Origin of the sequence: Catenovulum sp. SX2 (assembly GCF_052056295.1) — a bacterium.
In the GTDB taxonomy this organism is placed as follows: domain Bacteria; phylum Pseudomonadota; class Gammaproteobacteria; order Enterobacterales; family Alteromonadaceae; genus Catenovulum.
This window is the reverse complement of record NZ_CP182493.1, coordinates 1499459-1557129: the sequence shown is the minus strand read 5'-3', so window position 1 is coordinate 1557129 and position 57671 is coordinate 1499459. Positions and strand designations below refer to the sequence as shown.

Annotated in this window: 40 protein-coding genes and 1 other RNA gene (1 of these 41 cut by a window edge); 22 read left to right on the top strand and 19 right to left on the bottom strand. The window is 39.8% G+C overall.

Annotation, left to right across the window (positions count from 1 at the left end):
- Positions 1–39 precede the first annotated feature (39 nt).
- The 3 genes from ACMZOO_RS06555 to mutS all read right to left on the bottom strand — a co-directional run bounded on the left by ACMZOO_RS06555 (position 40) and on the right by mutS (position 4061).
- Positions 40–378 carry a zinc ribbon domain-containing protein YjdM gene (locus ACMZOO_RS06555; RefSeq protein WP_440905905.1) on the bottom strand — a complete coding sequence of 113 codons (339 nt, stop codon included), beginning with the start codon at positions 376–378 and terminating at the stop codon, positions 40–42.
- Between the two features lie 149 nt (positions 379–527).
- Positions 528–1391, bottom strand: a complete 864-nt coding sequence (gene folD, locus ACMZOO_RS06550) for a bifunctional methylenetetrahydrofolate dehydrogenase/methenyltetrahydrofolate cyclohydrolase FolD (protein WP_440905904.1) — start codon at positions 1389–1391, stop codon at positions 528–530.
- A gap of 54 nt (positions 1392–1445) precedes the next feature.
- Positions 1446–4061, bottom strand: a complete 2616-nt coding sequence (mutS, locus tag ACMZOO_RS06545; RefSeq protein ID WP_440905903.1) for a DNA mismatch repair protein MutS — start codon at positions 4059–4061, stop codon at positions 1446–1448.
- Positions 4062–4095: 34 nt separating this feature from the next.
- Here mutS and ACMZOO_RS06540 point away from each other — a divergent pair, with 34 nt between their 5' ends.
- The 3 genes from ACMZOO_RS06540 (at position 4096) to recA (ending at position 6888) form a co-directional block, all read left to right on the top strand.
- The gene (locus tag ACMZOO_RS06540; protein WP_440905902.1) at positions 4096–4593 is read left to right on the top strand and encodes a CinA family protein; all 498 of its coding nucleotides are present in this window, start codon (positions 4096–4098) and stop codon (positions 4591–4593) included.
- Between the two features lie 273 nt (positions 4594–4866).
- The gene (locus tag ACMZOO_RS06535) at positions 4867–5679 is read left to right on the top strand and encodes a hypothetical protein (protein ID WP_440905901.1); all 813 of its coding nucleotides are present in this window, start codon (positions 4867–4869) and stop codon (positions 5677–5679) included.
- 159 nt (positions 5680–5838) lie between these two features.
- Positions 5839–6888, top strand: a complete 1050-nt coding sequence (gene recA / locus ACMZOO_RS06530) for a recombinase RecA (protein WP_016954307.1) — start codon at positions 5839–5841, stop codon at positions 6886–6888.
- A 209-nt stretch (positions 6889–7097) separates the two neighbouring features.
- Here recA and ACMZOO_RS06525 read toward each other — a convergent pair whose 3' ends face one another.
- Entirely contained in the window at positions 7098–8078 is a 981-nt protein-coding gene (locus ACMZOO_RS06525) for a glycoside hydrolase family 43 protein (protein WP_440905900.1), read from the bottom strand.
- A 279-nt stretch (positions 8079–8357) separates the two neighbouring features.
- Between ACMZOO_RS06525 and ACMZOO_RS06520 the strand changes: the two genes are divergently transcribed.
- The 8 genes from ACMZOO_RS06520 to ACMZOO_RS06485 all read left to right on the top strand — a co-directional run bounded on the left by ACMZOO_RS06520 (position 8358) and on the right by ACMZOO_RS06485 (position 24633).
- Complete coding sequence (locus tag ACMZOO_RS06520; RefSeq protein ID WP_440905899.1) at positions 8358–9383, top strand: arabinan endo-1,5-alpha-L-arabinosidase; 1026 nt, start codon at positions 8358–8360, stop codon at positions 9381–9383.
- 94 nt (positions 9384–9477) lie between these two features.
- On the top strand, positions 9478–11397 hold the full coding sequence (locus ACMZOO_RS06515; RefSeq protein ID WP_440905898.1) for a family 43 glycosylhydrolase: 1920 nt from the start codon (positions 9478–9480) through the stop codon (positions 11395–11397).
- Positions 11398–11562: 165 nt separating this feature from the next.
- On the top strand, positions 11563–13125 hold the full coding sequence (locus ACMZOO_RS06510) for a sodium/sugar symporter (protein ID WP_440905897.1): 1563 nt from the start codon (positions 11563–11565) through the stop codon (positions 13123–13125).
- A gap of 352 nt (positions 13126–13477) precedes the next feature.
- On the top strand, positions 13478–15139 hold the full coding sequence (locus ACMZOO_RS06505; protein WP_440905896.1) for a ribulokinase: 1662 nt from the start codon (positions 13478–13480) through the stop codon (positions 15137–15139).
- 29 nt (positions 15140–15168) lie between these two features.
- Positions 15169–15864: an L-ribulose-5-phosphate 4-epimerase gene (locus ACMZOO_RS06500; protein ID WP_016954327.1), complete on the top strand. Its 696-nt coding sequence runs from the start codon at positions 15169–15171 to the stop codon at positions 15862–15864.
- Positions 15865–16248: 384 nt separating this feature from the next.
- Positions 16249–17751 carry an L-arabinose isomerase gene (araA, locus tag ACMZOO_RS06495; RefSeq protein WP_440905895.1) on the top strand — a complete coding sequence of 501 codons (1503 nt, stop codon included), beginning with the start codon at positions 16249–16251 and terminating at the stop codon, positions 17749–17751.
- A 444-nt stretch (positions 17752–18195) separates the two neighbouring features.
- The gene (locus ACMZOO_RS06490; RefSeq protein WP_440905894.1) at positions 18196–21756 is read left to right on the top strand and encodes a LamG-like jellyroll fold domain-containing protein; all 3561 of its coding nucleotides are present in this window, start codon (positions 18196–18198) and stop codon (positions 21754–21756) included.
- 96 nt (positions 21757–21852) lie between these two features.
- Positions 21853–24633: a TonB-dependent receptor gene (locus ACMZOO_RS06485; RefSeq protein ID WP_440905893.1), complete on the top strand. Its 2781-nt coding sequence runs from the start codon at positions 21853–21855 to the stop codon at positions 24631–24633.
- A gap of 462 nt (positions 24634–25095) precedes the next feature.
- On the opposite strand, the gene ACMZOO_RS06480 is transcribed toward ACMZOO_RS06485, so the two are convergent.
- Positions 25096–27051 carry an alpha/beta fold hydrolase gene (locus ACMZOO_RS06480; RefSeq protein WP_440905892.1) on the bottom strand — a complete coding sequence of 652 codons (1956 nt, stop codon included), beginning with the start codon at positions 27049–27051 and terminating at the stop codon, positions 25096–25098.
- 294 nt (positions 27052–27345) lie between these two features.
- Between ACMZOO_RS06480 and ACMZOO_RS06475 the strand changes: the two genes are divergently transcribed.
- The gene (locus ACMZOO_RS06475; RefSeq protein WP_440905891.1) at positions 27346–27513 is read left to right on the top strand and encodes a hypothetical protein; all 168 of its coding nucleotides are present in this window, start codon (positions 27346–27348) and stop codon (positions 27511–27513) included.
- An 89-nt stretch (positions 27514–27602) separates the two neighbouring features.
- Here the strand turns inward: ACMZOO_RS06475 and ACMZOO_RS06470 are convergent, their stop codons facing one another.
- The 10 genes from ACMZOO_RS06470 to ACMZOO_RS06425 all read right to left on the bottom strand — a co-directional run bounded on the left by ACMZOO_RS06470 (position 27603) and on the right by ACMZOO_RS06425 (position 40127).
- Positions 27603–28061, bottom strand: a complete 459-nt coding sequence (locus ACMZOO_RS06470) for a hypothetical protein (protein WP_440905890.1) — start codon at positions 28059–28061, stop codon at positions 27603–27605.
- Positions 28042–29748 (bottom strand): hypothetical protein, encoded by a 1707-nt coding sequence (locus tag ACMZOO_RS06465; RefSeq protein ID WP_440905889.1) that lies wholly within the window; start codon positions 29746–29748, stop codon positions 28042–28044. Before ACMZOO_RS06465 ends, ACMZOO_RS06470 begins: the two co-directional genes overlap by 20 nt.
- 61 nt (positions 29749–29809) lie before the next feature.
- The gene (locus ACMZOO_RS06460; protein ID WP_440905888.1) at positions 29810–30016 is read right to left on the bottom strand and encodes a response regulator transcription factor; all 207 of its coding nucleotides are present in this window, start codon (positions 30014–30016) and stop codon (positions 29810–29812) included.
- A complete protein-coding gene (locus ACMZOO_RS06455; protein WP_440905887.1) occupies positions 30003–32144 on the bottom strand; it encodes a peptidase domain-containing ABC transporter in 2142 nt (713 codons plus the stop codon). The genes ACMZOO_RS06460 and ACMZOO_RS06455 overlap by 14 nt, the downstream gene beginning before the upstream one ends.
- On the bottom strand, positions 32144–33394 hold the full coding sequence (locus ACMZOO_RS06450; RefSeq protein ID WP_440905886.1) for an HlyD family secretion protein: 1251 nt from the start codon (positions 33392–33394) through the stop codon (positions 32144–32146). Before ACMZOO_RS06450 ends, ACMZOO_RS06455 begins: the two co-directional genes overlap by 1 nt.
- A 292-nt stretch (positions 33395–33686) precedes the next feature.
- Positions 33687–34751 (bottom strand): glycoside hydrolase family 43 protein, encoded by a 1065-nt coding sequence (locus ACMZOO_RS06445; protein WP_440905885.1) that lies wholly within the window; start codon positions 34749–34751, stop codon positions 33687–33689.
- A gap of 155 nt (positions 34752–34906) precedes the next feature.
- The gene (locus ACMZOO_RS06440; protein ID WP_440905884.1) at positions 34907–36214 is read right to left on the bottom strand and encodes a VCBS domain-containing protein; all 1308 of its coding nucleotides are present in this window, start codon (positions 36212–36214) and stop codon (positions 34907–34909) included.
- Positions 36215–36362: 148 nt separating this feature from the next.
- Entirely contained in the window at positions 36363–37664 is a 1302-nt protein-coding gene (locus ACMZOO_RS06435; protein ID WP_440905883.1) for a VCBS domain-containing protein, read from the bottom strand.
- A 26-nt stretch (positions 37665–37690) separates the two neighbouring features.
- Positions 37691–39031, bottom strand: a complete 1341-nt coding sequence (locus ACMZOO_RS06430) for a VCBS domain-containing protein (RefSeq protein ID WP_440905882.1) — start codon at positions 39029–39031, stop codon at positions 37691–37693.
- Between the two features lie 127 nt (positions 39032–39158).
- A complete protein-coding gene (locus ACMZOO_RS06425) occupies positions 39159–40127 on the bottom strand; it encodes a hypothetical protein (protein WP_440905881.1) in 969 nt (322 codons plus the stop codon).
- A gap of 272 nt (positions 40128–40399) precedes the next feature.
- Here ACMZOO_RS06425 and ACMZOO_RS06420 point away from each other — a divergent pair, with 272 nt between their 5' ends.
- The gene (locus ACMZOO_RS06420; RefSeq protein ID WP_440905880.1) at positions 40400–41884 is read left to right on the top strand and encodes an aldehyde dehydrogenase family protein; all 1485 of its coding nucleotides are present in this window, start codon (positions 40400–40402) and stop codon (positions 41882–41884) included.
- 151 nt (positions 41885–42035) lie between these two features.
- Here ACMZOO_RS06420 and ACMZOO_RS06415 read toward each other — a convergent pair whose 3' ends face one another.
- Complete coding sequence (locus ACMZOO_RS06415) at positions 42036–43004, bottom strand: glycoside hydrolase family 43 protein (protein WP_440905879.1); 969 nt, start codon at positions 43002–43004, stop codon at positions 42036–42038.
- 344 nt (positions 43005–43348) lie between these two features.
- On the opposite strand from ACMZOO_RS06415, the gene ACMZOO_RS06410 reads away from it, so the two are divergent.
- The 4 genes from ACMZOO_RS06410 (at position 43349) to ACMZOO_RS06395 (ending at position 49981) form a co-directional block, all read left to right on the top strand.
- Positions 43349–44695 carry an MFS transporter gene (locus ACMZOO_RS06410; protein WP_440905878.1) on the top strand — a complete coding sequence of 449 codons (1347 nt, stop codon included), beginning with the start codon at positions 43349–43351 and terminating at the stop codon, positions 44693–44695.
- 292 nt (positions 44696–44987) lie between these two features.
- Positions 44988–45947, top strand: coding sequence for a glycoside hydrolase family 43 protein (locus tag ACMZOO_RS06405; RefSeq protein ID WP_440905877.1), 960 nt, complete (start codon positions 44988–44990; stop codon positions 45945–45947).
- Between the two features lie 169 nt (positions 45948–46116).
- On the top strand, positions 46117–48507 hold the full coding sequence (locus tag ACMZOO_RS06400; protein ID WP_440905876.1) for a beta-L-arabinofuranosidase domain-containing protein: 2391 nt from the start codon (positions 46117–46119) through the stop codon (positions 48505–48507).
- A gap of 91 nt (positions 48508–48598) precedes the next feature.
- Positions 48599–49981 (top strand): MFS transporter, encoded by a 1383-nt coding sequence (locus tag ACMZOO_RS06395; protein WP_440905875.1) that lies wholly within the window; start codon positions 48599–48601, stop codon positions 49979–49981.
- Positions 49982–50023: 42 nt separating this feature from the next.
- On the opposite strand, the gene ACMZOO_RS06390 is transcribed toward ACMZOO_RS06395, so the two are convergent.
- Positions 50024–50737, bottom strand: a complete 714-nt coding sequence (locus ACMZOO_RS06390; RefSeq protein WP_440905874.1) for a FadR/GntR family transcriptional regulator — start codon at positions 50735–50737, stop codon at positions 50024–50026.
- A gap of 107 nt (positions 50738–50844) precedes the next feature.
- Positions 50845–51025, bottom strand: a non-coding RNA gene (gene ssrS, locus ACMZOO_RS06385) — 6S RNA.
- 244 nt (positions 51026–51269) lie between these two features.
- On the opposite strand from ssrS, the gene ACMZOO_RS06380 reads away from it, so the two are divergent.
- The 5 genes from ACMZOO_RS06380 (at position 51270) to ACMZOO_RS06360 (ending at position 56411) form a co-directional block, all read left to right on the top strand.
- Positions 51270–51857, top strand: coding sequence for a UPF0149 family protein (locus ACMZOO_RS06380; RefSeq protein ID WP_440905873.1), 588 nt, complete (start codon positions 51270–51272; stop codon positions 51855–51857).
- 222 nt (positions 51858–52079) lie between these two features.
- Positions 52080–53396: a Xaa-Pro aminopeptidase gene (pepP, locus tag ACMZOO_RS06375; protein ID WP_440905872.1), complete on the top strand. Its 1317-nt coding sequence runs from the start codon at positions 52080–52082 to the stop codon at positions 53394–53396.
- Positions 53397–53399: 3 nt separating this feature from the next.
- The gene (ubiH, locus tag ACMZOO_RS06370; RefSeq protein ID WP_440905871.1) at positions 53400–54608 is read left to right on the top strand and encodes a 2-octaprenyl-6-methoxyphenyl hydroxylase; all 1209 of its coding nucleotides are present in this window, start codon (positions 53400–53402) and stop codon (positions 54606–54608) included.
- Between the two features lie 10 nt (positions 54609–54618).
- The gene (locus ACMZOO_RS06365; RefSeq protein ID WP_440905870.1) at positions 54619–55833 is read left to right on the top strand and encodes a UbiH/UbiF/VisC/COQ6 family ubiquinone biosynthesis hydroxylase; all 1215 of its coding nucleotides are present in this window, start codon (positions 54619–54621) and stop codon (positions 55831–55833) included.
- Positions 55834–55907: 74 nt separating this feature from the next.
- The gene (locus tag ACMZOO_RS06360; RefSeq protein ID WP_440905869.1) at positions 55908–56411 is read left to right on the top strand and encodes a hypothetical protein; all 504 of its coding nucleotides are present in this window, start codon (positions 55908–55910) and stop codon (positions 56409–56411) included.
- Between the two features lie 611 nt (positions 56412–57022).
- Here ACMZOO_RS06360 and putA read toward each other — a convergent pair.
- On the bottom strand, positions 57023–57671 hold the end of the coding sequence (gene putA / locus ACMZOO_RS06355; protein WP_440905868.1) for a bifunctional proline dehydrogenase/L-glutamate gamma-semialdehyde dehydrogenase PutA. Its footprint extends 2519 nt past the window's final position; only the last 649 of its 3168 coding nucleotides appear in the window; the start codon falls outside the window, past its right edge; its stop codon occupies positions 57023–57025.

Sequence of the window (57671 nt, the reverse complement as noted above, 5' to 3'; positions counted from 1 at the left end):
TCAGATGCACCACTTGAAGCACTACTTTATCTAGACGTCCTAAGCTTTTTTCACAAACTCAGATTTAAGCATCATCTGACCTATGCCATCAATTTTACAATCAATGTTATGGTCGCCATCAACCAAACGATTAATTTTCACCTTAGTGCCAATTTTCGCAACAGACGACGAGCCTTTAACTTTTAAATCTTTAATTAAAGTAACTTGGTCGCCGTCTTGCAAAACATTGCCATGCACATCTTTAACCACTAAACCTTCCTCAGCAACAGGATCAGAATCCGACCATTCATTCGCGCATTCAGGGCAAATATATAAAGATTGATCTTGGTAAGTGTATTCAGAGCCGCACTTAGGGCAAGGTGGCAAAGTATCTGACATAAAAAATCCTAATAATTTAAAACTAAGTGCTCAGAATTGGCAGTTAATAATTAACCCAGAATCAGGGTAAATAAAAATGGCGTTGTGATTTTTAATCAACAACGCCATAAAACTAAAAAATTTACCCAGTTTAGGGCAAATTATTAAACTTATTCAGTAGCGGCTTCGCGTGCTTCACAGGCTTCTAACGTATTAGAAATAAGCGTAGCAACTGTCATAGGGCCAACACCACCTGGTACAGGGGTAATATAACTTGCTTTATCTGCAGCAACTGCATATTCAACGTCACCGACTAATTTACCTGTGCTTAAACGGTTAATACCTACATCTATCACCAAGGCGCCTGGCTTAATCCAATCACCTGGGATAAATTCAGGTTTTCCAACAGCAACAACTAATAAATCAGCGCGGCGTACATGGCTTTCTAAATCTTTAGTGAATCTGTGGGTGATTGTAGTTGTACAACCAGCCAGCAGTAATTCTAATGCCATAGGGCGACCAACAATATTAGATGCACCAACAATTACAGCTTCCATACCAGTTACATCTTGGCCTGTGCTTTCAATTAATTTGGTGATACCAAATGGTGTGCAAGGGCGTAAAACAGGGATGCGTTGGGCTAAACGGCCGATGTTGTATGGGTGGAAACCATCAACGTCTTTTTCAGGTGCAATGCGCTCAATAACTTGAGTGGCATCTAAACCTGCTGGTAGAGGGAGTTGCACCAAAATGCCGTCAATTTCATCATCTTGATTTAATTGATCAACCTTAGCTAATAATTCTTCTTGAGTGGTGGTTGCTGGTAAGTCGTATGATTTACTAACAAAACCAACATGTTCACAAGCGTTGCGTTTGTTTGCTACGTATACTTGTGAAGCCGGATCAGCACCCACTAAAATAACTGCCAAACCCGGTGCTCTTTTACCGGCGGCAATACGAGCGTCCACTGCTTCTTTTACTTCTGCTCGTATGTTTAAAGCGATACTTTTACCGTCAATTATTTGCGCTGTCATTGATTGCCTATCTCTGTCTATTTATCTGCGCGTATTGTCGCATGAAATTTAAGATTAATCAGCTTGTTGTTTTAACAAATATAAAAAGTCTAAAGCTTGCCTTGGTGTCATACTATCTGGGTCGCAGTCAGCCATCATTTCTGCCAATGGATGTTTGGCGGTTAACCAATCCACTTGGTTGCTAGTTGATGACGCTGTATTGGTATCTGCACCTTGTGTTCCAGCTTGTAAAGCAGGTTTGTTTTCAAGTTCATGCAGCTTAGTTTTTGCTTGCTGAATCACATTTTTTGGAACACCTGCAAGTGATGCAACCTGTAATCCAAATGAGCGATTAGCCGCGCCTTCTTGCACTGCATGCATAAAGGTAATGCTATCACCATGTTCAATCGCATCTAAATGCACATTAGCAACTGTCGGTAATTGCTCGGTTAATTGAGTCATTTCAAAATAATGGGTGGCGAATAAAGTAAAAGCTTTTAGTTTACGCGCTAAGTTATCGGCACATGCCCAAGCAAGGGATAAACCATCGTATGTGCTGGTACCACGGCCTATTTCATCCATTAATACCAAGCTGTATTCAGTGGCATTGTTGAGGATATTGGCGGTTTCTGTCATTTCCACCATAAAAGTAGAGCGGCCACTGGCAAGATCGTCAGAAGCACCAATACGAGTAAATATTCTATCAATTGGTCCAACAACTACTTGATCAGCAGGGACAAAACTACCTATATAGGCCATCAAAGCAATTAATGCCGTTTGGCGCATATAAGTAGATTTACCCCCCATGTTTGGCCCAGTAATGACTAACATTCGGCGTTGTTCGTTTAACTCAACAGGGTTAGCGATAAAAGGCTCTGACGATAAAACTTCAACAACTGGATGGCGGCCACCACTGATATGGATACCCGCTTTGTCACTGAATTGTGGTCGACAATAATTAAGTGTTTCTGCGCGCTCAGCTAAGTTATTTAATACATCTAACCGAGCGATTAAATCAGAGGTATTTTGCAGTGCACTGACTTGCGGCGCAAAAATATCAAACAACTGTTCGTACAATTGTTTTTCAAGCGCAAGTGCTTTGCTTTGTGCGGTTAATACCTTGTCTTCTAACTCTTTTAGCTCTGGGGTAATAAAACGTTCAGCGTTTTTAAGTGTTTGTCTACGGGTATATTCAACCGGTGCTTGTGCTGCTTGTGCTCGGCTAATCTCAATAAAAAAGCCGTGAACCTTGTTATAACCAACTTTTAGCGTATTTAAACCGGTGCGCTCACGCTCACGAATTTCAATTTGCTCTAAAATGCTTTGTGCACCAGCACTTAATCTACGTAACTCATCTAATTCAGCGTTATAACCTTCGGCTAACACGCCACCGTCACGCACAACTACAGGTGGGTTTTCAACAATTGCGCGGTTTAATAATTCAGATAAATCATCAAATGCCTGTATTTGTTTGCCGTATTCTTGCAATCGGTTTTCGCCAGAATCGGCTAATAAAAATTGAATATCAGGCACTATTGTTAGTGCATTACGTAAACGTGAAAAATCGCGAGGACGTGCTGAGCGCAGAGCAATGCGCGAGATAATGCGCTCTATATCACCCACTTGTTTGAGTTGATGTCTAAGCTCAGTATAAATCCCCGAATTTAAAATGCTTTCAATCACATCTTGGCGTTGATTTAAGCGAGTTAAATCGCGAATTGGGTGAACTATCCAGCGTTGTAATAAACGGCTGGCCATAGGTGTGGCCGTTTGGTCGAGTACCGACAATAAACTTTGCCCACGCGCGCCAGATAAGCTTTGGCTTAACTCTAAATTACGAATTGAAATTGCATCTAAAAATAAGTTATCGGTCAGGCGAATAACCTTTAAGCCACGTAAATGTGGTACTGCCGCTTTTTGCGTGTCTTTGACATATTGCAAAATTGCGCCAGCCGCACCTATAGCTGCGTGTTTATCGCTAATGCCAAAACCGGATAAATCTTTGGTATTGAATTGTTTAGTTAGCTGACGAAAAGCTGTGTCTGCTTCAAAGTCCCATTCTGGGCGGCGTTTACTCGCGGTCACTTCGTCTAACAAAGTTAAGTTGGCAAAGTTATCTGGGTACAATAATTCTGCTGGGCGAGTTTGCTGTAAAAAAGCTTGTAACGCTTCTGATGAATCTAGTTCAGCTACTTCAAAACGACCTGAAGTAATGTCTAAAGTGGCTACACCAAACATCAATTGTTTTTGCCAAGGTGATTGCACTTCACACAAGGCCATTAAAATATTATCGCGACGCTCATCTAATAAGGATTCTTCGGTAATAGTTGCAGGTGTTAATACCCGCACAACTTGGCGTTCAACAGGCCCTTTGCTGGTGGCTGGATCGCCAATTTGTTCACATATAGCTACTGATTCACCCAAAGCAACTAATTTAGCTAAATAGGTATCAACCGCATGATAAGGCACACCCGACATTGGAATGGGTTTACCTGCGGTTTTGCCTCTGTGGGTGAGTGAGATATCTATTAATTCTGATGCTTTTTTTGCATCATCAAAGAAGAGTTCGTAAAAGTCACCCATACGGTAAAACACTAAGATGTCTTTATACTCTGCTTTTATTTTCAGGTATTGTTGCATCATAGGTGTGTGTTGACTCAAACTTTGTTCTGAATAAATATCTGTACTCATTTGTAATTTTTACCTGATTTGAGATTTGCCGAGCATGTATTGGACTGAAATTCTTCAAGCCGCTGAAAACTGTGGCGCTATTTTAACGCGGAAAGGGCTAACCATTGCAACCGCTGAATCATGTACTGGCGGTGGGATTGCTTATGCTTTAACCGAAATCGCCGGAAGTTCTGCCTATTTTACCCAAAGTTGGGTGACTTACAGTAATTTAGCCAAAGAAAATTGTCTAGGCGTGGCCGCTGATACTTTAGAAAAGTATGGTGCTGTGAGTGAGCAAGTGGTTGCGGAAATGGCTGCCGGTGTGTTGCAAAACTCTGGGGCTGATATTGCGGTAACCACTAGTGGTATTGCTGGGCCGGGTGGGGCAACCGATACTAAACCTGTAGGTTTAGTGCATTTTGCTTGGCAAATTAAAGGGCAAGGTGCGTTGTGTGAACATAAAGTATTTGATGGTGATAGAGCGGCAGTTCGGCAGCAGGCTATTTTATATGCATTGGAAAAAATTGAAGTTTTGTTGGATAAAACCGAGTGATAACAAGTCGCTGAGTGGTTATGTGCAATATGCTCAAAAGCACGACAGCATAACTTTCGCAAAACCGCTGTGAATACAATCCCTGTACGCTTCGCTTTTTCATCCATGAAAAAGAAATTTTGCTCTAAGTTATTGCTGACGAACTTTTTACCAATGTTATCGCTGAGTAATTGGTTTTTGGAGCTCAAAACTTTTAAAGTTAATTGCCAAACTATGCTGGGTGGGAATACTCGGTAGCGTCTTAATATCATTAATGTTTAAGAGGGAATATCAATGACAGTGTTTAAACCACTATTGTGTGTGGTTCTAGTTTGTATCATTGGTTTATTGGTCGCCCTCTATCCTAATGCTGAACCAATAAACAAACCTCTGATTCACGATTTTAGTGTCAATAATACTGAAACAACCCTTGCTAACTCGCCAGTAAAAGAGAAATCGAAACATCCGACAGACGCTTCTACTGAGCACAAAGCTAACCATAACCAGCATTTGAATAAGCAGCATGAGCCAGCGACGGAAGAAAAAGCATTCGTTGACGATGATGCCATGAGTATTGAAGCCTTTTTACAGCAAGAGCGCCATAAAGCAATGGTGACAAAAGAGCTTGTTGACGTCCCGCTAGAACAAGCTCTTGCCCGGCTTAAAGACGTCCCTGAATTTATGCTACGAGAAGTACCTGGTTTAAAAGACCGCCCCCCTACAAACAAAGATTATTCTGCAACTAATTTTCCTATCAGCCCTGTATATTTGAAATTTCCAACTGTGCCAAGAGCTTGGTACGACAGTTTGTTTTTTCAGGGTAACTTTGAAGATCACCGAGCAATGCAATTAACAAAACACTTATCAAAGTGGGTTGCGAGTACATGTCCTCATTTAGATATTCTGTATGTGAAATGTAGTATGACTGCCTGTGAAATAGATTTATCCCCAATCAAAGGGTTAGACCTGAGCGGTAAAGGGTGGTGGTCACATTGTTATATTCCAAACTACTTAAGGTCTATAGGTTACAAAACTCGGCTTAGGCATGCGATACAACCCAGACATTATCGGCAAGAAATTTATAGTTTTCACGCTGAATATTATTAGTGCCTAGTTGCAAATGTCGACAAAGCGATTGTTTCCATCTGACCATTGCACCCATCAACAAACACCCCGCAAAAAATTTCCAACAAAAAACTTGATACTGTATGAGTAACCAGTATACTTAAACCCAACTTAACGAATACCTAGTCGGAGATTTCTTAAATGAGCGACAGCAAACAAAAAGCCCTTAGTGCAGCATTAGGACAAATCGAGCGCCAATTTGGTAAAGGTTCGATCATGAAGTTGGGTGACAACTCAGCATTGGACATTGAAAGTATTTCAACTGGTTCACTAAGCTTAGATATTGCGCTAGGTATAGGTGGTTTGCCATGTGGTCGTGTTGTTGAAATCTTCGGTCCTGAATCATCTGGTAAAACAACACTAACGTTACAAACAATCGCAGAAGCGCAGAAAAAAGGTAAAACTTGTGCCTTTATCGATGCTGAGCATGCACTTGACCCAGTATACGCAGAAAAACTTGGCGTAAATATCGACGAATTATTAGTTTCTCAACCTGATACTGGTGAGCAAGCATTAGAAATTGCTGACATGTTAGTGCGCTCAAGTGCAGTAGATGTAATCATAGTTGACTCGGTAGCTGCATTAACACCAAAAGCTGAAATTGAAGGCGAAATGGGTGATGCACACGTTGGTTTGCAAGCGCGTTTAATGTCGCAAGCTTTGCGTAAATTAACAGCGAACATTAAGAAATCAAATACCCTTTGTATCTTCATTAACCAAATTCGTATGAAGATAGGTGTTATGTTCGGTAACCCTGAAACCACAACTGGTGGTAATGCACTTAAATTCTATGCTTCTGTGCGTTTAGATATTCGTCGTACTGGTGCCGTGAAAGAAGGTGATGAAGTAACGGGTAGTGAAACGCGTGTTAAAGTGGTTAAAAACAAAGTTGCTCCACCATTTAGACAAGCTGATTTCCAAATTATGTACGGCCAAGGTATTTCTAAAGAAGGTGAGTTATTAGACCTAGGTGTTAAAGAAGGTTTAATCGACAAATCAGGTGCTTGGTACAGCTACAATGGCAATCGTATTGGTCAAGGTAAAGCTAACTGTATTAAATTCTTACAAGAGAATTTAGACATGGCACAAGAAGTTGAAGGTATTTTACGTCAACGCTTATTATTACCTTCGAAAAAAGATGCAGCTAACGCAGTTGAAGATAAAGCTGCTGCAGAAGCTACGGACGAATAAAGATACCCAAGCTGCTTGATACTTGAAGATGCGAGATTGTAGTCTTGCCCTTCAGGTGCTTTAAGTGGATTTGATATGGCACTGACAGCAGAATAAAAAACGCCGCACTCTTTATTAGAGTGCGGCGTTTTTGTTTTATGCAGTTTGTATTATGGCAAAAATTTAAATGCCGCCAGAGCGGCACTTAAAACTAATAAACTGCTAGGCTATTAGTCAGCTAATTCTTGACCGAATACCGGGAAGCCATTTTCGTCCCAAGTAATTACGCGAGCGCGTGCGTCACGGTTAGGATCTGTTAATGGGTTACCGATTAATTCTTTATAAGTACGAGCGTGGTAAATTAACACGTCGGTTTTGCCATCTTCTGCAACTGTAAAGCTGTTGTGACCTGGGCCATAACGTTTAACGGCTTCGTTAGTTGAAAATACTGGCTCTTGTGATTTGTTCCAAGAACTTTTATCCATTAAATCAGCATCTGCGTCAGCCCATAATAAACCCATAGTGTAGTTATGGTCAGTTGCGCTGGCTGAATATGTAACAAATACTTTACCGTTGCGAATTAATACCGCAGCACCTTCATTTACTTTGTAAGTAACAGTTTCCCAGGGCAATTCTGGTTTAGTTAATTGGATAACATTGTCTGTATCAATCGAAGTAGGTCCTGTCATTTCAGCCATCCATAGCGCACTGTTGTAAGTACGTTCTTTATCCGCTTGAGCCCAAATTAAATAACGTTTGCCTTTGTGTTCAAAGCTAGTTGCATCAAGTGCAAAGTTTTCCCAACCACTTTCAACTTGACCCGCTTCACGCCAGCTACCTTCCATTGGATTTGCACTATCGTTAACTAACGCATACATGCTGATGTGCCAAATATCTTCAGCGCGAGAAGCAGCAAAATGGATGTACCATTTGCCATCAACTTTATGTAGCTCAGGTGCCCAAATATGTTTACTCATAGGGCCTGATGCGTGTTTACGCCACAACACTTTTTCGGTTGCGTCTTTTAACCCATTAATGGTTTTTGCCGAGCGTAAAACAATTTGATTGTACTCAGGGTGGCTACCAATAAAGTAGTAAGTACCGTCTGTGTCTTTGTAAATCCAAGGATCGGCTCTTTGTTCTACAATTGGATTGTTGTAAACAATTTTACCATCTGCATTTGTTGTGGTTTCTGCTGCGTTTAAACTCATATTGCATCCTATTAACAGTCCTGCTACACCAAACAGTGCAAACTGTGCTGATTGAAGCATTTGTTTACCATAGCTTTTAGCCATTTTCATATCTACCTCATTTCACCTTTGTTAAGAAAATTTTAAATAGCATATCGTAATACTATAGCATTTGTGAAAAAGTATGCTATTATTTTTCGAAACTGATTTGTACCCAAGTTAGTTGGAATTTAAGTTTGAATTAACACTGAATTGGTCTTTACTTTAGTGTTATTGATTTCATATTTTAGAAGGTGGTTTATGAAAACGCGAATCTGGCTATATTGTTTTTCGGTGCTCTTGTCTAGCCTAGTCTTGGGTAAAAACTTAAATGCTCAAGAAGTGATCGCGCATGATCCAGTTATGATCCAAGTGAAAGACAAATTTTATCTATTCACTACGGGGTTAGGCGTTAGTTTTTATGAATCTACAGATTTAAAAAATTGGAAATCACACGGCTCAGTGTTTAAAGAATCTCCAGCTTGGACTAAAGATGTAAACCCTACCTTTGACGGCCATATGTGGGCACCAGACATCTATTTTGCCAATGATACTTTCTATTTGTACTACTCAGTTTCTGCATTCGGCAAAAATACTTCAGCTATTGGTGTGGTGACCACTAAAAGTTTAGACCCAGCATCACCGCATTATAAATGGACAGATCACGGCATTGTAGTGCGCTCGTACCCGCATCGTGATTTATGGAATGCGATAGACCCAGCGATTATTAAAGATGAACAAGGCGATACTTGGATGTCTTTTGGCTCATTCTGGTCTGGTATTAAAATGTTCAAGTTAACTGAAGATTTATTAAAACCAGCAGAGCCGCAAATTTGGCATAGCACTGCCAAACGCGAACGCTCAATTTTTGTAGAAGATCACCTAGCTTATCCAGGTGCGATTGAAGCGCCATTTATTTTCAAACACGGTGAATACTACTATCAATTTGTTTCTTGGGATTTTTGTTGCCGCGCTGAAGAAAGTACCTACAAAGTGGTTGTTGGTCGTTCTAAATCTGTAACAGGTCCTTATTTAGATAAAGAAGGCAAAGCCATGCATTTAGGTGGCGGCACAATCGTTATTCAAGGTGATAAAAACTGGTATGGCTTAGGCCACAACAGTATTTATCACGTAGGTGATGAAACTAAAATTGTATTTCACGCTTATGACGCGAATGAAAAAGGCTGGCCTAAACTTAAAATTGTTGATGTGCAGTGGTCACAAGATGGTTGGCCAACTGTTAAGCCAAACGATATCGTTAAATACAAAAGTAACTTAATTAAGTAGTTTTACCCTAAGTCGTTTTATCTAAACCGTATTTAAACTTTTTAATTACTCATATGATAAGGGTAATTAAAAACCTGAAGTAAAAGGGGAGAGTATGAAAATTCGTTCGACACTAAAACAAGGTGCCAAATGGTTTGGTGCATCGGCACTTGCAGGCATGTTACTAGCAGGCTGTGGCATGACGCAAAAAGCAAGCATTCCAACGGATGCTGAGTTACAAATAGCTGGAGATACTTTTGCAAATCCAATTAAGCGCAATGGTGCTGATCCTTGGATGCACTATTTCAACGGCAACTATTATTTAACTACGACTACATGGACTTCTCAGCTGGTGATGCGCAAATCACCAACTATCGCTGGTTTAGCCGATGCGCCAGCTCATTACATTTGGTCTGGTGACGATCCTTCTCGTGCATTTAACTTTTGGGCATTTGAATTCCACCCAATTGAACGACCAGAAGGTTTGCGTTGGTATGTTATTTTAACCTCAGGTGTTAAAGAACACTTCGGCGGTCAACGCAACCACATTATGGAAAGTGAAGGATCAGATCCTATGGGTCCGTACCAATACAAAGGTACACCAATGCCAGATCACTGGAACATTGATGGTAGCTACTTCGACCACAATGGCAAATTGTACTTCACTTGGTCTGAGTGGCACGGTGACGAGCAAGTTAACTTAGTTTCTGAAATGTCTAACCCATGGACTTTAGTTGGTGAGCGCAATGTTGTAACTCGCCCTGAATACAAATGGGAACAATCTGGCTTAAAAGTTAACGAAGGCCCAGAAATTTTAAAACACAATGGTCGTGTATTCTTAACTCACTCATCTAGCTTCTGTAACACTGAAGATTACAAAATTGCAGTAGTTGAATTAGTTGGTGATGATCCAGTTAAAACAGAATCTTGGAAGAAATTTGACGAGCCGTTCTTTGTAAAAGGTAACGGTGTATATGGCCCAGGTCACCACGGTTTCTTCATCTCTCCAGACGGCACTGAAGAATGGTTGATTTACCACGGTAACTCTTCACCAACTGATGGTTGTAGTGGTACACGTTCATCACGTGCACAAAAATTTGTTTGGAATGAAGAGGGTTTACCTGAGTTTGGCGAGCCATTAATGGACAAACAACAAACGCCTGTACCAAGTGGTGAACAAGGTCCAATTACTACTCGTGTTGAAGGTGTACGCTATAAATTAGTTAACCGTTTAACTAACCTTTGTTTAAGCGCGAATGCAAATGGTCAAACTAAAGTAGACCAATGTAGTGGCGAAAATACTGATTGGATTGTTGACCCAGCGAATGACGGTTTTTACCGTATCAATAACGCTGACTTAGGTACATTTGTTGGTCATCAAAACTGTGCTGACCCAAGCAGCGTTGCGGTTGCAAGCAAACCTTGGATGAGTTCAAACTGTCAACGTTGGTCGGTTGATCCTTCACGTGACGGTTGGGTACGTTTTGCAAATGCACAATCAATTTCACATTTACAAGCTGCTGGCTGTGAAGCGGCTGCTGGTACAACTGCAAGTGTTGGTGGCGACAGATTCAGCCAATGTACTGACTGGCGTTTAGAGCCTGTTGACAGTTTTGCAATTATCAATGTGAACAGCGGTAAAGTTGTGTCTGTAGATGACAGTGCAAAAGTTGCTGATACAAATATTAGCCAATATGAATACAAAGACTTAGCGAGCCAAAAATGGCAAGCAAAACACGTTGATAACGGTTTCTACAACTTTGAGTCAACCAATGCAGCTAACATGTGTTTAGCAGTGAATGGCGTAACTGACGGCAAAGTAGAAATTGCGGATAACGTGGTTCAGTCTGCTTGTAGTGAAAAAGACAGCTTATGGCGTTTCGAGTTTTTACCAAACGGTGCATTAAGAATGGTTTCTCACTATGGCCTAGCATTAATGGTTGAAGGTTGTTCAGTTAAAAACGACGACAACATGATGCAATTAGTTTGGAAAGATTTAGATTGCCAACATTTCTATTTCAGAGTTGCTGAATAAAGTTTCATCTTTGTTTTGCCCATGTGTTTGCCCGCGTATGCGGGCTTTTTTTTCGGTTTGCTTTTAAAGTATTACTATATTAACATAGCGGTAAAATTAACCAGTTTATTGTAAATTTTAGTTAACAGTATTGTTACAGTGACAGTCTGTTAGTGGAGTGATTGAATGAAGTTACAAACCCTAGACTACGGCGTATTTATCGCTTATGCCGTAGGTTTATTAATTCTGGCATTGTGGATCTCGCGCAATGATAAAAAAGAAGGTGCCAACACCGAAGATTACTTCTTAGCAAGTAAAGCTTTGCCTTGGTGGGCAATTGGTGCCTCGTTAATTGCATCTAATATTTCTGCCGAGCAGATTATCGGTATGTCTGGCTCAGGTTTTGCCCTAGGTATGGGTATTGCGTCATACGAATTTATGGCGGCAATTACGCTTATTTTAGTGGGTAAGTATTTATTACCTATCTTCCTTAAAAATAACATTTACACAATGCCACAATACCTAGAGCAAAGGTTTGACTCACGCGTTAAAACCGTTATGGCGATTTTCTGGTTGTTGGTATATGTATTTGTAAACTTAACTTCTGTTTTATGGTTAGGCGGTCTTGCGTTTGAGAGTGTAGCGGGGGTTGACGCTATGTTCGGTATGATCTTCTTAGCTGTATTCTCAATTGCTTACTCTTTATATGGCGGTTTAAAAGCGGTTGCTTACACAGATATAGTTCAGGTTGTTTTATTAGTATTTGGTGGTTTGTTATTAAGTTACTTAGCGCTAGACGCAGTTGCTGATGGCCAAGGTTTCTTAGCTGGTTTTGGTATCTTAACTGAAGAATTACCAGGTCACTTTGACATGATCTTATCGCCTGAAAATCCTCAGTACATCAACTTACCTGGTATTTCCGTACTAGTAGGTGGTTTATGGGTAACTAACATTGCATATTGGGGTTTCAATCAATACATAATTCAACGTGCATTGGCAGCAAGTAGTGTTGAAGAAGCGCAAAAAGGTATCGCGTTTGCAGCTTACTTAAAATTATTAATGCCAGTTATCGTTGTATTGCCTGGTATTGCTGCGGTTATCTTATACCCAGAAATTCCGAAAAACGATTTAGCTTATCCTGCGTTAATGGACTTAATGCCTGTTGGTATTAAAGGTTTGATTTTTGCGGCATTGGTGGCAGCTATCGTTTCTTCACTAGCTTCAATGACTAACAGTATCTCAACCATATTTACTATGGATTTATATAGCAAAATGGTTAAAGGTAAATCGCAACGTCATTATGTACATATTGGTCGAATTACATCTTTAGTTTCTTTATGTATCGGTTTAATTATGGCTGAGCCGTTGTTAGGTAAATTCGACCAAGCGTTCCAGTATATTCAAGAATTTACTGGCTTATTCACGCCGGGTATCGTTGTTATCTTTGTAACTGGTATGTTCTGGAAACGCACTACTGCGACTGCAGCGTTAGCTGCGGCAGTAGGTTCAGCAGCCTTCTCATTAGCGATTAAAGTACTATTCCCTGAGTTCCCGTTTATGGATCGTATGGGTGTTGTATTGTTGTTATGTTTTGCGTTAGCAATTGGCTTATCTTTAATGAGCAAAGAAGAGCAGCATTCAACTTGTGCAGATATCAGCACTATTAGTTTTGAAACCAGTAAAGGCTTTAACATTGCTGGTATTGGTTGTGTAATTATCTTGACCTTCATCTATACTGTTTGGTGGTAGGTTTTTACTAACATTATGTTGGTAGAAGGGAATAATGCCTAGGTGTTATTCCCTTTTTGCTTTTGGGTTAATTGATTGGTGTAAAAGCCGACATGTTAAGTGCGGGTATGCACATCAAAGCTTACTCGAAGTTGAACTGTTTAAAGACGCGGTAAACCCATCCTTGGGCGCTCCGCCCTGTCATCCCTGACAGGGAGGCTTTAAGCAGTTAACTTTCGAATAAGCTTTAGTACGGATATTTTTACTATGGAAACAATAAAAATATTTTGTTTCCTTATTGTAAAATTTAAATAGTAATACTATATTAACGTATAGTTTTGATACACCCTATTTTGTTATTAATGGTGAGTTTATGACACGCTACACGCTTGGTTTAGATTACGGTTCAGATTCTGTTCGTGCATTATTGGTTGATACGAGCAATGGTAAAGAAATTGCAACAAACGTAGTTTATTACCCAAGATGGAAACAAGGTTTATTTTGTGAACCAGCAAAAGACCAATTCCGTCAACATCCGTTAGATTATGTAGAAAGCTTAGAGCAAGTTGTTCAAGGTTTATGGGCACAAGCACCCGCAGGTGCGGCAGAGCAAGTTGTGGGTATTAGTTTTGATACCACAGGTTCAACGCCTGTTGCAGTTGATGAAAATGGTGTGGCGCTTGCGCTTAAACCTGAGTTTGCTGAAAACCCAAATGCAATGTTTGTTTTGTGGAAAGACCATACTGCAATTTTAGAAGCGCAACAAATTACCCAAGCGTCAGCTAAGTCAGACGAAAACTACATTAAATACGAAGGTGGTATCTATTCTTCTGAGTGGTTCTGGGCAAAAGCTTTACACGTGTTACGTGAAGATGAATCAGTTCGCAATGCTGCACACAGCTGGGTAGAGCACTGTGATTGGATGTCAGCATTAATTACTGGCACAACTCACCCAAGTGCATTCCGAGCGAGTCGTTGTGCTGCAGGCCATAAACAAATGTGGCATGAAAGCTGGGGCGGTTATCCACCAAATGAATTCTTTACTTCTATCGACCCATTGTTAGACGGTTTACGTGATCGTTTACCAGCTCAAACTTTCACAGCAGAAGAAAAATGCGGTGAGTTAACGCAAGAATGGGCTGATAAATTAGGTTTACCAGTTGGTACTGTTGTAACTTTCAGTGCGTTCGACTGCCATATGGGCGCTGTAGGCGCAAACGTTAAACCTGGCGTATTGACTAAAGTTATGGGTACCTCGACTTGTGATATCGCGATAGCTTCATACGAAGATATGGGCGATAAATGCATTAAAGGTATTTGTGGTCAAGTAGATGGCTCAGTTGTTCCTGGTATGGTTGGTTTAGAAGCCGGTCAATCTGCTTTTGGTGATTTATACGCATGGTTCCGCAACTTAATTAACTGGCCACTAAAAAATATTGAAGCGTCAGATGTATTAGATGCAGAAACTAAAGCTAAATTAGCCCAAGAAATTGAAGATAAAACTTTATTCAAACTAGGTGAAGAAGCCGCTAAGTTACCAATTGGTAGCACAGGTGTAACTGCACTGGATTGGGTGAATGGTCGTCGTACCCCAGATGCAGACCAAACCGTTGCTATGGCAATCACAGGTTTAAAAATGGGTAGCCATGCACCACAAATTTATCGTTCATTAGTAGAAGCAACTGCATTTGGTGCACGTGCAATTATCGAGCGTTTTAAATCTGAAGGTGTTGCAATTGATTCTGTTGTAACTATAGGTGGTATCTCGAAAAAATCTGACTTTGTGATGCAAACCTGTGCGGATGTTTGGAACTGCCCAATTGATGTTTTAGAAAGTGAACAAAGCTGTGCATTAGGCGCTGCTATTTTTGCATCTGTTGCAGCTGGCGTTTACCCAAGTGTTGCTGCTGCTCAAGAAGTGATGGCATCCCCTGTGTGTAAAACCTACCAACCGAATGCAGAAAATGCCGCGAAATTTGACGAGCTATATAAAAACTACCAGGCACTGGGTGCTTACGTAGAAAGCTCGAAGTAAGCAAAAAGATTAGTCAGGAAACCCAAAAAATGAGCAAGTTTTTAGAATTAAAACGCGAAGTATTTGAAGCCAACATGGAGTTGGATACGCGTAAATTAGTCACCTACACTTTTGGTAATGTGTCACAAATAGACCGTGCAGCAGGTGTGGTTGCAATTAAACCAAGCGGTGTACCGTACGAAGCATTAAAAGTTGAAGATATTGTGGTTGTTGATTTAGAAAACAACATAGTTGAAGGCAAGTTAAACCCTTCATCAGATACTAAAACCCACACCTATTTATATCGCACTTGGGACAATATTGGTGGTGTAACTCATACACATTCAACTTACGCAACTGCATGGGCACAAGCACAAATTGATATTCCGTGTTTGGGTACCACTCAAGCGGATTACGTATATGGCGCAATTCCATGTGCACCTGTTATGAGTAACGAACGTATTCAAGGTGATTACGAAGAAGAAACCGGCGCACAAATTGTTGAGCTGTTTCAAGACCGTGACCCGAATGAATCACCTATGGTAATAGTTGCAGGCCATGCCCCTTTTACTTGGGGTAAAGATGCAGCTAAGTCGGTTTACCACGCAGTATTGTTAGAAGAAATCGCCAAAATGGCTTATTTAACCAAAACCTTGTCACCTCAAATTGGGGACTTAAAACAAGAGTTGGTAGATAAGCATTATTTACGTAAGAACGGTAAAAACGCTTATTACGGGCAGAAGTAATTAACACTAAAGTTTGGTGCCAGCAATGCCGCATAGGCTTGCCATCACCAAACGCTGCAATAAAGGTAAAACCTATGCAGCATTGTGAGTTGAATTTGAGTTGTTTGCGTGTAGTAGGCAACTCTGAAGTCTAAGAGAAGGGGATGGAATAAAGAAATCCGAACTTCATAAAACAGGGATTGTTTTATGTGAGCGACAAGGGATTGTGAAAAGCGTTTGGGATTTAATTATTGCATTCACTTCGAATGCTGGTGAAAGCAATGCCGCATAGGTTTGCCATCACCAAACGCTGCAATAAAGGTAAAACCTATGCAGCATTGTGAATTACATTAGAGTCGGTTGCAGTCAGCATTCGACTCAACAGTTTTTATAAGGTAGAAAATTATGAGCGTATTTGGTCAAAAAGAAGTTTGGTTTGTAACTGGCTCACAACACTTATACGGGCCAAAAGTATTAGAGCAAGTTGCAAAAGACAGTGCTTTAATCGTAGAAGGTTTCAACACATCAGAAAGCATTGGCATGAACATAGTGTGCAAGCCAACGGTAAAATCACCAGCAGAAATTCATGCAGTTTGCCAAGCAGCAAATGCAGACAAAAACTGTGTTGGTTTAATCATGTGGATGCACACCTTCTCTCCATCAAAAATGTGGATTGCAGGTTTAGCAGAATTACGTAAACCATTTATGCACCTTCACACCCAATTTAATGCAGCATTACCTTGGGGTGAAATTGACATGAACTACATGAATACGCACCAAAGTGCACACGGTTGTCGTGAATTTGGTTTCATCGGCACACGTATGCGTAAAGAGCGTAAAGTGGTTGTTGGTCACTGGCAAAATGCTTTAGTTCAAGAACAAATCGATGACTGGTGCCGTGCAGCTGTGGGTTGGAACGAAAGCCAAAACTTAAAAATTGCGCGTTTCGGTGACAACATGCGTCAAGTTGCTGTTACAGAAGGCGACAAAGTTGCAGCACAAATCCAATTTGGTTACGAAGTACACGCATACGGTTTAGGCGACTTATCTGCAGTTGTAAATGAGATTTCAGATGCAGACGTAGCAGCACAATTAGACTTATACACCCAAGACTACCAAGTAGCAGATGCCATCTTCAAAGATGAATACCAATTAAAAATGTTGCAAAACGAAGCGCGTTTAGAATTAGGCATGGCTAAATTCTTAAAAGACGGCGGTTTTGGTGGTTTCACCAACTGTTTTGAAAACTTAACAGGTTTAACAGGTTTACCAGGCTTAGCGACGCAACGCTTAATGGCGCAAGGTTTTGGTTACGGCGGTGAAGGCGACTGGAAAACTTCAGCTATGGTTCGCATTATGAAAGCCATGTCTGTTGGCCGCTCTGGTGGTACATCATTTATGGAAGACTATACCTACAACTTCGGCGCACGCGACCAAGTATTAGGTGCCCATATGTTAGAAGTCTGTCCATCAATCGCAGCTGCTAAACCACGTTTAGAAGTACACCGCCATACCATTGGTATGAAGTGTGACGTTGCGCGTTTATTATTCAGCGGTAAAGCTGGTCCTGCTATCAACGTATCACCAATTGATATGGGCAACCGTTTCCGCATTATCGTAAACGAAGTAGATGCAGTAACAGCACCTGAAAATACGCCAGAGTTACCAGTAGCATCTGCGCTTTGGGAACCAAAACCAAACTTATCAGTTGCAGCAGCAGCATGGATTTATGCAGGTGGCGCGCACCACACGGCATACAGCCAAGCAGTTACAACAGATATGATTAACGATTACGCTGAAATGGCAGGTGTTGAGCTAGTGGTTATCGACGGCTCTACTAACATCCGTCAATTCAAAAACGAATTACGCCAAAATGCAGCTTATTTCGGCTTAGCAAATGGCTTATAAGTTTTAACATTTCTTTGTTAAAAATCCCATGTGTATTAGGGCAACTCTAGTAGTTGCCCTTTTTTTATCTAAAATGTAAATGAGTTGTGTTGATTTTTGGTGTGTTTTTCTTTGTTTTTTAACGTAAAAAATCAAATAATCTTATCATATATGTAAATTAATCTTGCCAAAACTATCTTATCTTCAAGTTGAAATATCACTTTTTTGACTAACAAAACCAGCGTAAAGCCCCATTTTTACTATACTTGGAAACGATTGTTAAAAACTGAGTATATAAAAATGGTTCAAAAACTAGGCATATTTAAATAAGTGTTAAAATTGTAATTTTCTTTGACATTTATTAAATAGTAATACTAAAATACCATATGCGTTGAAGAGACGTTGATATGCAGGATTTATACTCGGCACTAAACTTATTTAAATGTATTAAATGCGAGGACACACATGAATAAGACCAAAGTCGCCCTCATTGTTAGCAGCGTAATTGCATTAGCAAGCTGTGGTTCAGATGAAGGCAAAAGCGGTTACCCAGAGAACCAAGTTCCAGAATTTCCGGTTTATGAAGCTAAACCTAGCTTATCCAGTTCAGTAACACTTGTTGAAGGAAAAGTTGATTTCGAAGACATAGGTGTACACGACCCTTCAGTTATTAAAGCGGTTGTTGACGGTGTTGAAACCTATTACATATATGGTTCGCATTTAGCAGCAGCTAAATCTACTGATTTAATTAATTGGGATTATATTTCTGCTCCAGGAAACGCGACTGTAACTCATAATATTGATGGTGAGAATAAAACCCGTGATGAACTAGTTGTCGACGACTCTCCGTTATTTAATACATACACCTCAGAAATATCTGAAGGTATAGCTTGGACCGATGGTTGGGAAGGTAACTGGGCTGCCAACGTTATCCAAGCTCCAAACGGTAAATATTGGTTCTACTACAATCACTGTGCGCAAGATGAAGCGAAAGATGAGAAAGGTATTGGCGGTGGTTGTTGGCATCGTTCATATCTAGGTTTGGCTGAAGCCGATTCACCAGAAGGCCCATTTGTTGACAAAGGTGTGTTTTTACGTACTGGATATCGTAGTCAAGTAGTTGATGATCTTGACGCGGATGGCAATCAGCAATTCCAAAAAGACGCAGACGGTAACAATGTATTGGATGCTGACGGCAATCCAATTGTGTTAACCAAAACTATTTTCCCTGAAATGGATACATATCCATTAGATAACGGCCAAGATACGTATAACCCAGCGATTGATCCAAATGCCATTGACCCAACAGCTTTCTTTGATAAAGAAGGCAAGTTATGGATGGTATATGGTTCATATTCTGGCGGTATCTATATTCTTGAATTAGACACAACAACAGGTATGCCAGTTGCTGGTCAAGGTTATGGTAAACACCTTGTTGGCGGTGACTATCGCTCAATTGAAGGCTCATACGTAATGTATAGCCCAGAGACTGATTATTACTACTTAATGTGGTCAATCGCTGGTTTTAATCGAGATGGTGGTTATAACGTGCGTATTGCACGTTCTAAAACACCTGATGGCCCTTATTTAGACCCTCAAGGAAACGATATTTCTACCATTAAAGGCACTAATGAGATTGGTGGTAAATTAATCGGTGGTTTTGAGATAACACAAGAAGTTGGTGATGAAGCACCTGCATGGGGTTATGCTGCTCCTGGTCACCACTCAACCATTTATGATGAAGCCACTGGTCGTCATTTAATGGTTATGCATACACGTTTCCCTGCAGGTGCGACCTCTTATCCTGGCAATTCAGAAGCTCATGCAGTGCGCACACACGAAATGTTTGTTACTGCTGATGATTGGTTAGTTGTATCACCACAACGTTATGTACCTATTGACGGTGATAATGCGTTAGATGTTAACTCTATGGCTGGTTACTACAAGTTTGTCGATCACGGTTTTGCAACCAATACAGTTCCAGCCGTTTCAGGTGCAATTTGGTTAAATGAAAACCGTACAGTATCTGGTAGTGCAACTGGTAATTGGTACATGCTAGATAAAAATACCATTCGCCTTGATTTAAGCTCAGGTTCTTACACTGGTGTTGCTAAGTGGCAATGGGATAATGGACGTGGTGAATTAGTACCTACTTTCAGCGCTATGTCTAGTGCAGGTGCAACAGTTTGGGGTAGTAAAATTGATGAGACTAACGTAACTGCTGCAACTTTAACTGCGGTTCGTGAATCTTTAGAAATTCAAACTGAAGTGACTATTTTCGACGAATTTACCTTACCTACTATAGGTAAAAATGGTGCGGCAATCAGTTGGGAAAGTAGTAATACTTACTATATTGAAAATGATGGTAGTGTATTTATTCCAACACCAGATCGTGGTGATCAAGTTATCACTATGACTGCAACTATCTCGTTAAATGGTCAAACAGCAGAGACTAAATCTTTTGATGTTACTTTGAAAGCAAGAGATGGTTTTAGAAATGCGGTAGCTCATTATTCATTCGAGAATGATTTGACGGACTCTCTGCAAACCAAAGCTGACGCAACGGTAACAGGTAACTTCCTGAACAACACTGGCGGCACTTTAGTTTACACTGATGACACATACGGTGCTTCAGTTGATTTTGATGCGACTTATGGTTTGTTATTCCCACAAGATTTAATTCAATCTTATGAATATACAGTTTCATTCTGGATTAAACCTCATGCATTTACAAACTTCACTAGTTCGTTCTATGGTGGCGCAACTGCTGATCCAGGTGGACAACGTATGAATGTGATGCCTATGGGGTGGGTTGGTGACAACTTTATGATCTGGTCTGCAAGCGGCGCTGATGGTGTATTTGTTGATTCTTGGCAAGGTATTCCATTAGAAGATTGGTCGCACATTACGGTTACCGTAAACGAAGGAGATCAACGTCTTTATATCAATGGCACACTTGCTGCAAGCGCTACGGGTATGTTCGATTTATTTAGTGCTGATGGTGGTGTGTTTGGTTTGGGTGTCAACTATTGGGATACACCATTAAACGCACAAATTGATGAGCTTATCATTTATGATTATGCACTCCAGCCACTAGATGTTAACGCGGTTGCGCTTAACAATTTAACTGATGAGTCTACGTTCCCTGCATATGTTAAAGCGGGCTTAGAGTTGGGAGATTTGTCTGCCGTACGTGAAAGTTTCGAATTGTCACGCGTAGGCCCATTTGTTTCTGGTATTAGCTGGGAATCTAGTGATACCTCAGTATTGAACCCTGTTAATGGTGTCGCGGTTGTTACTCAACCCGGTCCTAAAGAAGGTGATGCTGTAGTAACTCTAACAGCTACAATCAACTATGCTGGGTTTACTGATACTAAAGAGTTTCAAGTAACAGTTAAATCTAAGGCTCCTGCTGAATATAGCTTTGAAGGTGATCTAACTTCTGCTGGTAATTCTTATGCCGCAGCAACTGTAACAGGCAACCGAATTGACAACACTGGTGGCACAATTAGCTATGTTGATGGTGTAGTTGGTTCAGCTGTATATCTAGACGGTGCAAGTGGTGTTCGTTTTGCAGATAACCTAATCACAACATTTGATTACTCTGTTTCGTTCTGGATTAAACCAGAAACCTTTACAGGCTTTACTACATCATTCTTTGGTGCTTCAAATACTGCAAGTTGGGTGAGCTTTGTTCCATCTTGGGGTGATGATCAAGTGACACGCTTATGGTCTGGAAGTGCGGCATGGTATGACGCGGATCCAGGCGGTCGTATTGCTCAAGACGAGTGGACTCACGTGGCATTTACTGTAAGCAATGGTGATGTGACATTGTACCTTAATGGTGAAGTTCGTTTCGAAGGCACTGGTTATCCAAATGTGTTTAGTCTAGGGCAAACAACTTACTTTGGCTTAGGTGTTAACCATTGGGATATCCCATTTAATGGCGCGATTGATGAGTTCAAAATCTTTAGTGAAGCTATCGATGCAACTAAAGTACAAGAGCTATTCAACGTAGGCGAATAATGGGTGGCGTGTGGCTAAGGCCACACGCATCAATACGAAACAGATTAATCGGTAGTAAGCTTTTAGCTTATACCTAAAGAATGTGAGACAAGTATTATGTTTAAACCTTCATTAGTACATACTGCAATAGCAACAGCTATCGCATTATCAAGCCAAAACTTGATTGCGGCTGAAGTAGAAACAGAAGAAAACGCAGAAGAAGATGTAGAAGTAATTCAGGTTAGCGGTATTCGTGCCTCTAACTCAATGGCGTTAGCCTTAAAAAGAGACAATGTACAAATTACTGATACTATTATCTCGGAAGATATTGGTAAATTCCCAGATAATAACGTAGTTGAATCACTACAACGTGTTACGGGTGTTCAGGTAACTGGTCGTGGGGGCGGTGAAACCTCAAATATTACCATTCGTGGTTTAGGTGATATCGCAACTACAGTAAATGGTCGCCAAGTATTCACTGGTAATGGCCGTAGTGTTGCATTACAAGATATTCCTGCAAGTTTATTAAATAGTGTATCTGTATATAAAACCCGTTCAGCTAAAGAGCTTGAAGGTGGTTTGGCCGGTTTGATTGACGTAAAAACACATCGTCCATTCAACTTTGAAGGTAACAAATTAGTAGTTGCCGCTAAAGGTACTTATCAAGATACATCGGGTGAAATTGATCCAAATGTAAGTTTGTTAGCCAGTACACGTTGGGAATCAGACTTAGGTGAGTTTGGTGCACTTGTCAACTTATCTATGGTTAAAACTAGATGGCGTGACGAAACTATTTGGGTTGGTTCATTAGATCCGTATGATATCAATACTCATGATGCGTTTAATCAATCATTTAAAAGCCAAGAGTTATCTAGTGCCCCTGGTTCTACACTTGAATACAATGGGCAAACCCATGAGTATGTATTGTTAAGAGACGCTATGGGCTGGAATGATATTCGCGGTGAGCGTGAGCGCCCTGCAGCGAATATTTCACTTCAATGGCGTCCAAATGACGACTCAGAGTATATTTTTGAAGCTTTCTACAATGGCTACAGAAATGAAGGATATAACGCTTTCTTCTTCGCTAACTCTAACAGTGGCAACAACTTTAGAGACTACGAACTGTATGACAACAGTAACGTAGTGAAGCGTATGTATATCAATAACCCTGCGTTTTTTAGTAGTGGTGATGGTAGCACAGGTAAAACCGATAGCTATTTATACGCATTAGGCGGTAAATGGCATGTGGGTAATGACTTAACTATTGAGTCAGAGTTAATTTACCAAGACAGTACTTTTACCCACGAATTTAACTACCAACAAGCTAATGGTAACTTTTATCAAGCAATCATAGATTTTAACTATGAATTATCGAGCATGCCTTATGTGCAGTATTTAGATAATCCAGATACAGCGGACGTAGATGAGTCGGATTTGACTAATCCGAGTTTCTATAGCTTATCTAACTATGGTGATAATGGTGGTCATGACCAAGGTGATGCGTTAACTTGGACCTTAGATGCTGAATATATATTAGATGCCGGTATTTTTGAAACCGTATCATTTGGTGCGCGTATTGATAAACGCACAGCTGTTAACGAAGACGGTGATTATGGCGGTGGTTGTGCTATCGATTGTAACAATATAGAAGGTTTGTTACCTGGTGTATTGTCAGCTAATGATGGTGACTTCTTTGACGGTGTTGCTTATATTCCACGCCAATACCTAGTTGTTGATGGTCGTTATCTGTTAGACAACCAAGATAAGATGAATGAGCTTTATGGCATTGATAATCTTGGTGCGGATCCAGCAAGAAGTTTTAATGTTGAAGAGTTGTCCACAACCTTCTATGCACAAACTAAATATGCGATTGACTTAGGTGGCAATTTGCTTGATGGTGAAATTGGTTTCCGTTATATCAAAGCGACCAATGATTTAGAGTTTTTTGGTAATGACCCTGTAACTGGTGAGGTTGGCATTGTCGACCAATCAACCAGCTCTAGTGTGTTATTGCCAAACTTAATGATGCGTTATGAACTTGCCGAAGATGTAATCGCTCGTTTTTCATATGGTGAAAGTATTAATCGACCTGGATTTGATTTATTGAATCCGTCGTTAGTGATTAATCCTCCTGTTGCTTGGACGGAATCAGATTGGGGTACAGCTAGCAGTGGTAATAAAGACTTAAAACCTGAAAGCTCTAAAAACTACGACTTTTCATTAGAGTGGTATTTCGCTGAGTCTAGCAGTTTGTATGGTGTTGTATTTAAGCGTGATATCGAAGGTCGTATCTTAAATCAAGGTACTAATGTTGTATTAACAGATAGACCAGATGAAGATGAGAATGGTCGTTATATCTTAAACTCTCCACAAAACTCAGGTAAAGGTAAATTAGATGGTATTGAAGTTGGTTTTCAATATTTTCCTGATGGTTTGCCAGAGTTGTTGGATGGTATCGGTATAATGGCGAGTTATACTCTTATTGATTCAGAACTTGAGAATCCAGTGTTTGCAGAGGCGGATGATGGTGGTGCACCAGTGTTGACTGGCTACGAAAACGTACCTGTTTTTGGTGTATCTGATTCTTCATACAGTGCAATATTAGCGTATGAAAAAGAAGATTTTTCATTACGTCTTTCATATGTATATCGAAGTGATTACACTGCGAGCCAAAACAACTGTTGTTCAATGCCGAGCTTAGTAGTTGCAGAACCTGAGCAAACTATGGATTTCCAGTTTAGTTATGATGTAAATGAAAATCTTGTATTAACTTTTGATGCAGTAAATATCATGCAAGAGATTTATCACAGTTCTTATTCGGACCAGATTTTGTTTAACAATGGTTCTGGTAAGTATGCAAGAACCTTCTCTATAGGTATGCGTTATTCAATGGAATAAGCTTTAGCTAACTTCCAAATCTAATAAAATGCCGCTTATTCTTGGATAAGCGGCATTTTTGTTTGTAAATCGCTAATGTTTATAACCGAAACCTATTCGCGAACTAGACACTTGTTTGCCCCCTCATAAGTTTGTTCAATCTAATCAAAACACCAGTTATCGCTACAAGCCGGTTTGAGTTTATTTTAGTCTATTGCAACAGTCGCCTAATCCAGCCTAACCGAAGAGTGTAGATACGATGCTGAGGTTTATCTAAATGGCCTGCTGACTTCAATGACTAAATTAAATGTTTGTGTTGTTTAGAGACGATAGTCGTGCGCTAGTACACCAAACTGATGGTGAAATTGAGTTTGGTAGACTAATGCAGGTAGTGAATGAAAAAGCAGGGGGGACGGTAGTAGCGGAGAAACTTAAAGGCCGCTCCGATTAAATGAGCGACCCGTACTAAACTTTGAAGGAAAGTTAGATTTTAGTTGGAACGTGTTGCTTAATAAAGCTTAAAACATTGTCTAATGCTTCTATTCTGCTTTCGTAGCGTGACAAATAATGGTCTTCACGTAGAAGCTCGGTATATTTGACGTTTTTGTCTTCTTTATTCAACGCATCTCTTAATCTTCGAGAATGTTCTACTTCAACTACGTCATCGTTACGGCCATGTAGTAGCAATATTGGCATTGTGTATTCTTTGGCTAGTCCCGTAGGCGAAATAGAATCGAGGTAATTGGTGTCTTTACGACTTTTACCAACTAAACGTTCTAAATAGTCTAAACTTGCTGTGTACTTTCCATAATGCTTAACTTCGATATAAAACAAATAATTTAAGTCAGTTACGCCATTTATTGAAACAACACATTTAAATTGTGAGCTTGATTTAGCCGCAGCCGCGAGTGCGGCATAACCGCCATAACTTGCACCTACGATACAAATTTTGTCTGGATCAATTATTTGCTGTTTAACTAAAGGTGCGATGCTGTCGGTGATATCCGTTACCATTTTTTGTCCCCACTGACCAAAACCAGCTTCAACAAAGTCATAACCAAAGCCGTCACTGCCTCGGTATTGAGGTTGGATAACCGCATATCCTTGACTAGCAAGTGCTTGTGCAAGCCAATCGAACCCTTTTTTATCGTGTGACTGCGGGCCACCATGCGGGAGGACAATAGCCGGCATATTTTTCATGGTTTGTGCATGTTTAACAGGTGTTGTTAATAATGCAGGAATGTTTAAACCATCTTGCGCTTTGTAACTATATTCAATTACTGGGTTTATTTCTTCTGGTTTTATATTTGGGCGCTGGCTAGCAATAAAGCTGAGCTGACCTGTTTGACCTAACAGATAATAGTCGCCTGGTGAGTTATTACCCTCGGCTAAAATTACAATCTTACTCCAGTCATCTGTCCAACTTTCGATACCAACAGAATAACCTTGTAATTGTTTTAAAGCTGTGTTGACACGTTTATTTAGTTCGCCGTCAATAAACTGGTAACTAGGTTCAAAACCTGCATAGCGAACACCGTATATTACACGGTTGATGTCCATTAATGCGTATTCTACATCTTTATCTTTTTTCGCCAGTAATTCACCAGCGAATGAACCATCTTTTAAAGACAGTTTGAACATACTTTCACGGTTAGTTTGGCTGTTAATACCTGCGACAACAACATATTGAGCATCAGGGGTTGTGCCTACTACACTTAATCTTTCAAGTGGTTTAATTTCAGAATAGATTTCAACTTCTTTGTCACCATCTATCGAAATAATAGTGTGTTGATTGGTTATTTGATTATATTTTTCTTTAACTATCACTTCACCCTTTAGGTTGAGTAAATAGTCTATAGTGTGCTCATCACCTCTTTCAACTGTTCGAGGAGATCTTCTTGAGTTGAGTGGAACTTTCATCAGATGTTTTTTGTATAGTTCACCCATTACTGACTCTTTGGTATCTACTGGCATAAACGCATGTTCACGTTCTGTATCAATGCCAACTACTGCAGATTCTGTATGATAAAATGAATCATCACTGGCATAGTTGTTGGGATTAGGTTTCAGGAGTTGCCTGACTTTGCCTTTGCCAACGTCCATAACAAACGCAGTTGACCAGTTGGTTTCGACGTCACGGGCTTTGATTATTAGATTACCTTCGCTGATAAAGTAAATAAATCGTGGATTCACATCCGCGACGTTAATTGCTGAAATAGTTTTGTTTGTTTCTAATGAATAAACAACTACTATATCTTGGCTGTCTGAAGTTTTTCTGTAGGCAAGCTTTTTACCTTCAGGAGATATCGCCATTAAGTTAGTTTCTGGTAAAGCTGCAAATTTTTCAGCCGTGACCTGTGCTGATGCTATTTGGCTACTAAGTAACCCTATAATCAATACAGACAAGCCAACAACATATTTGATCGATGATTTAATCATTATAGTTCAGTCCTTTAAGTTATATCGTATTATTTAACATCGCTCATTTTACTATACTTTTATGCTTAATTTGGACAGTTTTGCTTATTTATTTACATTTTTTTGATGTTTTGTTTATTTAATTTGCATACAAGATGTCGGCTAAGTATTTCCCAATTTATTTTTCATATTCGGGTTAAAACTGAGCCAAGGTACAGTTTTTTCTAGTTGGAAAATGCAGTAATTTTTATAGTGCATTCAACAATGCAAAATACTAATTCAACACTCACAAGTGTATAAAAATAAGGAAAGATTATGAAAAATGAAATTAGAGAATTATCTGTAGAAGAAGTGGCTGAAGTATCTGGTGGTGACCCTAGACCATACATCAATGCGCTAATTGCTGAAGGTGAAGCTTCTTCAGAGATCTCTTTCTTGATGCAGATGTATCCGCAATATTTTGGCAATGGTTACTATGCTTAATATTATTGGTGTCAACTCAACGGCTGTTGAGTGCCGATAACTGAGAAGCCAAGGTTATTGCCTTGGCTTCTTTTGTTGTATTTTTATCGCTAATGCCTATTGTCTTTAAATTCAACTCTATTGATTAATGTGAGTTTACCTTTCTTGCGTACGTAACATTTCACTACATTGTCTTTTTTGAATGCGACTAAACGCTTACCTTTGACTACAGCTCTTATCGCACGTTTCATATTGCCAATATGTTTTGAAAATGAATAAACTTGACCAATAAACAGAATTCGGCCTTCATGGTACTCATAAGGGCTTTGTGGTGGTAAACCAAACTCTACAAGCCGTGTATACGATTCTTTAGAAATATTCGCCCAACAAATATAACCATCTTCTCTCAGTAAATTATTTTCAAAGTAATAAATAGTGTTGTTGCCGACACTATGTTTAATTTGGTGGTAATCATCAAGGTGCAGTAATTTGGAATCTCTTACTGTTGTTTCTATGGTTTTTAACATTAGGTTTAACCTATCTTCTGGGCTAAGCGCTGGCATTTTCATAACTAACCTCCTTAAACATAAATGCGGCGTTAAATACATTGGTTAAATACCAACTAAAATCAAAATTGCATTGTTGTAGTTTGTGTTTATTCATCTCCAGCCATTTGTGACATTCTCCCATGTTGTTAAGTTGGGTAGTTGATTCTGCAGTCGTAACAGTTACGCAATGTTGTTCTTCTGAGAGTTGTATTTGCAGGTTATTCGATTGGTAAAGTGTGTAGTTATCATATTTAACTGGATTAAAAGACCAGTTTTTTATCTCGACTGCGTTACTAACAAAACTAGCTATACGGTTGGTATCTTCAGTACACAAAATCGATTTAATCTCTTTCTCCAGTCGGCCTTTATAGTAAAACGACGGCATGATTAATCGTTTGAGTGCTTGCATCATATGAATTTGGCAAAAATTGCTAAAGCTTATATCTGTTTGAATTCCTGCATAAATAAGCTTGGTTACTTTGCTGAAGTTCTGCAGAAAACCTAAGTGTTCTTTTTGCTGGTAGCTTTTGTAGGTAAATGGAGCTTGGTTTTTTGATTTATCTTGCAGGTAATTATATGCACTGCGTATAAGCAATAGTGTTTTATCTTGTTTATTGAAGCTTTCTGGCCATTGATCTCGTATAGTTAAAAAATCTTTTTTCAATTCTAGGCATGGTTTAAATAAGGCTTCCACTGACACTTTATCTGAATATTTTGTAAAAGCGCCTGACTCAAAACCAAATATGTAGGAAAAGTGGTGATATTTGTAGGCTTCATACTGATCGTTAAAATATTCTAGTAGTGGCGCTGCACTGAGGTTGGTTTTATTGTATTTCATAACAGTGTAAATAAAATCAGTCACCACACCTTCAACCGCATTTGGCTCTTCATAAAATGAATTTAGTCCAACAAGAAATCCTGCACTGTTCTCATTCGTTTTTATAAAGTTAGAATTGGTTAAATCTAACCATCTACCATCTAACGCCAAGTTTGAGGGGGTAATTGAACCATGCATAACTCTGCAGGTTTGAGCGAAGGCAAATTGATTGGCACAATTTGACAAAAAACGACCAAAAGATCTTATAAAGTCATTTTTTGAATTAAATTGTTGATAGAGTTTACGGTTTACTTTGCGTAATCGGTGTATGTTGCCTATTACTTGTTTTTTATATTCTTCTCTTGGCGTGAAACGAGGTGAGCCTAGAAAATGCGCGGGTCGTTCGCATAATTCTCGTACCATCAGTGCGCCCCAACCTTTTTTTGTTTCTACCGCACTGAGTTCATATGCGCCTTGTGGTTCGGTTAATAACACTGCGTGTACACCAACAGTGCCGATAGGGAGTACATCGTTTAATACCTGAGAATATATGGCTTCGTAAATAGCGTCTATCGCACTTAATCCGCCGTACGAATGCCAAAGATCTTCTTCTGCGCCTACTAGGATATTTTGGCCCGTGCCTTTTACTTGGTAGCCATGAATGTTGCCACAACGGACTCCGCCGCCGTTACTTCCTGTGCCGTTGCCGCCATAAAATTCTGCTGCCATTTTACCTTTACTAAAATCGAGCGGGTTGTCAGCTACTCTCCATGAAAACATTTCAGTTAGTTGTTTTGCTGAATATTTTGAGTTGAGTGTTTGATCACTCCAAATTAGTGTTGTACCAGTATACGGTTGTGCACCAAAATCTACAGTCTCGATATTACTCATATTAAAACCTTAGTTTGTGTGTGAAATAGAAATGTGTTGTTGATAATTACTTAAAATAAAGTCAGTTAAATTGGCTTAAGGCTCTACTCATAAACACCAGCTCCATCTTGTTTTTTATCTGTAATTTTTTATATATGTTTGCACAATGAAATTTGACCGTTCGTTCGCTAATAAATAACTCATCAGCTACTTCTTTGTTTGGTTTACCTTGTGCAATTAAATTAAATACTGCGAGTTCTCGTTTTGATAACGAATCAACGTCCATCATTTTCTCCCCATAGATCCAGCAAATTAATCACCCGATCTGCCATATTTATGGTTGCGTCTCTATGCGCAATTATGACTCGGGTTATCCCCAATTCTTTTATGTGTTGATTTAGTTGTTGTTCGGTAAATGGGTCTAAGTGGCTAGTAGCTTCATCCATAAAAAGGATTTTCGGCTCGCGATATAAAGCTCTTGCCATTACTACTCGCTGCAGTTGCCCGCCACTTAAACTTGAGCCCATTTCACCAACCAGTGTGTTGTATTGCATGGGTAGAGATTGAATAAAATCGTCTATACATGCTAGTTGAGCACAGCGTTTTACTTTTTCCGGATCTGGGTTGCTTGAAAAGCAACTGATGTTGTCGAGCAATGAGCCACTCAACAATTTGTCATCTTGCATGACGCCTGAAATATTTTGCCGATAGTCGCGGTTGTTCGCTATATCTACACCATCCACCAACACTTGCCCATGTTGCGGTGACAACAGGCCCATTAAGCATTTTACTAAGGTGGATTTACCGCAACCACTTGGTCCAACAATGGCAACACATTCACCCGCAGCAATTTTAAAGCTGATGTGGTTAAGTACTGGAAAGGCATTTTTGTTGTATGAATAGGTCAGATTTTTAAGTTCTATTTCGCCTTGTACTTTGCCATTAGATTTGTTGGATGTTGCTGAGTTAATTGTTGTCACATCTTGATGAAACTGCTCTTTTTGCTCAAATACAATATCGGATAGCCGCGAGAAATGAACTTCGAGCATTCTAAAATCAATGCCTTTTTCAATAAGGCTTTGAGCTGATGATGTGAATCTATTTTTATAACTAAGAAATGCGTACAGCATGCCAACGGTAAAAGCATTTTCCATAACAAGGTCTGCGGCAAAGTAAATAATCGTGATATTTTCAAGACCGAATAACAATTGGTTGATGGTTTGAAATTTGACATTCCATACGTTAATCGCGATTCGGCGGTTAATTGCGTCAGCTAATTTGTTTAACCATTGGCTTTGACGATCATTTTCTTTTTGGAATAATTTAATGGTTTGAATGGCTCGTATACTCTCCATAAAATGCGAATTTTCTTGTGCATCTGTCGCTAAGCTCTCTTCAGTTAATCTGCGCAAGGGCTGGTAAAAGAACATACGAATTAAAAAATAGATAAAGGCCACTGCCAGCACTAACAGGGATAATTGTGCACTGTAGAAAAACATCATAGTTAAGGTAATAATTGCCATTACCCCGTCGAGGAAGGCTGTTACCACCCCATTTGTAATGAGTTCCCTGATGTCATGCAGTGAGCCAAATCTAGATACTATGTCACCCATATGGCGTTTACTAAAATAGTCCATTGGCAAACGAATTAGATGGCTAAATACATTGTTGGCCATTTGAATGTTTAATTTGTTCGATAAGCCAATAATCACGTATTCTCGGAAAAATGAAATTGCAGTTTCTATTAGCAACAAGAGAACAAAACCAATGGCTAAAACAGTCAGCAAGTTTTCATCGCTGCGCAATAGCACGTCATCTACCACGGTTTGTAAATAATAGGGCGAAGCCAAAGCCAGTGTTTGTAAGATGAGTGACAGGGTAATAATCGACAACAAGCTGCTTTTTAAGCCAATTAGACGGCTCCAAAAGTGGGAAAATTTTAGCTTGTGGGTATCTTTTTTTGGTTGAAAATCTGGTGAAGGTATTACTTCTAAAGCGACCCCAGTAAAGTATTTACCCAATTCTTCCATTGAGAGAATGCGTTCACCTTGCCCAGGATCGTGAATAATGCATTTGCCTTTTTTGATGCTACTTAGTACAACAAAGTGCTTCATTTCCCAATGTAATATACAAGGCAACTCTAATTCTGGCAGCGACTCTGGCTCTAATTTGACTGCTCGACAAGACAATTTGAGATCGCTGGATATTTGAATAATATCTTTTAAGGTGCAGCCATGATTAGAAATAGAATATTTTAGCCTTAGTTCTGTCAACGACGTTTCGTATTTGTGGTAAGTCGCTATCATTGCTAAACAAGCTAAGCCGCATTCAGCCGCTTCAGACTGATGTATTACCGGAAGTTTATTTTTTCCGGAAAATCTGATTAGTTCAGCTGGATTTAACGCAAGATTTAGCATTACAACTTACCCTTTACTGTGAATATTGGTTCCATAAGCCATTCAATTATGTTCCGCTCATCAAGTTGAATATCGGCGGATAGTGTCATGCCAGCTTTTAAATCGAATTTTTTGTTGTAAGCAATTATTTCGCTCGAATCTAACTCTGCATCTACTATGTAAACTGGCTCACGCACATTGATTGGTTGATCTTTTATCTCATTCGGCAATAACACGGATTGAGAGACACTTTTTACCCGACCTTGGTACACACCGAATTTTTGATACGGGAAGGCGTCATAACGAATTTTGATTTGTTGTTCTTTGTCGACAAAACCAACAGTTCTGACTGGCATAACTAATTTAACACGTAAAGATTCGCCTTCTGGCACTAACGATAATAATGAGGTGCTTGGCTGGGTTATATCACCTATATGTGCTTGTATATTGGTTGCTATCCCTGAAATTGGAGCAAAGAGCATTTGTTCGTTACTACCGTTAACTTGTGCCATTTGTAGCTCAATATCGGCTAAGCTTGAATTGAGCATTTGAATATCATTTTTATGCTGTTGTGGAAGCACCTCGATGCGTTTTTTGAGTTCAGAGATTGTGCTTTGCTGATTGAGCTTGGATGAGACTAAACCTTGAATTTCAGACTGTGCCAGTAGCCTTTGTTCATTTAAATTTTCTAGCTGCTCGACACTCACATAATTTGCTTCGAGCATTTCTTGATATTTTTTCTCTCGACGTTCGATTAAAGCAAATTTCTCTTGTGCAATTGCCATCTGTTTGTCAATTTGCTCAATAGTTGCAATTGCCAGTTTTAATTGTTGTTCTGCGCCACGTAGTTCACTTTCGAAAATATTCTGGATTTGTGTTCTTCTAATTTCGACATAACCCTTTTGTCTTTGATAGCTGGTGACCAATTCTCGCTCTAGTGTTGAGCCTGAGCTCAAACCTGTATCTGTTCTGAGTAAAATGAGTGGATCGCCTTTTTCGACTTTTTGCCCTTCACTAACAAAAATATTGGATATTTTTCCCGAAGCTCGCTCTGGGTAAATTCTTATCACACCATTGGAAGGTTCTAACCAGCCCGTTACTGTTTCTTTACGGGCATAACTAGCGGTAAACAACCAAGCAACCACTATTACAAACCATATAAGTATGCATGTTATGGTTAAACTAGTTTTTATTGATGGAGTAACAATGACGTTACCGTGAAGTCGGTCAAGTTGATGCTCGACAGCCTCACTTCTAAAGAGGGTACTCATCCTTATTCTGCTTATTTTTCCTTTCAATTAAATAATACTATACTATCTAATTATTTAATTAATCAAGGGGGAATTTTTACATTTAATGTTATTTTTTGACATTTGTGCTGAATTTATAAACAAAAGTGGAGCTAAAGCTAGTTGAACGAGAGTTGTTTTTCGACTGGTAGAAATACTATTTTTATGAGGGGACCGTGCTAAGTTGCGGTTAGGTAAGACTTGAATATTCTATGTTGGAGCAGCTAACACCTTTATTCGTTAGCCGCCACTAATCACCACTTAAACCTTGTTACTAAAATTTAATATCGAACTTCCATTGCTCAGCTAATCTTTTCGCTTCTGCTGCCGTTAGATGAATAACAGCTCCATGTTTAGGTGAGCTGAAGTTAGTTGCTTTCATTACCCCTTCATTAAAACGGCCTAAATCTTTAAAAGTTACAAAGTCAGTGGTTTCTCTAAATGCAAAGTTATGCGGTTGAATGCCATAAACGTCGTACATCAATACCCATTTATTTTCGCCAATGCGTTGCCAAACATTTGGGGCTTCACTGGTCGTTGCTTCGCTGTCGTACCAAGCAGGATCATAGTTATAGTCTGAGTTGATTTTGGTTGAGCTGGCGAGTTTTATCCCAGGTGTGCCGTCATGTGGTGTATAAAACATATGATAGCTATCACCGACTTTGCTGATGTCCGCGTCGATATAAGAGACTTCTTTCTGGTATTGAAATATTAATTTAGGCTCGGTTGTTAAACGATTAAATTCATCGTTTACGTATGAGTAGTACATTTTGTTAAGGCCATTGCCAAAACGCATAGTGTAATACAACATCATTTTGCCAGTAGCTTGATCGTAAATTGTTTGTGGTGCCCAAGCTGCGCCAACTTCATTATAGCCATCGAAGGTTAGATCAATGCGCACTTTGGCGGTGGACCAATTGATTAAATCGTCTGATTTCATCAAAACAAAACCACGATTGTTGCCCCAGCCATAATCATCTATTGGTCTTTGCCATTGGCTGTCGCGCAAACCATCGCGTTGAGCAAAAATGTGTAAATCGGTCATAGCTAGATAAAATTGCCCATTTGGCCCACGATAAATATGTGGATCGCGTATGCCGCGCTGTTCGGCTATGTCACCACCATTTATCACAGCTTTACCTTGGTTTATGTCAGTAAATGAATACCCATCCGTGCTTAATGCCATGTGTAAACTATGGTCATCATCTTTAAAATAAACCAGCAAATAAGCCTGCATATCAGCTTCTGTGGTGGTTTGGTTAGTCAACGTTGAACATCCAGTTAGCGCTAAGCTAAATAGCGTGGCTAACCCTGTGCATATTAATAAGTGTTTTTTCATAATAAATTTTCTTGTTAGAGTTTATCCAATCTGCCTTCGGGCTAGAACTCTTGCCTATTAATATAAGACGGTGCACAGGCCAAAACCCATAACTCATAACTATGTTGGTTGGTTTATCTCTATCATTTGAGGTGCTTTGTTGTTTCACGCTTATATTAATAACCCAGATCCGCCGGTGAGGGTAAGGCAGTTGTACTGGGTAGGTTAGTCGTTAGCATTCGACAAGTTGTTGCTGGATTGAATGCAGTTGAACTGGTCGCTCGGTCGATATCACCACAAATAGAGTTTTGGTCGAACTTGTACTGCAGCACGTGAGCATTGACGCTAGAGGTGATTTTCTGACTAATAAACTCATTTTCAGAAATCGAAAATGTAACTAAGGTGTCAGAATTTAAATAAATAAACAGAGTTACTCTATTGAGTTCTGGCTGGCCAAGGTTTTTAAATATGCTAGCTATTGTTCTACCGTGTTCATCGAAAACTAGGTTTGTTGTCCGAACATGTGAATCCTCACCGTTAAAACCAAGTACTTGCCATGGTATCGCATTATCTTTGTAGGTGTAGTGAGCAATTAAGTATTCGGGGTTGTTAGCGTTGCTTTCATACACTTCAGATAATTGACCTGCGTTGTTATAGACGGGTCTTCTATGGTGAAGAATTTGGGTACTAATAGTTTCTCCCATACTGTTGAACGTCTTGGCACTATAACTTGAACCTCTTTCTCTGTTATTTTCGTGATCCCAATCAAATGAATATTCGTGTAGATTACGCAAATAATAGTCATTAGTGCTGAGCGAATAAGTTTTCGAGGTTCGATCAAAACCTATTACTTTTTCTTCGGAGTTCTTGTGATACAAGTTTTCGAATTCACTCGCTATTTGGTAGTCAGATGTATAGTTGGTCACGCTAGTTAAATTGTTGGAGTCTTTATATTCGTATGTGTAATAGTCATCGCTATTTGTTGCTTGAACAAGGACCCAGGTATAATCAAGCATCGCAGAAATATCTACGGGGCCCGTTTCTCCATCATATTCGAGTCTAATGCGGCTGTTACTGATTAGACGTTGGTAATAAATATCAGAGGTAAGTTTTATCTCCTGCTGTAGCCCTTGTGTTGTTGAAACTACAAATACATCTTCAATTTTATCTGCGTTAAGTTTTTTGAAAGATTGGTAGTTATACTTGTTCGGTAGGTACGACCAAACCCCGTTTGCCTGAATGGAGAAAGTGCCAAACTGTCCTTCAACATTTGACTGAACTGTAAAGTTAGCGTCAATATTGCTCTTTAGTTGTGCTTCTACCACATCTGGCACTTCAAGTATGACTGCAACATGAGAAACACCTGTAATCTTTGGTAAATCGGTTGGTTGTTTTTCTGTAGGATCTTTACTACTTTCCGTAGAAGATCCTCCGCAACTTACTACGGAAATTGCCAAGAAAAATATGCAGAATATTTTTAACATGTTAACGTTCCCTGTTTTTATTGATTATTGGTGATTTTATTTGATTGATTGTGGCATTTTGTTTCAGGTGATTTTAATTGTCAAATTTCTTGTTAATTTTTTGTTGTTAAAGCAGGGGTAAAGGGGATCCTATGCTCCCCTTTAAAAATTAGAGTCCGAGCTCCGAGGTTGTTGGTAGGTCGCTAGTAGATGGTAATTCAGTTTTTATTCGGCAATTGGTTATTGGCGCAGTTGCCAGTTTGGCACGAGCTTTATCAATGTCACCACAAGTTGCAGCATCATCATAAAAATAAACTGTTGCTACGACATTTGAGACAATCTGCCCTTGGATAAATTGATCTATTAATACGCTAAATGAGACAACCGCTTGAAGCTCGTCGTGGTAAATATAGAAGTAGATACTGTCTCTATGTGGTCTGCTGATGTCGTGCCTCAAATATGCTTGTGCCCGATTGAACTCGTCATAAAACAACGAATATTCAAAATCAATACTACCGTTGTTTAAATATCGGTAACGTTTGTATAGTAAGCCATTCGAATAGTTATATTCAGTATCTAAGTACTCTGACTCACCTTGGTAGGTGGTTAGTTCTTTGCTGGGTTTTCCAGCGTTGTTATATTCAAATCGCTCAGAGCTACTTGTTTGACTTACTAAGTCGCCAAATTGATCTTTACGGGTAAAGTCTATCGTTGAACTAGCGTATCTAGCATTTTGGTTATCCCAAACATATAGGTATTTAATTTCATCGCGTAAGTATAGGAAATCCGAGTCAAACGTAGAGTAATTTTTAACATGTCTTTCAACAGTGTTCACTTCGCCACCGTCTTTAACATAGCTGTATGCAATTTGTTGCATTATTTCGTTGTTGCTGTTGTAGCGTGTTGATTTAGTAAGATTGTTATCACTTTCGTACTCGTAGTCTCTATACACTTGGCTATTTGTAGTTGCTTGAAACACTATATCGGCGTTCAGGAATGCTGAAATGTCTCTTACCTGATACTCGCTATCTGTCTCAGGGTCATAAATCGTTGTACTAATTGGCGCTTGCATTGTTTTTGCATAAGCCAACCTTTGATATTTAATTGGGGCTGATACTGTTACTTGTTGTTGATCCCCTGTGCTGGTGGTAACGGTAAATTTATCCTCTATTGAATCTGAGTTAAGCTGTTTTACCTGCTCGAAGTCGAAGTTATTTGGTTTGTAAGCCCATTGACCATTTGCTTCAATCGAAAAACTACCAAATTCACCGGCTAGATTGTTTTGTGGGGCAAAAGTTGCAGTTGAATTTGATGTTAACTTGCCTTGAATAGTATCGTCATCGTAAGCATCAAAGGTGACTGATAAATCACCGGTTACTTTATTAGCCGTGTTTTTGCCATCACCATCTGATGAGCCACCACAAGCGACTAGGCTAGTTATGAGTGCAAGCGTGCTAAGTTTTTTTATCATATGGGGTTCCTTGTTGTTTTTTTATATCAATTTAATGCTGTTAGACCAAGTTCTTCAGCGGTAGGCAGCGCTACTGTTGGCGGTAAGCCATTTTTAATTCTACATTGGCTTGTCGCCAGTACATTAACGGCGCTTTGGACTCTATCTACATTGCCACATTCAGCTGTATCATCATATTGATAAACATGGGCTGCTAATGTAGTTGCTGTGGCTGTATTTGTTTCGTATGAATCTTTTTCTATTACAAATGCAACAATTGCATTTATCTGTGGGTGGTAGGCGTAGAACTGAACTGTAGTCTTATTAGTTAAATAGTTCTCTAACACGTAGGCACTTTGACGGTTATATGCATCATGGTGGTAGCTATATTCGCGATACACACTACCGTCTTCCCGATACCTGTATTGTTTGGTTAACTCCAATTCATTATTTATGTATTGGTATTCTCTACTTTGATATTCATTTCCGCCGTCGAAGCTTGTGTATACAGCCGTTTTTTTGCCATAAAAGTTGGCGTATTTATATCTCGTTTCAACTTTAATTTCGCTATGTATCTCGCCCAAGGAGTTAAAGTATTTAGTTTGTCTACTATAGTTGGATATTCTGTAACTAAGGTCATCAAAAAACTTGTATTGATATGTTGAATTAAGCCTTTGGTAAAAAATGTTGCCTACGCCATTTATAAATGATTTAACACTTCTGTCGAAACCCGTTATTTTGCCGTTTTCTTTTTTGTAAATGTACTCTGATTGATAGCTAATATCACCTTCGAAGTTATAATCAGTACGAAGTGTTAAATTGTTGTCGGTTTTGTATTCTAAATCCGTGTACTCATAACTTTCTGCGACCATTTGCTCAACAGACTGTGTGTCTAAAAGCACATAAAGGTCTACCGAGTTACCCTCGTATGGCACTCTTATTTTGGTTATTCGCGCTAGCCTTTGGTATTTGACTTCCACTGTAATTGTGACAGTTTGGGTTTGTCCATAACTGGTCGTTACAGTAAATACATCATTGAAGCTATCAAAGTTGTATGTTTTTAATAGATTGTAATTCGCAGGATGCGCTGTGTATGTCCATCTACCGTTCGCATCTATGGAAAATTTACCAAAACGCCCAGAGTCGTTTGTTAATACATTAAAAGTTGCGTTACTACCGCTAGATAATTTTCCGCTAATTGTATTATTTTTACTTAAGGCAACAATAGTCGCGTGTGTATCACCTGTTATATTTAATTCATTGTTATTGGATGGAGCTTCAGCTTGATTATTGTCTTTTGCTTCAGTTTGGTTGTCGGTGCTACTAGAAGAACCGCCACAAGCAGTTAACGTGGTAAATAGGCCGAGTGTAATAAGCTGTTTTAACATTGAAATATCCCTGTTGTTATTTTTATTTGCTACCGGTGGCATTTTGTTGCGAATTTGTTTGATTGTCAAATAGGTTGTTACATTTTGGGTTTTAAGAATGGAAAGGGGGAGAGTCCCCCTTAATAAATTAGAGCCCTAGCTCGGCAGCTGTTGGTAGGCTAGCGGTGGATGGTGATTCAGGTTTTATACGGCAGTCGCTGTATATACCTTGAAACGATTGCATTTTTTCTAGCTCGTATTCACTACATTTATCGACGTCAGTAAATTGTGTTAAGTGCACTGTTATTGGAAAGGTCGTTTGGCTTAGTTTGTAATCTTCCGCTGGAATAGAAAAGTGAATTACCGAATCGATATCATTATTGTAGATGAAAAAGTGTAAGTCGACTGTAGGCCCTTGCTGTAATCTATTTGCGATTTCTGTTTGAACACGTCCATAACTGTCCCAGTTTCTTTGTATACGGTAAAGCTGTTCACCATCGGGTGTGTATATATTTAGTGATGAAAAGCCTTTTTGATTGGCATAAATATATTCTGATTCTTTGTAACCCTGTGGGTTTTGTTCATCCGTTCGATATATAGAACTAAGTTGATTGTTACCGTTGTAGTTATAATTTCGAACAGAGATAAAGTTGAAGGTTTCGTCGCCGTTGTGATCGTAGTATATAGCATTTGAAGTAGATACTTCATTACGCTTTTTGGCATTATTCCAAAGGGTTTCTTCAGTCGTTTCAATTACCGAGAAATAATTACCGTTGAAAAAGTGCATGTTATGACTAGATATAGCCGTAGTATTTTTGTCTCGTACAATTGTTATTTCTGTGTGTTGACTAATCTGATTATCGCTATCCCACTCAATTTTATCAGTCAAGTTTAGGTTGCTGTCATAAATATAGTCTGTGTAGGTTTGCCTATTTGAGGCAAATAGTTGCACTTCCCCTGTGTCTAATAATTTAGCGATTTCGGCAAAGTTGTTTAACGTGAAAGTACTAGACGAGGATATAACTTGGTATTGAGCGTTATCATTAGAGTTGCTATTTGATTCCCCGCAAGCCGATAAGGCAGCGCATACTGCTACTAGGCAGAATTTTTTTAACATTACTTGTTCCTTATTATAAATTTTTATTTCTAGTGCTTTGGTGTTTAGCAATGAGGGCAAATATAACTGAGTTAATTTATAAAATCCTCATAAACATAAGCTTTTTAACCTTTTAATAATATGATAGCTTTTGAACCTTGGTTATTTTACTAAATTTGCAGAAATATTTTAAAAAACTGTTAAAATTACTAATCTTATTAATACTTATAAAACTATAATAAATAACGGACTTAAACTTTTATACGGACAGCCAGCATTAATATGGGTAAGTTATGCATCAAATAGACTGGCGTCAGCTCGCAGCTGACTTTAATCCTGACACACACTCAATTATTAACGGACAAGCTTATACTCCAAAGTCGGACAACTTATTAACTAAGTTTTCGCCTGTGGATAATCGCAGTTTACAATCTGTATTGTTATGCAGCCAATTGGATGTCGACATTGCAGTAAGTAACGCGCGCCAAGCTTTTAACGACAAACGTTGGCGCGGCAAAAGCATCAACGAGCGCAAAAGCATTTTGTTTAAATTTGCTGATTTAATTGACCAGCATACACAAGAGCTGGCGTTAATGGATGCTCTTGAAATGGGCAAATCAGTCGAAAACTTGGTTTTTGACGACATTCCTGTTGGTGCGGCGAGTATTCGTTGGTTTGCCGAAGCATTAGACAAAGCTTACGACAATTGCGCGCCACCGCGCGATGGTGCTTTAGGTACTATTACTCACGAGCCTTTAGGTGTGGTTTCGGCAATAGTGCCGTGGAATTACCCTATGATTATGGCCGCGTGGAAGATAGGCCCTGCATTAGCCGTTGGTAACTCTGTTATTTTAAAACCTGCTGAGCAGTCTTGTTATTCGGCAATTTTGTTGGGCAAGTTAGCTTTAGAAGCGGGCATACCTGAAGGTGTGTTGAACGTCTTACCGGGTGATGAAGTTGCAGGTTCGGCTTTAGCATTGCATATGGATGTTGACGGGGTATTTTTTACTGGTTCAACTCGAGTGGGTAAACTCATTATGCAATATGCTGCGCAATCGAACTTAAAAAAGGTTGCGTTAGAGTGCAGCGGTAAAAGCCCGTTTATTTTATTAGATAGCTCTAAACAACTTGAGTTTGCCGCGCAAACTTTAGCTCGCCACATCTTTTTTAATCAAGGGCAAATTTGTTCAGCAGCGTCGCGGTTAATTATTGATAAGTCGATGTTGAATGACTTTTTACCTTTGGTGATTGAACAAACTAAAGTTTATCAACCTAAAGATCCACTTAATATCGAAAGCCGAGTTGGTGCTTCATTCTGTCATTCTCATTTAGCTAATGTGCAAAAACAGGTTGATCAAGCGGTCGCCAATGGTGCTGAATTAATAGCCGGTGGTAAAGCCATTGAGCCCATTGCAGGTGGTGCTTATTACGCGCCGACTATTTTAACTAACGTGACCAATGATATGTCGGTTGCGCGTGAAGAAATATTTGGCCCAGTATTGTCGGTTATTACTGTTGATTCTGAAGCGCAGGCGATTCAAGTAGCTAACGATACACCTTTTGGTTTGGCTGCTGGGGTGTGGACTGATGATTTTTCCACTGCGCATAGAGTAGCTCGTGAACTTAAAGCGGGTAGTGTACATGTAAACTCTTGGGGTGAAGATGATGCTACCGCACCTTTTGGCGGGGTGAAGCAGTCTGGTATGGGTAAAGATAAATCTATTTGGGCTTTGCGCCAATATGCGGATGTGAAGTCTACTTGGTTTAAATTTGCTTAGTTTGGGTGGAAAAAGCCAGTATTAAGCATGATTTTCTAAAATCGCCGTGAATATATCCCTATAGGCTCTGCTTTATCATCCCTGATAAAGAAGTTTTAGAAAATCAGCGTTAAGACTGGCTTCTATTCAACTAAAGTGTAATAAGTCGCTGTTATTTAGCTGGCTCAGTCACACCTTCAGTTGTCATATGAATACGCTGAATTGTGCCGTCAGCATTGTAGTGCATTTCTTCAACCGCTACTGAGCGACGGAAACGGCCACCACTTTCTTGACCTGGTTTAGGCGGTAAACTACCTGTGTGATAGAAGAAGTAATCTTTACCTTTGAAAGTAATAACAGATTGGTGATTTGTTTCACTGTTACCAGCTAACTCATTTAACACACCTTTAAATTCCCAAGGACCATGAATGCTCTTACTCATTGAGTAACAAATTTTCTCAGGGAATTCACACGCATAAGTTACATAATAATATTCATTTTTCTTATGTACCCAAAGTGCTTCAGTGAAGGTAGGTAGGTCTAGTGTTTTAATTTCGCCGTCTAGCTCAATTAAATTGTCTTTTAACTTAACGTATTTTGGCATTAAGTTACCAAAAAACATGTAAGTGTCGCCGTTTTCTTCTACCCAAATTGCAGGGTCGATATCGTCCCAATCATTTGGAGTGTGTTTGGTCATGTCATCAGTAATTAACGCACTGCCACGGGCATCAACAAATGGACCAAATGGACTTTTTGAAGTTGCAACACCAACTGCAAAACCTGGTTTGTCATCTTTATGGCGAACTGTTGTGTAGAAGTAGAATGTGCCATCACGCTCAATCATGTGTGCAGCCCAAGCATCACCTTTTGCCCATTTAAAGTCAGTCGCTTTCATAATTGGGCCGTGTTGTGTCCAGTTAACCATGTCTTCTGAAGTGAACACTAACCAGTCATGCATTTGGAAAAATACATTGTTGCTAGGTGACTCGTCGTGACCTGTATACAAATACACTTTGCCATCGTGAACCATAGCAGCAGGGTCTGCAGTAAATACGTTGTCGAATAAAGGGTTTTTCGCAACTGCTTGACTACATAATAGTGCAGTTGCCGCAGCAGCTAATGTGCGTTTAACAAATTTCATGTTGGCACCTTACTAAGTTGTTTGAATATTGTTAAATAGTAATACTATATATTTATTTTAATTTGTAAATATTATTTTGCTTTTTATTTACTGCAGTAGCCCACTTATTTATTACCTAGCCAATAGTTCGAAATTCGACCCATAGGCCATATCCATTGGTTTACAGTAGTATTTATCTAAAATATTTTTTAAATAGTATTACTATATGTTTATATTTTGCAATTGTTGTGTTATCTTTGCTTATTACTAGGATGTTAAAACTAGTTTAACTAACTTTTAATTGGGGTTATGGTTAGTTAAAGGCTAAATTGGTCAATCACTTGCAGTATTTTTAGGTACGGTTTATGAGTTCACATCAACTTTCAAAATTAGAAAAAATAGGTTTTGGTGCGGGAGACATGTCGGTCAACGTCGTAATTTCTTCGATGTTCTTGATCATGACTTTCTTCTATACAGATATTTTTGGGCTCAAACCCGAAGACTTAGCAACTATGTTTTTAGTTGTACGTTTGTTAGACGGTATTACCGACCCATTAATGGGTATTATTACCGATAACTGCAAAACCCGTTGGGGCCGTTATCGTCCGTTTTTACTCTTCTTATCTATACCTTTTGGTATTTCAGTATTTTTAACCTTTAGCACACCAGATTTTGACTACAACTCAAAACTTGTGTGGGCGTATTCAACTTATATATTTGTCACCCTGATGTTTACTGGCGTTACCATTCCGTATATCTCATTAATTGGTGTGATTACAGACAATCCGAAAGAGCGTTTATCTGCTAATGGTTACCGCTTGTTCTGTGCAAAAGTGGCAGCGTTTTTAGTCACCATTATTGTACCTTTATTAGCTAACCACGAAATGTGGGATGGTAACACGGCAGCTGGTTATCAAGCTGCTATGGGCTTAATGGCTATTATTGGTACTTTGTTGTTGTTGTTCTGTTTCGCGACAACTAAAGAGCGCATTGAGCATAAAGTAGACTCACGCAGTTTATTTGAACAGCTAGGTGTATTATTCCGCAACGACCAATGGGTAATTTTAGCTTCAGTTTGTTTATTAGGCACTATTGGTTATGCCGTGCGTTCAGCTGTTGCCTTATATTACGCCAAGTATTACTTAGGCGGCGACGCTGGTTTCCAATCACTGTTTTTATCTGTATCTGTTGGTGCGGCTATTTTAGCTATGGTTGCTTCTACCTGGATCACCAAAAAATACTGCAAAGTTCAATTATTCCGCATTAGCCAAATCGCCGTTGGTGTGATCAGTGTTGCTATGTTTGTTTTGGTACAACCGGGCGACATGATGTTGGCATTGGTTTTATATTTCTTGTTGTCGTTTGTTGTTGATTTACACGCACCTGTATTCTGGTCAGCTATCGCAGAAGCAGTTGACTATGGTGAAGCGAAAAACAAAAGCCGAGTTTCAGGTATTGCTTATGGCGGTATCACCTTCTTCCAAAAAGCGGGCATGGGTATCGCTGGTTGGATGGTAGGTATTTTGTTGGCGCATTATGGTTATGTCGCCGACCAAGAACAATCAAGCGAAGCTTTATTTGGTATCGCTATGATGTTGTGCATTATCCCGGGTTTCTTCCATAGTTTGGTCGGCGCGATTATGTACAAATATGTTATTACTGACGAATACTACAATGATATGAAAGGGTCATTACAAGTAGAAGTTAGATAATCGATTGAATTTAGTTTATCTCGACATCGGAGGCGCAATAGCCCGGTAATTTTCGCAAAAACGCTAGAGTGGGTAAATAAGTGTGGTGCGGAGTCGACAATTCCTCCCTGAAGGAGAGGCCCTGTCGCCATCCATGACTCCACCTCATCAGACTGCGAAGCTATGCTTCGGTTCTGATTCGCCCATGAAAAAGAGATTTTGCTCTAAATTATCCGGCCTATTTGCTTCAATTATCTGATGGCGGGGTGTGTAAGAATTAACAAAATCCAAGTTGTAATTTATTGGAGTTTTTATGAGTTTGATTAAACCATTGATCGAGCAACGTGCTGATCCTTTTATCTTTAAACACACAGACGGTTATTATTATTTCACCGCGTCTGTACCAGCATACGATTGCATTGAATTGCGCAGAGCAAAAAGCATTGCTGAGTTAAAAAATGCTGAAGGAGTTGCTGTTTGGCACAAGCCAGATACAGGCCCATATTCAGAGCTTATTTGGGCGCCTGAAGTTCATTTTGTTGATGGCAGCTGGTATGTGTATTTTGCTGCAGCACCAAGTCGCGAAATTGTTGATGGTTTATTCCAACACAGAATGTACGTAATTCAGTGTGACGATGCTAACCCATTAACAGGCGAGTGGAAGTTTATTGGCCAAGTTGATACAGGTATAGATACCTTCTGCTTAGACGCAACTGTTTTTACCCACAAAGGTATACTATATTACTTATGGGCGCAGAAAGAGAATCATATTCAAGGTAACTCAAACCTATATATAGCGCCGATGGAAAACCCAACCAAAATCAGTGGCAAACCTGTGATGATCAGTAAACCTGAATTCGACTGGGAAATCCGTGGTTTTTGGGTAAACGAAGGGCCAGCTGTGTTAAAAAGTGATGAGAAAATTTTCGTTACTTATTCAGCAAGTGCAACTGATGAAAACTACTGCATGGGTTTATTAAGCATAGATCAAGAAGCTGATTTATTAGAACCAGCCAATTGGACTAAAGCACAGCAACCTATCTTCAGAACTGTGCACGAAGCAAAAATGTTTGGCCCAGGTCACAACAGTTTCACTAAGTCTGAGTGTGGTAGCAAAGATATGTTGGTATTCCACGCGCGTAATTACACAGAAATTGAAGGTGATCCGTTGTGGAACCCTGACCGTCATACTTTTGTTAAATCAATTGAATGGCAAGACGGTGTGCCTGTATTTGGTACAGCAGCAGATGCTGAGGATATGATCCAAGGTTAATTATTTTGCCTTAGACGACAAATATAGGCCGGTGGCTGGGAGCAATAAACAAACCTTCTAAGCCATGGATGGCTCGGCAGAGCCCCAAGGAAGGGTTTATGCGTGTTTGTGTTTGATTCCAGCCACTGGCCGAGAAATATACAATATTAAGTATAAATTGGATTTGAACATGGTACGCAAGCAGCTAAATAAATGGTTTAAACAAACAGTCGTAATGGGTGCATTAGCACTGGCCAGCACACACGCAAGCGCAGCTAAATTGCAGCTCTACTCATTAGATCAAGTTGAATTAAAAGACAGTGCATTTTTACATGCACAACAAACCAATATTGACTATTTATTGCAACTGGACGCAGATAAACTGCTTGCTCCATATCGCCGCGAAGCTGGCCTTGAGCCAAGAAAAGAAAGTTACGGCAACTGGGAAAACACAGGCTTAGACGGACATATAGGCGGCCACTACCTAACCGCATTAAGCTTAAGTTATGCATCCAGCAAAGACCCTCGTTTATTAGAGCGCCTGCAGTACGCAATTGACGAATTAGTCATCATTCAAAAAGCCGGTGAAACTGGTTATTTAGGCGGTATACCAAAAGGCCCTGCAATGTGGCAAGAGGTTGCTGGTGGCAAAATAGAAGCAGATTTATTCTCTATGAATAAACGCTGGGTGCCTTGGTACAACATCCACAAAATGTATGCTGGTTTGCGTGATGCTTACCTAATTGGTGGCCAAGCAAAAGCCAAAGACATGTTATTAAAATACGGCGAGTGGACTAAGTGGTTAGTTAAAAACTTATCTCACGAGCAAATTCAAACCATGTTGATTACTGAACATGGTGGCATGAATGAAGTATTTGCCGACATGTATGCCATGAGCGGCGATGAAAGTTACTTAAAACTCGCGCGTGACTTCTCACAATTAAGCATTTTAAACCCACTGCTGCAAAATCAAGACAGACTAAACGGTTTACATGCCAATACCCAAATTCCAAAAGTGGTTGGTTTTGCCCGAGTAGCTGAAGTGGCTGGCGATAAAAAATGGCAAGCCGCGGCTGAGTATTTTTGGGATCGCGTGGTTAACCATAGATCAACCGCTATTGGTGGCAATAGCGTCAAAGAACATTTCCATTCGTTAGATAATTTTGAAGCCATGATCACGGATATTGAAGGGCCAGAAACCTGCAATACCTATAACATGCTTAAATTGTCGAAAATGTTGTACCTAACAACCAAAGACAGTAAATATTTAGATTTTTACGAACGTGGCATGTACAACCATATTTTATCGTCACAACATCCAGAGCATGGTGGGTTAGTTTATTTTACCTCTATGCGTCCTGGACATTACCGCATGTATTCAGATGTTGATCACGCCATGTGGTGTTGTGTTGGCTCGGGTATTGAAAATCACGGTAAATATGGCGAGCTGGTATACGCACATGACGAAAACAACAATATTTATGTAAACCTATTTGTTAACTCCAAACTGTATTTACCAAAGCGCGGTGTGACTCTTGAGCAGCAAACAAGTTTCCCAGAGCAAGCTAGTTCAAAAATTATTGTCCAAGGTAGCGGCGAATTTAAGTTGATGTTGCGTCAGCCTTCATGGTTAAAAGGCGACAAAATGGATGTTTGGGTGAATGGCTCCAAACAAAAACATGCCAAAATTGAAAATGGCTATGTGGTGTTAAACAACTCATGGCAATCGGGCGATTTAGTTGAATTTGAACTGCCGATGCAAACTAAAGCCGAAGCATTGCCGGGTGATACTAACCATTATGCGGTTGTTCATGGGCCATTAGTTATGGCTTCAAAAGTAAATCCTTTCCCGAATGAGCAGCTTAACTTTGTCTCGGATGATAGCCGCATGGGTCATATTGCCCGTGGTGAAATGTGTCCACCAGAAGCCTTGCCTGTTATTTTGGACGATCCAGAAAAGTTTGTTAAAGGATTAAAACCAGTTGCTGGCCAACCACTGGCATTTACTGCAAGCAAGAATATTGATAACCCATTAGCTGAGCCTGTTGTATTGGTACCTTTTTACAAGTTGCACGATACACGCTATCAAGTTTATTGGCCTAACACCTCTAAAGCTGAATTGGCTGATTTTAGAAATAAAGCGGCAATTGAAGCTGCGAAATTAGCTGAACTAGAAGCGAAAACCGTTGATAAAGTGGCACCAGGTGAGCAGCAGCCAGAGTCAGATCACTTTTACCAAGGTGAAGGCAGTGAAGCTGGTGTGCATATGGGTAAACACTGGCGTCACGCCCATGCTTGGTTTAGCTATCAGTTAAACAATACTGGTCATGCCGGTAAATTCATTCGCATCACTTATTTTGGTTTAGATAATGGCCGTAACTTTGAAATTCACCTAGCTGGGCAAAAAATTGCTGATGTAGCGCTTAAAGGTGACAAAGGTGCAGACTTCTTCACTGTTGATTACCCAATTCCAGCAGAGCTATTAAAGGCGAAAAAAGACAAGCTAGAGATCAAGTTTGTTGCTAAAGCTGGTTCAATTGCGGGTGGTATTTACGGTGTCAGATTGATGTCTAGCAAATAAAACAATAGTAAAATAGTATTACTATTGTAAAAATTAGGTTATCATATAAGAGATTAATTTAACTTATAGGCGTATTTGTGGGGATAATTGTTTGAATCCAATAAATATTACGCCGCAAGCTGGTTTAACACGGACCGAAAAGGTAGCTTACGGCGCAGGTGACTTTGCAATTAATGTTGCTTATGCGTCTATGATGTTATTAATTACCTACTTTTATACCGATATTTTTGGTTTAAACCCAACTGATCTCGGTATCATGTTTGTGGTCGTGCGCACACTTGATGCATTGCTTACGCCTATTATGGGTTATTTAACTGATTCTTATATCAGTCGTTATGGCCGTTATCGTCAATATCTACTCTATCTAGCTATACCTTTTGGTTTATCAATCATCTTAACTTTCTCAACACCTGAATGGGCTTATTCTGGTAAGTTGATTTGGGCGTATTTGAGTTATGGTTTATTTAGCTTGATGTTTACCGCTGTGACTATTCCATACATTTCTATATTGTCGGTTATGACAGATTGCCGCAAAGAGCGCCTTTCAGCCAGTGGATACAGATTACTTATGGCTAAATTAGCCGCTTTTGCCGTAGTATTTTTAGTGCCTATAGTTACAGGTGCGGAATTTTGGCATGGCGATATTCAAAGTGGTTATCAAACCACTATGTTGGTAATGGCGCTACTAGCCAGTGCATTTTTGTTGGTGTGTTTTGCTGGGGTGAAAGAGCGTATTCACCATGAACATCAGCCTATACCTATGCTGGAGCAAGTTAAACTCATATTTAAAAACCAACTACTTGTATTGTTATGCTCTTCTTGTGTGGTCAGTACTATGGGTTTTATGGTACGTGGCGCGCTCGCGATTTATTACGCAAAATACTACCTAGAGTTACCAGCACAAGGACAATCGTTATTTTTAGCAACCAATGTAACTGCTTCCATTTTGGCAATGTTAGCATCAACTTGGATCACTAAACGTTATTCAAAAATTCGCCTCTTTTATAAAAGCCAGTGGTTAGCCGGTGCGATAAGCTTGGCGTTATTTTTAATAGTAGACCCAAGCCAAGTTGGTTTAGCTTTTGCGTTATTCTTTTTATTAAGTTTTGTGGTTGATCTACACGCCCCAGTTTTTTGGGCGTCTATCTCGGATGCAGTGGATTATGGCAATCGCAAATTTGGCAAACGTGTTGCCGGTTTATCTTATTGTGCCGTATCTATGAGTCAAAAAATGGCCATTGGTATATCCGGTGCATTTATTGGTGTGTCGTTATCTTATTTAGATTACAACCCAAGCCATCATCAAGCGTCGCAACATACAATTGAGGGTATTGTGGTGCTCTTTACAGTATTGCCTGCCATATTTCATATCGCAGTTGGTTTTATAATGAAGCAGTATAGATTGGTGCAGTTAGCCAATATTCGCCATGCTGCAAAAAAAGAAGCAATTAACGCCAAGTTATCAGTGCGCTAGGGTTGGCACCCCAGCGACTCTTTGTTCGATATCAGCAGCTATTTAAACCGCTTGTTTTGCACCTTCGTCGGTAACATTTAATAGCGTTAACATTTCAAAATGTGCGCGCTCAGCATTACGCGCTTGAATACCGACCAATACAGCTTTGTGCATAGGTAATGACGCTTGCCAATATTCTTCACCCCTGTGGGTCGTGATATCAAATGAACGATATAAAGCTTCGGCTAACATAGTGCCAAACGCATCCATTAAACCATTGCCAGATGCGGCTAAAATAGATTGGTGGAATTCAACGTCTGAAATGAGCGTTTGCTCTGTACCATACTCAGCTGCTTCCATTTTATTGTAAGCAGTTTCAATTGCTGCAATTTGCTCATCAGTACCATTTTTAGCTGCTAATAAAGCCGCTCTTGGTTCAATTGCTTGGCGTAATTGAAATAAGTCAGCCAATACTTTTTTGCTTTGGGCGCTGGCAAAACACCAGTTTAAAACGTCAGGGTCGAGCATGTTCCAATATTTTTTTAATGAAACTTTAGTACCCGTTTTAGGTTTGGATTCTATTAAACCTTTTGCCGACAAAAGTTTAAAAGCTTCACGTAGGGCTGTACGCGAAATTTCAAACTCTTCCATTATCTTAGCTTCTTGAGGTAAATTAGCACCTTGTGTGTAATACCCATCAACAATACGCTCACCTAAAGTGTTCGCAACCTGCCCATATAAACTACGTTTGTTAACCGTGCGCTTGTTTTCCAACATAAGTTTGAATCCAAATTATTATTCTGACCGCTATAAATTATCGGTATGATAATATTTTATGCAGGTTTGCAAAAGGGTTTGTTGCAATTGAGTGAAAATTAGGCGGGGCGTCCCCCAAAAAGTCGCCTCGGGTACAACCCTTGAACTGTGAAGCTCAAGGCGGGTAACAACACTCTACCGTAGGCTTCTCGGTGCATGCCGAGCCTGCTCAATAGTACAGATGGTGCCACCCTTAATAAAAGTTATCAGCTCTGGGATATAACCCAAAAACGAACATCTCAGGGGAACAAAACTGTTTAGCAAATTATGCTTTATTTGCTTAGGGCGCGCACTTTAACAGACCTATTCGCTATTGCAAGCACTCAACCACCAATGTATCTATTTTAGGTTTTGACTGACGCTTTTTCCAGCTAAGCTTTGATAATTATTAATCACATCCAAATAATCATTGGTTATTTGACTATCTGGTTTGTTGCTATCGTTGGGCGGTGATAACATAGCGTCAGTTTAGTTTGACACAAAGAGTATCCTAATGGCTGAGCCAATTTTACCTGATTACGATTCTTTTGACTTTTTCCTGCATCAAAACGAGTTGCCGTGTACCGCAGCGGAAATTCACGGCATTATTTGCGGCTGTTTAGCAGGTGGCATGCCTTTTCAAAGTGGTCAATGGCGTAAATTTGTTAGTGAGTTTGCTTTGCAAGAAGCTGAGTTGACCGATGAAGTCGCGAGCAAAATGCAAGAAATCTACAAAGCGACTTATGAACAACTATTAGATCCTGATTTTGTTTTTGATGTATATATTCCTCGCACTGAAGATATTCCATTAGCAGAACAGGCGCAGATGTTAATAGAGTGGTTAGCTGCGTTTATTTCATCTTTTGGCGCAACTGTCGGTGAGCGTTTTGCCAATGTGGACAAAGAAGTGCGCGAAGCGTATCAAGATTTAATTGCGATTAGTCAGATGGATACTGAGATGGAAGAATCTGAAGAAAACTTAATTGCTTTTGAAGAAGTGGCTGAATATATCCGCATGACCACTATTATGTGTTTTAGTGAGTTAGGGGATAAAAGTGGTGCACAAGCCGCTGAGCCTGGGGCAAAGCCAACCTTGCATTAGCCGAACAGCCGAGTAGAGCTTGAGCAACGCCGGAGCATGAAAACTTTAGAGCATAATTATCGCAAAAACGCTGTAAATACGTCCTTGTACGCTTCGCTTTTTCATCCCTGAAAAAGAGATTTTGCTCTAAATTATTGCTCTAAAATTTTCTTGAGCATTTGTGCTTTGCTCTGGTTAGGTTAAAAACGGTTAGCAACAAAAATCACACAACAGGATTAAAAGATGATTGAGCAAGTAGAATTTTACAATCGCCGCCAAGCGGTATTGGCACAAATGGTTGATAACAGTGTCGCAATTATTGAAGCTGGGCAGGAACAAACGCGCAGTAACGATACTGAATATCCATTTAGGCAAAACAGTGATTTTTGGTATTTAACTGGTTTTAACGAACCGGATGCTTATTTGGTTTTGGTTAAAAAAGCAGATATGGAAGAATCTTGGGTGTTTTGTCGCGCGAAAGATAAATTAGCTGAAATCTGGAATGGTCGCCGCATGGGGCCAGAACTTGCGCAAGCAGAACTTGCTGTCGATAAAACCTTTGCTGTAGCTGAGTTTAATCAACATATTTTGCCTGTATTAGATGGTTGCCAGGCTGTGTATTGGCCGCACGGACAAAACAAACTCGAGAAAACTGTGTTGGCTTTAGTACAAGATATTCGCCGCAAAGGCAAATTAGGTTGTCCACCTTATCAATTTAACGACTTATCGCGCATTGTGCATGAAATGCGTTTATTTAAAAGCGCGACTGAAATTGAAATTATGCAACAAGCGGCAGACATTAGTGCCAATGCACATAAACGCGCAATGTCTTTTAGCAAAGCTGGTAAGTTTGAATATCAGTTAGAGGCGGAAATTCAGCATGAATTTGCTATGAATGGTGCACGTTTTGTTGCTTACAACAGCATTGTTGCTGGTGGTGATAACGCTAACATTTTGCACTACACAGAAAATAGCGAAGAGCTGCAAGACGGCGATTTAGTTTTGATTGACGCAGGTTGTGAACTGCAAGGTTATGCTGCTGATATCACCCGTACTTTTCCTGTTAATGGTAAATTCTCACCCGCACAAAAAGCGGTTTATCAAATTGTGTTAGATGCACAGCTAGAATCGATGAAATTATTAGTGCCGGGCAATACTTTGAAGCAAGCAACCGACAGAGCGGTTGAAGTGATCACCCAAGGGTTAATTGATTTAGGTATTTTGCACGGTTCCCTTGAGGATAATATTCAAGCGCAAGAGGGCCAAGCCCCCGCTTACCGGCAATTTTTTATGCATGGATTAGGACATTGGTTAGGTTTAGATGTGCATGATGTAGGTCAATACAAAGTAGACCAACAAGATAGACAATTACAAAAAGGCATGGCGCTAACAGTCGAACCTGGCATTTATATTAGTAAAGAGGCTGACGTGCCAGATGAATACAAAGGCATTGGCATTCGTATAGAAGACAATATAGTGATCACAGAATCTGGTCACAAAGTATTAACCACATTAGCGCCAAAAAGTATTGAAGACATTGAAGCTTGGATGCAAGGTTAATCTATGCAAACAGAGTTAAATTTTGATTTAGTTATAAACGGTGGTGGTCTTGCGGGTTTAACCCTAGCTGCTGCTTTGGTTGCGCTTGCAAAACAGCACAAACAAAACTTAATCAAAATTGCTATTATTGAACCCCAGCCGATTGATTTAGCTGCCGACTACCACCCGAGCTTTGATAACCGTGCGATTGCTCTAGCCTATCATTCAGTACAATGTTTTAAACAATGGCAAATTTGGCCGTTAATTGAGTCATATGCGCACCCTATCAAACAGATAGAAGTATCAGAGCAATCGAGTGCGGGTTTTAGTTATATTCATCCAGATAACCAGCATCAATTTTTAGGTTATGTCGCAGAAGCACAAGCTTTGGGTGTTGGTTTAAAAAAGTATTTAAAAGATGCAGACATCAGTTGGTTTTGCCCGAATAAAATAGCTGAAATGCATCAGCACACAGCGCATGTAGAGTTAACTTTAGATGACGGACAAAAGCTCAACACTAAATTGATAACCAGCTGCGATGGTGCCAATAGTCCACTTAGACAAAAACTCAATTTGCCAGTTGAACAATTTGATTACCAGCAAGTGGCTGTCACCACCAATGTGCAGTTATCTCGCCCGAGTGAATCTATCGCTTATGAAAGATTCACAGAAACAGGCCCACTGGCTATGTTGCCAATGTCGGCTGATAAATATGGTTTGGTCTGGTGTTTAACAGCTGAAAAAGCGCAGCAAATGTTAGCTGCAAGCGATGCTGAGTTTATCAGTGCGCTGCAACAAAAATTTGGTTATAGAGCCGGCAAAATTGAACAAATTGGTAAGCGAGCCAGTTATCCTCTTATTAGTTTAGTGATGCCGCAGTTGCATCATCATAGAGTGATCTTTTTAGCCAATGCATCCCATACTTTGCACCCAGTGGCTGGGCAAGGGTTTAACTTGGGGGTGCGTGATATTGTTGCTGCAGCTAAAGTGATCCAACAAGCTTCACTAGCACAGTTAGATATTGGTGAGTATCAACATTGGTCTGGGTATTTAGCGCAACGTCAGCAAGATATTCAACAAATGACAGCAGCAACCGACTTTTTAGTGAGAAGCTTTTCTAACACATATCAGCCGTTGCAGTTAATGCGTAATATTGGTTTAGTTGCCTTAGAAAATTTGCCTGTAGCCAAACGTTATTTTGCAAATTTTGCTATGGGTTTTCGCAATTCTTGAGAGTTAATTTATGCTGAATAAGCACGATGTAGTGATAGTGGGTAGTGGTATGGTTGGCGCAAGTTGTGCGCTCGACTTAGCCCTTGCCGGATTAAGTGTTGCTATTGTCTCGCCAGATTTACCAACACAACCCACCGACATTTCACTAGATGATGAAAAGATAAATAATTCATTACGTTATAGCGCACTTAATCAAGCATCTATTAATGCATTTAGTCGCTTGGGTGTATGGCCTTTTGCCGCTGCTGCTTATCAAGATATGTTGGTGTGGGATAAAAACAGTGTTGGCAAAATTCACTTTAGTGCCAGTGATGTTGGCACTGAGCAGCTAGGGTATATTTGTAATAATTTATTAGTGCAGCAGGCTTTGTTAAAACAACTAGCTGAACTGAAAAACTGCCAGTTTTATTCAGCGAAAGTCAGCCAAATTGATAACTCGCAAGATAATCCGCTGTTGCAGTTAGACGATAATAAATTATTACAAACTCGCTTTTTAATTGCCGCCGATGGCGCAAATTCTAAAATTCGCCAATGGTTAGATTTACCTATTAGTTTTTCTGATTATGGCCAAGATGCGATTGTTGCCAACGTACGTGTTGAGCAGCCACACAACAACACAGCGCGGCAGATATTCACCCCTACAGGCCCATTAGCTTTATTACCTTTGCAAGACTCGAATCTATGTTCAATTGTTTGGTCGCAAAACCGTGAAACTGCGCAAAATTTAATGGCACTTGATGATGCAGAGTTTAACCATAAACTAACCGCTGCGTTTGATGCGCATTTAGGTTTAATTGAGCTAGCCTCAGAGCAGGTTAGTTATCCGTTAATGGCGCGTTATGCACAAAACTTTATCCAAGGGCAAAGTATCGTAATTGGTGATGCGGCGCATACTATTCATCCATTAGCTGGGCAGGGCGCTAACTTAGGTTTATTAGATGCTTTTGCTTTTGCGCAAACGCTTAAAACTCATTGGCAGGATGATGATGCTAAGTTAGCTGTGGAACTAAGAAAAACCATGCGTTGGCGTCAGGCCGATGCGCTTGAAAGGTTGGCTGCCATGGAGGTGTTTAAACGCACTTTCTCCAATGATATTGCCCCAGTTAAATTCTTACGTGCAGCTGTGATGAATGGGTTAAATCAAATTAAACCAGCGAAAAGCCAAATGAGTAAAGTGGCTATGGGGTTAACGGGTAAATTACCGGATATTTGTTTGCCGAATTAGTGTTTATCTAGTTATCTTGAGTTTAGGTTAGTTAGATTTAACTCAGCATAAGTTAAAAGAGAGAGGATTTACGGATGAAAAAGTTTTTATCATTAATACCAGCTGTTTTATTGATGAGCGCCTGCCAAATATCGATCGAAGAAGATGACGACTCAGCAGAGGTTGATTGGGAAACCTTGGTTGCTGGCACTTGGCAAGCATGCAGTGAATTGGGTTTTGGCTCTGAGTTATATACCACAATGCAAGATGGTGGATATTGGCAAGATACGACTGAGTATTTTACCGATAAAGAATGTAAGGAGTTGGATACAACTCAAGATGCTGATGTCTTTACTGGTACTTATACGTTAAAAAATACGCTTGTATTGGAAGATGGTGTTCGAGCTGTTGAGGTTGATTGGACATATGATCAAACCGACGAATTTAACGATGGTGAATGTTATTCGTTATATTCAGTCGTCGGCGGCTTTTTGTATTTTGGTGATATTTATTCAGAAGATTTTGATTGCTCTACGCCTGAAAAACGTAGTGTTAAGTTAGATTACGATTTTCCGTTGGTTAAAATAGCTGATATTTAGTTTTTACTGAATCGCTGCTAGGTATGTGCTACTAAATCGAAGGTCAATGGAATATTGTTCGCAAAAAAAGCTTGGGCTCTGTGGCATCGAAGTTCAAGCTGATTGGGATATTTTTTGCAAAATCGCTGCAAGGCCATCCATGGCCCGCTCTCAAACGGTATCCCTACCGATTGGAGGTTTGGCAAAAAACACTCCCAACCATCTTGCACTGTAGTTGAGTTTCAGTTTGATAAATAGCTGCTTAAACTGTGCTAATTAAATCAGAATGCTAATGGAATATTGTTCGCAAAAACGCTTCAAGCCCGTCCCTGGGCCGCTCGCAAAAGATATCCCTCTCTTTTGAAGTTTTGCTCACAACATTTCCATTAACCTTCTTCGGTTCTGAGTGAACTGGACATTTTGAGCTTTCCAGCCTTTTTCTTAAAAGAAACATAGAAACTCTAAGCGCTAACTGGAATTAATAACCGAGGACTGGGGTTGGATTTTCCGAAACAGAACCTACTTGGCATGGATGCCAAGTCGGAGCTTACATGGACGTACTTGCAGCGTTTCTGCTTGGGAAATGCAAGCGCAGGCCGACTATATTTCACTATGTTTCAGTTCACCAATGTTTAATCATACAAATCCAAACTTCCCCCAATGGCAGCGGTATTTTCGCAAATCAGCTTTTCATTTAAAAACGCCGCTAAATAATTTGGCCCGCCTGCTTTCGGCCCTGTGCCAGATAAATTCATGCCACCAAAGGCTTGGCAACCAACCACAGCACCAACTTGATTGCGGTTAATGTAAATATTGCCAACTTGCGCATCCATTGCAATTTGCTGCCACAAATGCTGATTACGCGTATGTACCGCCATAGTTAAACCATAACCCATAGTTTGCATTTGTTTTAAAACTGTTTGGCTCTCTTGATAGGGACAAATATGTAACACAGGGGCAAATATTTCTTGCTTAACTTGGGGGATGTCTTCAATTTCTACCAAAGTTGGAGGGACAAAATTATGCTCGTGTAATTGCTCGGCAAGCTCAGAAGGAATTTTAGTTTGATAGATAATTCTAGGCTGAACAAACTCTGAATTTAAGTAATGATTGACCGCGTCTTTCGCATCCTGATTAATCACAGCCGCTACATCGGTGGTTTGTTGTTGTGCTTCGCCAACCACTAATTCAGCCATAGCTTGTTGCAGCTTATCTTTAATCTCAGCATAAATGGATTGATGAACAAGCAAAATCCGTGTGGCAGAGCACCTTTGTCCGGCA

Excerpts from the sequence above, each read along its gene's own strand:
- ACMZOO_RS06520 (WP_440905899.1), top strand. The coding sequence starts at position 8,358 with ATGAAAACGCGAATCTGGCTATATTGTTTTTCGGTGCTCTTGTCTAGC.
- ACMZOO_RS06425 (WP_440905881.1), bottom strand. The coding sequence starts at position 40,127 with ATGTTAAAAAAATTCTGCCTAGTAGCAGTATGCGCTGCCTTATCGGCT.
- ACMZOO_RS06525 (WP_440905900.1), bottom strand. The coding sequence starts at position 8,078 with ATGAGTTTAAACGCAGCAGAAACCACAACAAATGCAGATGGTAAAATT.
- ACMZOO_RS06360 (WP_440905869.1), top strand. The coding sequence starts at position 55,908 with ATGAAAAAGTTTTTATCATTAATACCAGCTGTTTTATTGATGAGCGCC.
- ACMZOO_RS06475 (WP_440905891.1), top strand. The coding sequence starts at position 27,346 with ATGAAAAATGAAATTAGAGAATTATCTGTAGAAGAAGTGGCTGAAGTA.
- ACMZOO_RS06555 (WP_440905905.1), bottom strand. The coding sequence starts at position 378 with ATGTCAGATACTTTGCCACCTTGCCCTAAGTGCGGCTCTGAATACACT.
- ACMZOO_RS06540 (WP_440905902.1), top strand. The coding sequence starts at position 4,096 with ATGTATTGGACTGAAATTCTTCAAGCCGCTGAAAACTGTGGCGCTATT.
- ACMZOO_RS06500 (WP_016954327.1), top strand. The coding sequence starts at position 15,169 with ATGAGCAAGTTTTTAGAATTAAAACGCGAAGTATTTGAAGCCAACATG.
- folD (WP_440905904.1), bottom strand. The coding sequence starts at position 1,391 with ATGACAGCGCAAATAATTGACGGTAAAAGTATCGCTTTAAACATACGA.
- ACMZOO_RS06445 (WP_440905885.1), bottom strand. The coding sequence starts at position 34,751 with ATGAAAAAACACTTATTAATATGCACAGGGTTAGCCACGCTATTTAGC.
- ACMZOO_RS06470 (WP_440905890.1), bottom strand. The coding sequence starts at position 28,061 with ATGAAAATGCCAGCGCTTAGCCCAGAAGATAGGTTAAACCTAATGTTA.
- ACMZOO_RS06505 (WP_440905896.1), top strand. The coding sequence starts at position 13,478 with ATGACACGCTACACGCTTGGTTTAGATTACGGTTCAGATTCTGTTCGT.
- ACMZOO_RS06515 (WP_440905898.1), top strand. The coding sequence starts at position 9,478 with ATGAAAATTCGTTCGACACTAAAACAAGGTGCCAAATGGTTTGGTGCA.
- ACMZOO_RS06485 (WP_440905893.1), top strand. The coding sequence starts at position 21,853 with ATGTTTAAACCTTCATTAGTACATACTGCAATAGCAACAGCTATCGCA.
- ACMZOO_RS06405 (WP_440905877.1), top strand. The coding sequence starts at position 44,988 with ATGAGTTTGATTAAACCATTGATCGAGCAACGTGCTGATCCTTTTATC.
- recA (WP_016954307.1), top strand. The coding sequence starts at position 5,839 with ATGAGCGACAGCAAACAAAAAGCCCTTAGTGCAGCATTAGGACAAATC.
- ACMZOO_RS06435 (WP_440905883.1), bottom strand. The coding sequence starts at position 37,664 with ATGATAAAAAAACTTAGCACGCTTGCACTCATAACTAGCCTAGTCGCT.
- ACMZOO_RS06430 (WP_440905882.1), bottom strand. The coding sequence starts at position 39,031 with ATGTTAAAACAGCTTATTACACTCGGCCTATTTACCACGTTAACTGCT.
- ACMZOO_RS06460 (WP_440905888.1), bottom strand. The coding sequence starts at position 30,016 with ATGATGGACGTTGATTCGTTATCAAAACGAGAACTCGCAGTATTTAAT.
- ACMZOO_RS06365 (WP_440905870.1), top strand. The coding sequence starts at position 54,619 with ATGCTGAATAAGCACGATGTAGTGATAGTGGGTAGTGGTATGGTTGGC.
- ACMZOO_RS06535 (WP_440905901.1), top strand. The coding sequence starts at position 4,867 with ATGACAGTGTTTAAACCACTATTGTGTGTGGTTCTAGTTTGTATCATT.
- ACMZOO_RS06380 (WP_440905873.1), top strand. The coding sequence starts at position 51,270 with ATGGCTGAGCCAATTTTACCTGATTACGATTCTTTTGACTTTTTCCTG.
- ACMZOO_RS06480 (WP_440905892.1), bottom strand. The coding sequence starts at position 27,051 with ATGATTAAATCATCGATCAAATATGTTGTTGGCTTGTCTGTATTGATT.
- ACMZOO_RS06410 (WP_440905878.1), top strand. The coding sequence starts at position 43,349 with ATGAGTTCACATCAACTTTCAAAATTAGAAAAAATAGGTTTTGGTGCG.
- ACMZOO_RS06390 (WP_440905874.1), bottom strand. The coding sequence starts at position 50,737 with ATGTTGGAAAACAAGCGCACGGTTAACAAACGTAGTTTATATGGGCAG.
- ACMZOO_RS06510 (WP_440905897.1), top strand. The coding sequence starts at position 11,563 with ATGAAGTTACAAACCCTAGACTACGGCGTATTTATCGCTTATGCCGTA.
- ACMZOO_RS06490 (WP_440905894.1), top strand. The coding sequence starts at position 18,196 with ATGAATAAGACCAAAGTCGCCCTCATTGTTAGCAGCGTAATTGCATTA.
- ubiH (WP_440905871.1), top strand. The coding sequence starts at position 53,400 with ATGCAAACAGAGTTAAATTTTGATTTAGTTATAAACGGTGGTGGTCTT.
- pepP (WP_440905872.1), top strand. The coding sequence starts at position 52,080 with ATGATTGAGCAAGTAGAATTTTACAATCGCCGCCAAGCGGTATTGGCA.
- ACMZOO_RS06420 (WP_440905880.1), top strand. The coding sequence starts at position 40,400 with ATGCATCAAATAGACTGGCGTCAGCTCGCAGCTGACTTTAATCCTGAC.
- ACMZOO_RS06400 (WP_440905876.1), top strand. The coding sequence starts at position 46,117 with ATGGTACGCAAGCAGCTAAATAAATGGTTTAAACAAACAGTCGTAATG.
- ACMZOO_RS06465 (WP_440905889.1), bottom strand. The coding sequence starts at position 29,748 with ATGAGTAATATCGAGACTGTAGATTTTGGTGCACAACCGTATACTGGT.
- ACMZOO_RS06415 (WP_440905879.1), bottom strand. The coding sequence starts at position 43,004 with ATGAAATTTGTTAAACGCACATTAGCTGCTGCGGCAACTGCACTATTA.
- ACMZOO_RS06450 (WP_440905886.1), bottom strand. The coding sequence starts at position 33,394 with ATGAGTACCCTCTTTAGAAGTGAGGCTGTCGAGCATCAACTTGACCGA.
- ACMZOO_RS06440 (WP_440905884.1), bottom strand. The coding sequence starts at position 36,214 with ATGTTAAAAATATTCTGCATATTTTTCTTGGCAATTTCCGTAGTAAGT.
- ACMZOO_RS06455 (WP_440905887.1), bottom strand. The coding sequence starts at position 32,144 with ATGCTAAATCTTGCGTTAAATCCAGCTGAACTAATCAGATTTTCCGGA.
- araA (WP_440905895.1), top strand. The coding sequence starts at position 16,249 with ATGAGCGTATTTGGTCAAAAAGAAGTTTGGTTTGTAACTGGCTCACAA.
- mutS (WP_440905903.1), bottom strand. The coding sequence starts at position 4,061 with ATGAGTACAGATATTTATTCAGAACAAAGTTTGAGTCAACACACACCT.